69 protein-coding genes and 4 tRNA genes (1 of these 73 only partly in view) are annotated in these 54561 nt (G+C 50.3%); 14 read left to right on the top strand and 59 right to left on the bottom strand.

Annotated elements, in window-relative coordinates; all coding sequences use genetic code 11:
* A protein-coding gene (locus VLE72_01490; protein HSX14568.1) for a helix-turn-helix domain-containing protein crosses the window boundary here: on the top strand, positions 1-989 show its 3' portion. The gene continues 202 nt to the left of window position 1, outside the view; 989 of the gene's 1191 nt are visible here — the last part of the coding sequence; its start codon lies off the left edge, out of view; it ends in the stop codon at positions 987-989.
* Between the two features lie 22 nt (positions 990-1011).
* On the opposite strand, the gene VLE72_01485 is transcribed toward VLE72_01490, so the two are convergent.
* The gene (locus VLE72_01485) at positions 1012-1503 is read right to left on the bottom strand and encodes an SET domain-containing protein (protein ID HSX14567.1); all 492 of its coding nucleotides are present in this window, start codon (positions 1501-1503) and stop codon (positions 1012-1014) included.
* 123 nt (positions 1504-1626) lie between these two features.
* Between VLE72_01485 and VLE72_01480 the strand changes: the two genes are divergently transcribed.
* The 3 genes from VLE72_01480 to VLE72_01470 are packed head-to-tail and all read left to right on the top strand — an operon-like array spanning position 1627 to position 3566.
* Positions 1627-2037, top strand: a complete 411-nt coding sequence (locus VLE72_01480) for a four helix bundle protein (GenBank protein ID HSX14566.1) — start codon at positions 1627-1629, stop codon at positions 2035-2037.
* A 16-nt stretch (positions 2038-2053) separates the two neighbouring features.
* Positions 2054-2317 carry a hypothetical protein gene (locus VLE72_01475; protein HSX14565.1) on the top strand — a complete coding sequence of 88 codons (264 nt, stop codon included), beginning with the start codon at positions 2054-2056 and terminating at the stop codon, positions 2315-2317.
* Entirely contained in the window at positions 2307-3566 is a 1260-nt protein-coding gene (locus VLE72_01470) for a hypothetical protein (protein HSX14564.1), read from the top strand. The genes VLE72_01475 and VLE72_01470 overlap by 11 nt, the downstream gene beginning before the upstream one ends.
* Before the next feature lie 39 nt (positions 3567-3605).
* Here VLE72_01470 and VLE72_01465 read toward each other — a convergent pair whose 3' ends face one another.
* Positions 3606-3893: a hypothetical protein gene (locus VLE72_01465; GenBank protein ID HSX14563.1), complete on the bottom strand. Its 288-nt coding sequence runs from the start codon at positions 3891-3893 to the stop codon at positions 3606-3608.
* Positions 3894-3949: 56 nt separating this feature from the next.
* Positions 3950-4492, bottom strand: a complete 543-nt coding sequence (locus VLE72_01460) for a hypothetical protein (protein ID HSX14562.1) — start codon at positions 4490-4492, stop codon at positions 3950-3952.
* 149 nt (positions 4493-4641) lie between these two features.
* Between VLE72_01460 and VLE72_01455 the strand changes: the two genes are divergently transcribed.
* Positions 4642-5085, top strand: coding sequence for an ATP cone domain-containing protein (locus tag VLE72_01455; GenBank protein HSX14561.1), 444 nt, complete (start codon positions 4642-4644; stop codon positions 5083-5085).
* A gap of 15 nt (positions 5086-5100) precedes the next feature.
* On the opposite strand, the gene VLE72_01450 is transcribed toward VLE72_01455, so the two are convergent.
* From VLE72_01450 to VLE72_01385, 14 genes are all read right to left on the bottom strand, one after another.
* A complete protein-coding gene (locus tag VLE72_01450) occupies positions 5101-5559 on the bottom strand; it encodes a hypothetical protein (protein ID HSX14560.1) in 459 nt (152 codons plus the stop codon).
* Between the two features lie 86 nt (positions 5560-5645).
* The gene (locus VLE72_01445; protein ID HSX14559.1) at positions 5646-6329 is read right to left on the bottom strand and encodes a 50S ribosomal protein L25; all 684 of its coding nucleotides are present in this window, start codon (positions 6327-6329) and stop codon (positions 5646-5648) included.
* Between the two features lie 44 nt (positions 6330-6373).
* Positions 6374-6715 (bottom strand): hypothetical protein, encoded by a 342-nt coding sequence (locus tag VLE72_01440; protein ID HSX14558.1) that lies wholly within the window; start codon positions 6713-6715, stop codon positions 6374-6376.
* A gap of 49 nt (positions 6716-6764) precedes the next feature.
* Positions 6765-7823, bottom strand: a complete 1059-nt coding sequence (locus VLE72_01435) for an MraY family glycosyltransferase (protein HSX14557.1) — start codon at positions 7821-7823, stop codon at positions 6765-6767.
* Positions 7820-9517 (bottom strand): hypothetical protein, encoded by a 1698-nt coding sequence (locus VLE72_01430; GenBank protein HSX14556.1) that lies wholly within the window; start codon positions 9515-9517, stop codon positions 7820-7822. The genes VLE72_01435 and VLE72_01430 overlap by 4 nt, the downstream gene beginning before the upstream one ends.
* Positions 9518-9919 carry a hypothetical protein gene (locus VLE72_01425; protein ID HSX14555.1) on the bottom strand — a complete coding sequence of 134 codons (402 nt, stop codon included), beginning with the start codon at positions 9917-9919 and terminating at the stop codon, positions 9518-9520. It lies immediately after the preceding gene.
* 52 nt (positions 9920-9971) lie between these two features.
* Positions 9972-10910, bottom strand: a complete 939-nt coding sequence (locus VLE72_01420; protein ID HSX14554.1) for a glycosyltransferase — start codon at positions 10908-10910, stop codon at positions 9972-9974.
* Between the two features lie 7 nt (positions 10911-10917).
* Positions 10918-10991, bottom strand: a tRNA-Gly gene (locus VLE72_01415).
* 1 nt (position 10992) lies between these two features.
* Positions 10993-11067 (bottom strand) — tRNA-Thr (locus VLE72_01410).
* A 76-nt stretch (positions 11068-11143) separates the two neighbouring features.
* Positions 11144-11308 carry a hypothetical protein gene (locus tag VLE72_01405; protein ID HSX14553.1) on the bottom strand — a complete coding sequence of 55 codons (165 nt, stop codon included), beginning with the start codon at positions 11306-11308 and terminating at the stop codon, positions 11144-11146.
* 118 nt (positions 11309-11426) lie between these two features.
* Positions 11427-11699 carry a hypothetical protein gene (locus VLE72_01400; GenBank protein ID HSX14552.1) on the bottom strand — a complete coding sequence of 91 codons (273 nt, stop codon included), beginning with the start codon at positions 11697-11699 and terminating at the stop codon, positions 11427-11429.
* Between the two features lie 125 nt (positions 11700-11824).
* Positions 11825-12091, bottom strand: coding sequence for a hypothetical protein (locus tag VLE72_01395; protein HSX14551.1), 267 nt, complete (start codon positions 12089-12091; stop codon positions 11825-11827).
* Positions 12088-12423, bottom strand: coding sequence for a hypothetical protein (locus tag VLE72_01390; GenBank protein ID HSX14550.1), 336 nt, complete (start codon positions 12421-12423; stop codon positions 12088-12090). Before VLE72_01390 ends, VLE72_01395 begins: the two co-directional genes overlap by 4 nt.
* A 138-nt stretch (positions 12424-12561) precedes the next feature.
* Positions 12562-13728, bottom strand: a complete 1167-nt coding sequence (locus VLE72_01385) for a GuaB3 family IMP dehydrogenase-related protein (protein ID HSX14549.1) — start codon at positions 13726-13728, stop codon at positions 12562-12564.
* 196 nt (positions 13729-13924) lie between these two features.
* Here VLE72_01385 and VLE72_01380 point away from each other — a divergent pair, with 196 nt between their 5' ends.
* Positions 13925-14344, top strand: a complete 420-nt coding sequence (locus tag VLE72_01380; GenBank protein ID HSX14548.1) for a hypothetical protein — start codon at positions 13925-13927, stop codon at positions 14342-14344.
* 43 nt (positions 14345-14387) lie between these two features.
* Positions 14388-14738 (top strand): hypothetical protein, encoded by a 351-nt coding sequence (locus VLE72_01375; protein ID HSX14547.1) that lies wholly within the window; start codon positions 14388-14390, stop codon positions 14736-14738.
* Between the two features lie 97 nt (positions 14739-14835).
* Here VLE72_01375 and VLE72_01370 read toward each other — a convergent pair.
* A tRNA-Asp gene (locus VLE72_01370) sits at positions 14836-14913 on the bottom strand.
* A 167-nt stretch (positions 14914-15080) separates the two neighbouring features.
* Between VLE72_01370 and VLE72_01365 the strand changes: the two genes are divergently transcribed.
* The gene (locus VLE72_01365; protein HSX14546.1) at positions 15081-15506 is read left to right on the top strand and encodes a hypothetical protein; all 426 of its coding nucleotides are present in this window, start codon (positions 15081-15083) and stop codon (positions 15504-15506) included.
* A 79-nt stretch (positions 15507-15585) separates the two neighbouring features.
* Entirely contained in the window at positions 15586-16080 is a 495-nt protein-coding gene (locus VLE72_01360) for a DUF2127 domain-containing protein (GenBank protein HSX14545.1), read from the top strand.
* Positions 16081-16137: 57 nt separating this feature from the next.
* Here VLE72_01360 and VLE72_01355 read toward each other — a convergent pair whose 3' ends face one another.
* The 6 genes from VLE72_01355 to VLE72_01330 all read right to left on the bottom strand — a co-directional run bounded on the left by VLE72_01355 (position 16138) and on the right by VLE72_01330 (position 20895).
* The gene (locus tag VLE72_01355; GenBank protein ID HSX14544.1) at positions 16138-16674 is read right to left on the bottom strand and encodes a DUF308 domain-containing protein; all 537 of its coding nucleotides are present in this window, start codon (positions 16672-16674) and stop codon (positions 16138-16140) included.
* Between the two features lie 230 nt (positions 16675-16904).
* Positions 16905-17213 (bottom strand): WhiB family transcriptional regulator, encoded by a 309-nt coding sequence (locus VLE72_01350; GenBank protein HSX14543.1) that lies wholly within the window; start codon positions 17211-17213, stop codon positions 16905-16907.
* Between the two features lie 156 nt (positions 17214-17369).
* Positions 17370-18692, bottom strand: coding sequence for a hypothetical protein (locus tag VLE72_01345; GenBank protein ID HSX14542.1), 1323 nt, complete (start codon positions 18690-18692; stop codon positions 17370-17372).
* A gap of 137 nt (positions 18693-18829) precedes the next feature.
* Complete coding sequence (locus VLE72_01340) at positions 18830-19906, bottom strand: peptidylprolyl isomerase (GenBank protein ID HSX14541.1); 1077 nt, start codon at positions 19904-19906, stop codon at positions 18830-18832.
* Between the two features lie 28 nt (positions 19907-19934).
* The gene (locus VLE72_01335) at positions 19935-20465 is read right to left on the bottom strand and encodes a PH domain-containing protein (GenBank protein HSX14540.1); all 531 of its coding nucleotides are present in this window, start codon (positions 20463-20465) and stop codon (positions 19935-19937) included.
* A 37-nt stretch (positions 20466-20502) separates the two neighbouring features.
* Complete coding sequence (locus VLE72_01330; GenBank protein HSX14539.1) at positions 20503-20895, bottom strand: hypothetical protein; 393 nt, start codon at positions 20893-20895, stop codon at positions 20503-20505.
* Positions 20896-21009: 114 nt separating this feature from the next.
* Between VLE72_01330 and VLE72_01325 the strand changes: the two genes are divergently transcribed.
* Positions 21010-21085: transfer RNA gene (locus tag VLE72_01325), tRNA-Arg, on the top strand.
* Positions 21086-21244: 159 nt separating this feature from the next.
* Here the strand turns inward: VLE72_01325 and VLE72_01320 are convergent.
* Genes VLE72_01320 through VLE72_01305 form a run of 4 tightly spaced genes read right to left on the bottom strand, consistent with a single transcriptional unit; the run spans position 21245 to position 25911 of the window.
* Entirely contained in the window at positions 21245-21823 is a 579-nt protein-coding gene (locus tag VLE72_01320) for a nucleoside-diphosphate kinase (protein ID HSX14538.1), read from the bottom strand.
* Complete coding sequence (locus tag VLE72_01315) at positions 21823-23100, bottom strand: pitrilysin family protein (GenBank protein HSX14537.1); 1278 nt, start codon at positions 23098-23100, stop codon at positions 21823-21825. The genes VLE72_01320 and VLE72_01315 overlap by 1 nt, the downstream gene beginning before the upstream one ends.
* Before the next feature lie 43 nt (positions 23101-23143).
* On the bottom strand, positions 23144-24016 hold the full coding sequence (locus VLE72_01310; GenBank protein HSX14536.1) for an undecaprenyl-diphosphate phosphatase: 873 nt from the start codon (positions 24014-24016) through the stop codon (positions 23144-23146).
* Between the two features lie 20 nt (positions 24017-24036).
* Complete coding sequence (locus VLE72_01305; protein ID HSX14535.1) at positions 24037-25911, bottom strand: O-antigen ligase family protein; 1875 nt, start codon at positions 25909-25911, stop codon at positions 24037-24039.
* 35 nt (positions 25912-25946) lie between these two features.
* Between VLE72_01305 and xerA the strand changes: the two genes are divergently transcribed.
* A complete protein-coding gene (gene xerA / locus VLE72_01300; GenBank protein ID HSX14534.1) occupies positions 25947-26870 on the top strand; it encodes a site-specific tyrosine recombinase/integron integrase in 924 nt (307 codons plus the stop codon).
* A 1-nt stretch (position 26871) separates the two neighbouring features.
* Here the strand turns inward: xerA and VLE72_01295 are convergent, their stop codons facing one another.
* From VLE72_01295 to VLE72_01220, 16 genes are all read right to left on the bottom strand, one after another.
* Complete coding sequence (locus VLE72_01295) at positions 26872-27969, bottom strand: hypothetical protein (GenBank protein ID HSX14533.1); 1098 nt, start codon at positions 27967-27969, stop codon at positions 26872-26874.
* Positions 27966-28574, bottom strand: a complete 609-nt coding sequence (locus tag VLE72_01290) for a prepilin-type N-terminal cleavage/methylation domain-containing protein (GenBank protein ID HSX14532.1) — start codon at positions 28572-28574, stop codon at positions 27966-27968. Before VLE72_01290 ends, VLE72_01295 begins: the two co-directional genes overlap by 4 nt.
* Positions 28568-29251 (bottom strand): type II secretion system protein, encoded by a 684-nt coding sequence (locus VLE72_01285; protein ID HSX14531.1) that lies wholly within the window; start codon positions 29249-29251, stop codon positions 28568-28570. The genes VLE72_01290 and VLE72_01285 overlap by 7 nt, the downstream gene beginning before the upstream one ends.
* A complete protein-coding gene (locus tag VLE72_01280) occupies positions 29251-29826 on the bottom strand; it encodes a prepilin-type N-terminal cleavage/methylation domain-containing protein (GenBank protein HSX14530.1) in 576 nt (191 codons plus the stop codon). Before VLE72_01280 ends, VLE72_01285 begins: the two co-directional genes overlap by 1 nt.
* Positions 29827-29871: 45 nt before the next feature.
* On the bottom strand, positions 29872-30666 hold the full coding sequence (locus VLE72_01275) for a prepilin peptidase (GenBank protein ID HSX14529.1): 795 nt from the start codon (positions 30664-30666) through the stop codon (positions 29872-29874).
* Positions 30653-31129 (bottom strand): type II secretion system protein, encoded by a 477-nt coding sequence (locus tag VLE72_01270; GenBank protein ID HSX14528.1) that lies wholly within the window; start codon positions 31127-31129, stop codon positions 30653-30655. Before VLE72_01270 ends, VLE72_01275 begins: the two co-directional genes overlap by 14 nt.
* Complete coding sequence (locus VLE72_01265) at positions 31114-31557, bottom strand: type II secretion system protein (GenBank protein HSX14527.1); 444 nt, start codon at positions 31555-31557, stop codon at positions 31114-31116. The genes VLE72_01270 and VLE72_01265 overlap by 16 nt, the downstream gene beginning before the upstream one ends.
* Positions 31558-31632: 75 nt before the next feature.
* The gene (locus VLE72_01260; GenBank protein HSX14526.1) at positions 31633-32040 is read right to left on the bottom strand and encodes a type II secretion system protein; all 408 of its coding nucleotides are present in this window, start codon (positions 32038-32040) and stop codon (positions 31633-31635) included.
* A 69-nt stretch (positions 32041-32109) separates the two neighbouring features.
* Positions 32110-33333: a type II secretion system F family protein gene (locus VLE72_01255; protein HSX14525.1), complete on the bottom strand. Its 1224-nt coding sequence runs from the start codon at positions 33331-33333 to the stop codon at positions 32110-32112.
* A 5-nt stretch (positions 33334-33338) separates the two neighbouring features.
* Complete coding sequence (locus VLE72_01250; protein ID HSX14524.1) at positions 33339-34409, bottom strand: type IV pilus twitching motility protein PilT; 1071 nt, start codon at positions 34407-34409, stop codon at positions 33339-33341.
* Positions 34409-36211, bottom strand: coding sequence for an ATPase, T2SS/T4P/T4SS family (locus VLE72_01245; protein ID HSX14523.1), 1803 nt, complete (start codon positions 36209-36211; stop codon positions 34409-34411). The genes VLE72_01250 and VLE72_01245 overlap by 1 nt, the downstream gene beginning before the upstream one ends.
* A gap of 20 nt (positions 36212-36231) precedes the next feature.
* Positions 36232-36492 carry a hypothetical protein gene (locus tag VLE72_01240; GenBank protein HSX14522.1) on the bottom strand — a complete coding sequence of 87 codons (261 nt, stop codon included), beginning with the start codon at positions 36490-36492 and terminating at the stop codon, positions 36232-36234.
* Positions 36489-37160, bottom strand: coding sequence for a hypothetical protein (locus VLE72_01235; GenBank protein ID HSX14521.1), 672 nt, complete (start codon positions 37158-37160; stop codon positions 36489-36491). Before VLE72_01235 ends, VLE72_01240 begins: the two co-directional genes overlap by 4 nt.
* Entirely contained in the window at positions 37150-37710 is a 561-nt protein-coding gene (locus tag VLE72_01230; GenBank protein HSX14520.1) for a PilN domain-containing protein, read from the bottom strand. Before VLE72_01230 ends, VLE72_01235 begins: the two co-directional genes overlap by 11 nt.
* On the bottom strand, positions 37707-38747 hold the full coding sequence (gene pilM / locus VLE72_01225) for a type IV pilus assembly protein PilM (protein ID HSX14519.1): 1041 nt from the start codon (positions 38745-38747) through the stop codon (positions 37707-37709). The genes VLE72_01230 and pilM overlap by 4 nt, the downstream gene beginning before the upstream one ends.
* A gap of 45 nt (positions 38748-38792) precedes the next feature.
* Positions 38793-41570: a hypothetical protein gene (locus VLE72_01220; GenBank protein HSX14518.1), complete on the bottom strand. Its 2778-nt coding sequence runs from the start codon at positions 41568-41570 to the stop codon at positions 38793-38795.
* A gap of 72 nt (positions 41571-41642) precedes the next feature.
* Between VLE72_01220 and ychF the strand changes: the two genes are divergently transcribed.
* A complete protein-coding gene (gene ychF / locus VLE72_01215) occupies positions 41643-42722 on the top strand; it encodes a redox-regulated ATPase YchF (GenBank protein ID HSX14517.1) in 1080 nt (359 codons plus the stop codon).
* Positions 42723-42792: 70 nt separating this feature from the next.
* Here the strand turns inward: ychF and VLE72_01210 are convergent, their stop codons facing one another.
* From VLE72_01210 to rpsF, 6 genes are read right to left on the bottom strand one after another with little or no spacing between them, the layout of a single operon-like run.
* Positions 42793-43077 carry a GIY-YIG nuclease family protein gene (locus VLE72_01210; GenBank protein HSX14516.1) on the bottom strand — a complete coding sequence of 95 codons (285 nt, stop codon included), beginning with the start codon at positions 43075-43077 and terminating at the stop codon, positions 42793-42795.
* Between the two features lie 7 nt (positions 43078-43084).
* The gene (locus VLE72_01205) at positions 43085-43813 is read right to left on the bottom strand and encodes a TlyA family RNA methyltransferase (protein HSX14515.1); all 729 of its coding nucleotides are present in this window, start codon (positions 43811-43813) and stop codon (positions 43085-43087) included.
* Positions 43797-44357: an elongation factor P gene (gene efp / locus VLE72_01200; GenBank protein HSX14514.1), complete on the bottom strand. Its 561-nt coding sequence runs from the start codon at positions 44355-44357 to the stop codon at positions 43797-43799. Before efp ends, VLE72_01205 begins: the two co-directional genes overlap by 17 nt.
* A 20-nt stretch (positions 44358-44377) precedes the next feature.
* Positions 44378-44596, bottom strand: coding sequence for a 30S ribosomal protein S18 (gene rpsR, locus VLE72_01195; protein ID HSX14513.1), 219 nt, complete (start codon positions 44594-44596; stop codon positions 44378-44380).
* Between the two features lie 9 nt (positions 44597-44605).
* Positions 44606-45052: a single-stranded DNA-binding protein gene (ssb, locus tag VLE72_01190; GenBank protein HSX14512.1), complete on the bottom strand. Its 447-nt coding sequence runs from the start codon at positions 45050-45052 to the stop codon at positions 44606-44608.
* 2 nt (positions 45053-45054) lie between these two features.
* Entirely contained in the window at positions 45055-45402 is a 348-nt protein-coding gene (rpsF, locus tag VLE72_01185) for a 30S ribosomal protein S6 (protein ID HSX14511.1), read from the bottom strand.
* A gap of 126 nt (positions 45403-45528) precedes the next feature.
* Between rpsF and VLE72_01180 the strand changes: the two genes are divergently transcribed.
* On the top strand, positions 45529-46053 hold the full coding sequence (locus VLE72_01180) for a PRC-barrel domain-containing protein (protein ID HSX14510.1): 525 nt from the start codon (positions 45529-45531) through the stop codon (positions 46051-46053).
* A 103-nt stretch (positions 46054-46156) separates the two neighbouring features.
* Here the strand turns inward: VLE72_01180 and VLE72_01175 are convergent, their stop codons facing one another.
* The 4 genes from VLE72_01175 to VLE72_01160 form a co-directional block, all read right to left on the bottom strand.
* A complete protein-coding gene (locus VLE72_01175; GenBank protein HSX14509.1) occupies positions 46157-46783 on the bottom strand; it encodes a RecX family transcriptional regulator in 627 nt (208 codons plus the stop codon).
* Positions 46784-47824, bottom strand: a complete 1041-nt coding sequence (recA, locus tag VLE72_01170) for a recombinase RecA (protein HSX14508.1) — start codon at positions 47822-47824, stop codon at positions 46784-46786.
* A 110-nt stretch (positions 47825-47934) separates the two neighbouring features.
* Positions 47935-48432 (bottom strand): hypothetical protein, encoded by a 498-nt coding sequence (locus VLE72_01165; GenBank protein HSX14507.1) that lies wholly within the window; start codon positions 48430-48432, stop codon positions 47935-47937.
* Positions 48433-48519: 87 nt separating this feature from the next.
* Complete coding sequence (locus VLE72_01160; protein HSX14506.1) at positions 48520-49017, bottom strand: YajQ family cyclic di-GMP-binding protein; 498 nt, start codon at positions 49015-49017, stop codon at positions 48520-48522.
* Between the two features lie 20 nt (positions 49018-49037).
* On the opposite strand from VLE72_01160, the gene VLE72_01155 reads away from it, so the two are divergent.
* Positions 49038-49490 carry a DUF5680 domain-containing protein gene (locus VLE72_01155; GenBank protein HSX14505.1) on the top strand — a complete coding sequence of 151 codons (453 nt, stop codon included), beginning with the start codon at positions 49038-49040 and terminating at the stop codon, positions 49488-49490.
* Here VLE72_01155 and VLE72_01150 read toward each other — a convergent pair.
* From VLE72_01150 to VLE72_01130, 5 genes are all read right to left on the bottom strand, one after another.
* Positions 49487-50452: a RodZ domain-containing protein gene (locus VLE72_01150; protein HSX14504.1), complete on the bottom strand. Its 966-nt coding sequence runs from the start codon at positions 50450-50452 to the stop codon at positions 49487-49489. The genes VLE72_01155 and VLE72_01150 overlap by 4 nt on opposite strands.
* Complete coding sequence (locus VLE72_01145) at positions 50442-52538, bottom strand: DNA translocase FtsK 4TM domain-containing protein (protein ID HSX14503.1); 2097 nt, start codon at positions 52536-52538, stop codon at positions 50442-50444. The genes VLE72_01150 and VLE72_01145 overlap by 11 nt, the downstream gene beginning before the upstream one ends.
* 54 nt (positions 52539-52592) lie before the next feature.
* Positions 52593-53135 carry a hypothetical protein gene (locus tag VLE72_01140; GenBank protein HSX14502.1) on the bottom strand — a complete coding sequence of 181 codons (543 nt, stop codon included), beginning with the start codon at positions 53133-53135 and terminating at the stop codon, positions 52593-52595.
* Between the two features lie 153 nt (positions 53136-53288).
* Complete coding sequence (locus tag VLE72_01135) at positions 53289-53753, bottom strand: pyridoxamine 5'-phosphate oxidase family protein (protein HSX14501.1); 465 nt, start codon at positions 53751-53753, stop codon at positions 53289-53291.
* A gap of 10 nt (positions 53754-53763) precedes the next feature.
* Entirely contained in the window at positions 53764-54375 is a 612-nt protein-coding gene (locus VLE72_01130) for a hypothetical protein (protein HSX14500.1), read from the bottom strand.
* Positions 54376-54561 lie beyond the last annotated feature (186 nt).

The raw sequence follows: 54561 nt of genomic DNA, 5'->3' as shown, positions 1-54561 counted from the left end.
GCCCATTTGTTTATGAGGATCAAACGGTTGGCGTTTTCGGAATCACTGCTAGTGCCAGTGATCAGATTACACCGGAGGCCGTGAGTTTGTTGCAAGGCTTGGCCGAGGTCATCGTTAATCAATATCTCTTAATTGATCGGGTTCATTCTAGTGAGGTGGTTAAAGCTACTTTTATTCGCGAATTACTGCAAGCCCCAACCATTAATCCTGAAGAAATCTACCGCCAGGCCGACATTATGCAGCTGACCCTGCGCAGTGCCCAAGCTGTCATGCTGTTTTCGCTCAAAGGTTTCGAAAAGCGTTTGATGATGGATGCCGGACATTTGTCTCAGGAGGAGCAGCGCCTCCAAATTGTGCGAGCTACCGAGATGATCGATGAGCGCATCAAGGCCAGTTTCCAGAATTATCAGGACAACATTGTGGCCTATGCCGATAACGACACCTTTATTTTGTTAAAAGGGATTGGCGGCGAAAACCTCAATACCCTCAATACCATTCGTTTCTTGAAGGAAAAGGCTGACTACTTATTTAATACGTTGTCGGAAATACATCAAAAGTCTTTGATCACTGTGGGCGTGGGCCAATATTATCCCGATCTTGGGGGCCTACGCAAAAGTTATCAGGATGCCCAGTTAGCCCTTAGCGTCGGTCTAAAAGTCTGGGGACCGGGCCGGATTTATCACATTAAAGAGGTTGGTATGTATGTGACGCTCGCCAATGTTAATGCAGAACGTAAGGCTGAACTGGCTCATCAAATCCTCAATCCCCTGGTTAAAAACCAGCAACTGTTTTCGACTGTTCAGATGTTCTTAAACAACAATCTAAACCTGACGGAGGCGGCGGCTAAGCTCCATGTTCACCGCAATACGCTGATCTATCGGCTGGATAAAACCAAGAAGCTGATCAATCTCGATCCCCGCCACTTTGATGATGCCTTGCAGATCAAACTGGGGCTGATGTTCTACCAAGGCAGCCCGGCCGAGGTTTAAGGCCGGTTTTTAGTGATTAGATTCATTTGGGCAAAACCGTCCAATTGCCTTTTACCCTCTTTAGTCTCAGGTTTCTCTTAAGTCCTGCCAGGGTTGTGTAGCTAATTTCGGCATTTCGATACCCGCCCATTAACCATTTGAAGTCTTTAATAGGATTATTTTCGTAAGCCGCCGCAAAGGTTTTTAGTTCAGTCTCTACTTCTAGCGTTGCATTGGTAGTTATCATCTCGCCTTTCTTAATGAGCCTTGTAGCATAATCGCACATCTTTTTAAGATCTTGCCGCGTATTTGGATCAGCCGAGTGGTTAACATACCTAGCTGGTGGCGGATAAAGATAAATTTTACCCCAATAAGAGTGTGTAAACTTGTGCTCGCTAGCTGGCAACGCATCAAAATCCTTTTGGGAAAGTTCTTTAAGTTTATATGCCATCACCACTTCGCCCTCGGCAAAGTCTCTATTTGCATATACTCCTTTACCGCTCAACTTCCCTTTGCCAATCATTAGATTTTGCATGCCGTAAGTATATCAAAATCAGTCTTGACAGTTCGGTGTTTGTTCGGTATCTTAGGGAGTGTAAATAACATTAAGGGGCCCAAACTAAACTACATTGTCAGTTTGGGACACATAGGGGGATGTATGTCTACATCAATCAAACAATTAAACATTTACTTGAGCGCTCGTAAGCTAGAAGACGCTGTGGTGACTCTAGCCGAAGCTCTGCCAGAGGAGCAATCTTACCCGCTGGGCGATGATCTCAGACGTGCGGCTACGGCTGTCGCCCACCACATCTATCAAGCTCACCACTATTACAGCTACGGGATGAAGATGGAGGCGCTGCACCAAGCTAGGGTCGAAGCCGAAAAGACTCAAAGTTTGCTCGATTCAGTTGAGGCTGGCAAGTTCGCTAAAACCAGCCAGTTGCGGGAGGACTACACCACGGTCATCAAACAAAGTTGGGGTCTAATTAAGTACTTCAAGACTCGCCAAGCCGAAAAGCTGGCCAAAAGCGAGGTTAAAGCCAAAGAGGAGCTAGCCCAAGCCGCTTAGCTCCCGTGGGAGGGGTATGCGCGAAAAGCTAAACGATCAAGTCGAGGTCCTAGCCTCTTTCAAATCTGGGCCTAGAGGCACTATCAAAGTCATACCCCACCTCATGAATTGGCGCGCTCAGCGCTACCCGCTGGACAAGATGGGTCTCTACCACCCAGAGCGGCGGGGCAATAAACGGATCCACATCTTTAGCTTTTCGTCTGGGCCAACGGCCTTTCGTTTGGAACTTGATCCGGAAACCCTAGCCTGGACCCTGGTGGAGGTCTTCTATGGAACTTAGGCACAACCAGGCTCCGCCGGAGATCATGCACATCGACCTCAACTCGGCCTTTGCCATGACGGAGCAGCAGGCCAACCCGCTGCTTCGCGGCAAGCCGGTCGGGGTAACTAATCGACTCAATGACTACGCCATTTGCATCACCGCTTCGTACGAGGCCCGAGCCTTGGGCATCAATATTGGCACCAGGGCCCGGGAGGCCAAACAGTTGGCAGCCGATTTTGTGATGATCGAAAGTGATCCGGCCAAGTACCAATACATTCACCGCTTGATGCGGGAGATTTTTGAAAGCTATTCGCCAGTGGCCTACATGAAATCGGTCGATGAAGGCATCATTGATTTTCGGGGCATGCAGCCGATTCTAAAAGGTCGGCCGTTGGAAGATATTGCTCTCGAGATCAAAGAGCGTTTCCGGACCGAAATTGGCGACTACATGACGATTAATATTGGTATTGCCCAGAACCGCTGGTTGGCCAAGGTGGCGGCCTCATTCCATAAACCCGATGGCCTGACCACGATCGATAAAGATAATATCCTAGCGGTCATGGGCATGCTGCAGCTGACCGATCTCCCCTACATTGCGACGCGCATGAAGCTCAGACTCAACTACGCCGGTATCTACACACCTTTTGAGTTCTATCACACACCAGAGCCCATACTAACCAAGCGAGTCTTTAAAAGCATCAATGGCCACCACTGGTACCTGAAGTTGCGCGGCTACGAAACCGAGGTCCAGTACGGTATTAAAACCGTCGGCCGCAGCTACGTCTTGGAGTACCGCACCAGCAATCCGGTGGAGGTGGCTGCCCTGCTGTATAAAAGCGCTGCCAAGGTGGCTCGCCGCTTGAAGGTTAATGATCTCTCGGCCCGAGGCCTAATGCTCTACCTCGGCTACACCCAGACCAAGGGCGCCGAGCGCAGTCGCCGGGGTTGGTTTGAGCGCAAGATGTATAACACCCCTGTTCACCGCGCCGATCAAATCTATTCCCGAGCGCTGGATCTCTATAGTCGCAGTCACCAAGACCGGGTCGTAAGCTCGCTCTATATGACGGCTTACGAGCTGACGCCAACCCAACAGAGCCAATTGTTTTTATGGGATTCAGTTGATGCCAAACTGAACCGGGCCGAGGACGCTATGAATGCTCTAAATGATCGTTATGGCGAAGAAACCATTACTGCGGCCAAGGTTTTGGCTTCGAAAAACCAAATGAAAGACAAAATTCCCTTTGGTAGCATCCGTTATTTTCAGTAGATAGTTTGATGGCCTTGGATAAACCAAGGCCATGGGCGGTCAAAAACCACGGTCACCCCACTCGAAGAACATGCGCTCCTCGGCCGGTGTGTTTCTGGGTCTATCATCGTCCCAACGTCTTCGACTACCATCGGCTTCAAAGACATCTGGAGGGAAAAGGGTTGAGTCCAGCGGTTCAGTTGAGTTAGGATCGCGAGCTGCCAGATACTCCCGACGGGCTGTCTCTTCCTGAGCGCAAATCTGCCGGGCGGCGTCGTAGAGGGGTGCACGGCTCGTTCCTGTTCGAGTAATCGATCGGGCGAGCTCGGTAACCGGGTCAGTCGGCATATCATCACCTCTGGCTTGGGAAAAAGAGCTGAGATGATTATATCGCCCCAAGAATCCTAATTGCTAGTTTTAACTTGCAGCCAGCGATTCGATTGGTAAAAGCTCTCCACGCTACCCGGTTGCCACCAACCCGCCAGTTCCGGTTGAATCATCAGATCAGGGCGATGGAACGGCACGCGGCCGGGCGACAGTGTCAGACTCAATGGATGTTCTCCCCGATCATCTCGGATCTGGATCAGCGCTTCCCCCTCAAACCACCGGCCCAAACGAACTAGCGCTCGGCGAATGGCAACGTCTTGTAAATGCGTCCGATTGGTTTCTTGGGGAAAGTAGCTCAAACCGCATTTGATGTTACTTGGAGAATCATCGTAAACATCGCATGCGACACGAATCAACTCCTCGGTGACCGGCGACGAGCCCATGAAATTGAAGTAGGCGTCTTCGTAGAGCGCAATAGCCGCTTCAATCTCGAAGTAATGCCCACCAATTTGCCAGGCCAATCGCCAATTGGCTGCCCTATAAAGCCGCGTCCATTCTTGGTGGCGCTCATCACGGTGTTTACCTAAGTACCCTGGTCTCTCGATCGAATGCCAGTTCAATTTGCCTCCAATCACATTGGACGACCTCAGCGTAATTTAGTTCGAAACCAATTGATATTGCCGTATGTGGCCAAATTAGATGACCCTTTGTCCCCATTTGGCGTTTTTATCCACTTACATTTTTATTAGTCATATGACAATATGTAGTTATGAAATGCCCATATTGTCGTAAAAATACCACCGATATTTTTAATACCAGGCCAACTCGCTTTGGTACCCAGGTTTGGCGGCGGCGCAAATGCCTGAGCTGCCACGAAAGCTTTACTACTTATGAGGCGCCTGACCTTGGCTTCCTTAAGGTCATCAAGAAAAACGGCCGCAAACAGCGCTACAGCCGCGCTAAGCTGTTTTCTGGAGTCTATGGTGCCTTCCTATCCATTCCGGCCAAAGAAACCACCGTAGACGGCGTTACAGACACAATCGAAGCGAAGATCCTGGACACCAAAAAGCGCGAACTCAAATCAGTCGAAATTGCTGGGATCGTGCTAGCTACCCTGAAGCACTTCAACACCGCTGCCTTCGTGCGTTACCTTGCCTACCAAACCGATTTGGCTAGCGACGCCCAGCTCAAACGCGAGCTCAAGAAATACTAATAAGTAAAGCAGCCCCTAAGGGCTGCTATGTGCGAAACTTGGCCAGCCGACAATCTGCAAGCGAGCTCGCTGTTCATCCGAAACAACGATCTGCGGTAGAAGTTGGATTTCTCGGATCATCTTGGGTTCTGTCGAGTAGAGCAAGTTCTCGTCTTTCAGGTCGATCAGCCCCAGGCCGTCATAGACGTCGCCGGATGTGCCGAGCTGCGGGGCAATAAGTCCAACTTGCAGTGAACTGGTCGAATCCGCAACTGCCAGCCATCCACTACTGGTGCAGCAATGCATGGTCCAAGCATCATCACTCCAGGTTACGACTGCAGCCGCCATTGCAACTAGCCCCTGCCAGTCAGTCATCACTTGGCGAATCAATTCCTGGCGACGTTCCTCTGATTGCACCAGTTCAGTCAGGTTTCGGACGTGATTGGCCAACTTCGGGTCGTGGATGAAGCGTGTGTCATCTTCGCTTGCGGTCATTTCGGCTCCAGTCGCTCACGAACTAGTAGCCACATTCTACATCAAAAAGAGGCCGGGTGGCCTCTTTTGTTTGCAAACTGATCAGATTACTCTTCCGGCTTAGTCTCGGCTTCGGCTTGCACCTCATCCTCTTCACCTTCAGCTGACTCTTCCTCCACACCCTCAGGCAATTCCTCGGTCACTTCCTCGTCCAGGGCAGCCAGATCATCGTCACTGCGAGGCGGCTCAACTTTGGCCACCAGCTCCTCTGGTTCACTCAAAATTTCAACTCCGGCCGGCACCACTAGGTCACTAACGTGAATGCTCTTTTCGAAATCATCCAGAATGCTGATGTCGACCTCGATGGCTTCGGGCAGATCCCCCGGCAGGGCCTCGATCTCGATGGCCTCAAGCGGCGTCATCAAAGTACCCTCGTCTTGGTAAACTGCCGTCGATTCGCCAACAATGCGCACCGGTACCTCGGTCTTAATCTTTTCATCCATGCGCACCGTCAACAGATCGGCGTGAGTAATAGCGCCGGTCAATGGATCCAGATCGACTTCATGGAAGAGCGCATTTTTGGCCGTAGTATCGCCGACTTTGATGCCAATTATTTTGCTCCCTCCAGCTTGCTGGTAAATCTTGGTTAGTTCTTTGGTTGAGACCTTCAGAGCCAAAGGCTCAGAGCCATGACCATAGGCCACGACTGGTGTTAAACCATCCGCTCGCAGCTTGGCATTCTGCTTGCCTCGCTCAGTTCTAGTCTCTAATTTAAGCGTAATCTTATCCATTTTATTAAAACGGCCGGGGCCGCTCCTATGTATCCTTATTCGACTTAATTTAACTTGGTAAAACCGCCCTGGTGTGACTGAATGAAAGTGTGAAAGCTGGCGATCTCATCGCTCGATATGGGCCCCAATCCGCCGAACTTGGCTTCCTCGACTCGCTTCAAGTCAGACTTGGCCTTGCTTTTTCGCGGTTTGGCTTCATCGCCCACACTGACGGTCGCCACCACTGGCAGTGAGCAAGAGTGGCAGGTCAGCTGCACAAAGCAGTAAACGTCGATTTGGCCCAAGAATTTTATATCATCGAAGTGATAGTTGGTATTGCAAGATGGGCACTTGTAATACTCCTGGAGATTCTTGATGATTTCCTGCAAATGGCGGCGACTGCTCACACACTCCCCTCTTTCATACCCGGTAGTGTAGCGAAAAGAGGCTTAAATATCAACTGCTGGGGTCCGGCTTTGGCTTATTGCCGGAAGATATGCGAATTAGAATAGCCACCAAGACGACCGTGGCCAAGCTCAAAATTAGGATAGCGGCTAGTTTAACGACCGTTCCAGAGGTTAGGGCTAGCAGTCCTAATAGAATGGCAATTGAATAGTAGATGATGACGGTTTGGCGCTGGCTAAGGCCAAAATCCAATAACAAATGATGCAAGTGTGATCGATCGGCCATGAATGGCGAACGGCGATGATAGAGCCGGCGCATAACGGTAATCAAACCATCGACGATGGCAAAGCCCAGCACGAGAGCAGCTGTGGCCAGTTTACCGCCTGAGTAAATTGCGATTAATGCTAGTACCAAGCCCAAAAAATAAGCTCCTGAATCCCCTAAGAAGATTCGAGCCGGGAAGAAATTATAGGGTAAAAAGCCCAGCGAGGCACCAAACAGGATGACGGCCATTAGGGCCACAGCCGGCTGATGCAGGCTGATGGCTAGCGCAAATAAAAAGAAGCTGGCGATCGAGGAAATCCCGCAGGCCAGACCATCGATGCCATCCAAAAAATTCAGCGCGTTGATCATACCGACGATCCAAATGATGCTCAATAGGTTTGCTACCGGCGTAATGTGAAAATGCCAACCAGCCAGGCTAACGGCCGTCCGGCCCCAATTCAAACTCAGGGCTGCCCCAAAAGGGTTACTAATAGCCGAAATGCCAATGCCACCGGCCAGGGCCGCGGCCGCTGCTGCTACCTGTCCAAATAGTTTGGACCACGGCCCCAATCCCCGGATGTCATCAACTACTCCGATCACTAGGACAATCAGGGCCCCAGCGATTAGACCCAGCAGGCGCCGATCGAACGAAATAAATATGATGGCCGGAATGAAAAAGGCTGCCGCCACGGCCAGGCCTCCCAGTCTTGGTATGGGGCGCTCATGAATTTTACGACCACCAACCGGTTGGTCAACGGCTCCTAGGCGCACAGCCAATCGCCGAACCCAAGGCGTCAGAGCCAGACTAATGATCAGTGCCAGGCCAAAGGCCCAGTAGTAGTTCACGGTTTTGTAGCCTTTTCGGTGACCTTCCAGTCGAGATATCGACCAAGCATCAATCTAGTTTGAGCATCGATTGCGGCAAAGGCACTAAAGAAAATGGCTGTTAGCGGCAACAGCAGCCACTGAAAGAGCATGGCCACTCGCTTGGTCGGGCGGTAACGAGCCGGCCTAGGTGGTAGCGAAATCAGGCTGATCACAACCGTAACCATCAGCCCGATCATGGCCAAACTGAGGATCCGGCTAGCAATGATGGGGAGTTGGTGGGCTAAAAGTTCCTGAGCAAAATTTCTATTCAAATACAGCGGTAACCAGGCTACAAAGGTTAAAATTAATGGCGCCGTCGCCCAACTAAAGTGGCCTTCAATTAATCGGAAGATTTGTTGGATCTTTTCGGTAATTGGAATGCTAGTGTTTTTGATTGAGTTTCTAACCACATAAGGAAAATCCGAGATCCCCCAGGCCCAGCGCCGTAGTTGCACGTATTGGCCTTTAAAAGTCTTGAGATAGGTTTTGGCTAGCACTGCATCTTGGTGGACCGGCACAAATACTGGCACCACCTGGTGATCGCCGCCATAGCGAAAGTAACTGCGCCAAAACTGGTGGCCGTCCTCGACAATTGAGGTTAAGTGCCAATAATCAATATCGATCAAAGCCTGCAAGCCTTGAGCATGGGCCGCGAAGTTTCTCAGCAAATGCGGTCGCATGGTCTGCATAATCATCCAAAAAGAGTTACCTGTCGCAATTAGGCGCATTGGTGCCGGTACGTCCCAAATGTTGTTGTAAAACATCGGAATCGGCTGAAACGATCGGTGGATGCGATCAGGATTAACGGCGTACTCAAAAGTTAAGTAGGCAAAGTAATTGGGGTGAGGCCGATGATCAGAATCAAAAGTCGTCACGATGACGTTTCCAGGATCAATGCCCTGGCTCTGGATGTAGCTAGTTAGTTTTTTGGCCGCATTGGTCATGTTGGCACCTTTGACCCTACCCTCTCCGGGCTGGCCATCGGGATGCATTATGGCCTCGGCATGGCTGAACAAATGACCGTATTTGTCGATTAACTGTCTGGCCGTCTCAGCAATTTCGTCCCCGCCTCTTTCTTCGTAGCCAATAATTAAGATAAGTTGATCTCTAGCGTAATTGGCTCGTGTTAAGGCTTGAAGTGAAGGCTCCAAAGTCGCCAGCGATTCGTTAAACGTTGAAATAATTACAGCATTTAGTAATTGACTGGGTTTAATAACTTGATCTTGGTCAAGCGATTCAATTCGGTTAATGTAGTCCGTTAAGGTTTTGTAGTAGCTATGCACGGCGATTTGCTTCTTGGTGATCGTCAATCGCCACTTGGCTCTGGGGTATTGTTCTAGCAGTCGCCTCAACTCAGTTCGCTTGGTTTTAATCGCCTTAGATAGGTCTTCCAGATCCGCTAAGCGCTCTTGCCAATCAAGTGATTGTCGCTGGTAGAGCTTTGAATACCCAATGATTAAAAAGAAACTCAACCGCAATGACTTAACCAACCAGATTAGGTCAAAGGCAATAATAAAGTAGGCCACGGCAATTGGCACGAAGAAACTTAAGATGACCGGGGCCAGTAAAAAAGTCCAAGTTAAAGACCCTGGGATTAGTTCGAGCAGGCGTTCGAACCAGCGACTATCCAGCCACCGCCCAGATTGGTCTATGACTTCTGTATGTGCACTCACTTACACCACCGCTGTAATTGCTAAACTAATAATAAGGCTAAAAATTGCTACCACAAAGGCGCCGGACATTAAAAAAAAGCTGGTGATGCGGCTACGGGTAAAGCTAGCCATTGCCAGAGCCGTGTTGGTAATCACAGCCCCAATAGCAAATAGTCCGATGCCATAGAGCTGCCACCAGGGCCCCAGCTGCTCGAAGCCAACTAAGCTAGAATAGTGCACCGGCACTGGAACACTGGTTGGTCTAACTCTAATTAGTAGCACCGTCATAGTGATTCCAACCAAGGCTAAATTCAGTACCAAAATAGTTACCGACAAGCGATCCGAAAAGAATCGGTGGCTGCGGATCTGCTGAAATTTATGGGTCATCAAGTGGCCGACATCGGTGGCCGAAGGCATTTGCATGTTGGGTATTATAACTCAAGAGCCAAGTTAGCAGCTAATCCCTAATCGAGTATTAACTAGTTAGCAGGCTGATCCAGTCATCGATCAGCTCACTCCAATCATAGCTTTTGGCGTGTTCTTGGATCGAGCGGCACTTTTGCCTAAATTCTTTGGGGTGAGCTTTGTAGTACTGCAGCAGTTTGGTAGTCTCAGCTACAAATTTTGATTCATGAATAGGTACTACTAGACCCCCTCCGTCTTTACTTCGCTCAGGCCAATGGCCGACTGGGGTCGAAATAACCAATCGTCCGGCGGCGGCGGCCTCTAGGGCCGGCAAGCCGGCGCCCTCAGCACTGGAAGATACAATAACGCAATCGACTTTGTGGTAAAACCCTGGCATGGTCACAAAACTGTTGTGGTAGAGCTGGGCGACCTTTAATTTCAGGCCGGCTTTTTGGACGGCTTCCTGGACCAAATATGCTCGCTTAAGAGCATTTTGCTCCTGATAATCTGAATCGATCAATTCATCATCGAATTCTTCGCGAATGTGAAAGGCGCCAGCATAGCCCACCACTTTTAGAGAAGTGGCTGGTTTGCTGGCAAACAGATCCGTATTGATGCCTAAGTGAAGCAGCTTGGGTTGGCGTTTGAGGCCGAGTTGCTTAGCCAGCTGCTGCAGATGTTTTGATACCACAACCAACTCCCGAGGTTTAGCGAATTCCTTAATACCTTTTTGCTTGATTAGCTCGACTAGATCGAGGCGGGCATGAACGATCATGATGATTTTATTCGGGCTGATTTGGTGGTTATCGACCAGTCGGATGTAACCCTGAGGGCTGGTCACAAAAACATCCACGACAGCGGCTAGTTCCTTCATTTCGGCACGGCGATAGCTGCGATTCCATGGCAAGACCTCCGCATTTAGCCCCCGGGCAAAGAGGTATTTGCAGAGCTCATAATGAATGGAGCCAAAGGCCCATTCTGGTTCGGTGTAAAAAATGATCCGTTTCATCTTAGTTTGGAGCGGGTAACGGGAATTGAACCCGTATCTCAACCTTGGGAAGGTCGCATTCTACCATTAAACTATACCCGCCTGGAGCCGGAGGTGGGGATTGAACCCACGACCTTCACTTTACGAAAGTGCTGCTCTACCACTGAGCTACTCCGGCCTAAATGGGCTTCATTATACAAAAAAGCTGCAGGTCAAGACAACCTGCAACCAAGTGGTTTTATTTTCGATGGCTTCTATCCGACTTTGTCTTTGGGGTAGCGCCGTTCGTAGCGTTCGGCTAGGAATTCGTATTTGTCCGCAATAGCTCGCTTGGCCTCCTCGAGGCTCATCCAGAACACATCACTATCGGAGCGTCCGGCATTGATTGTTTTAATTTTGCGACCGCGTGACTTACTCACCTTCTCCTCCCTCAAACTTACAGCCGCAGTATGCGCCTTGGGGGCAGTACGAGCATTAGCCTAAATCACAAAGCCTGAGCCTGTTAAAAATGTTACTTTTGGGAGAAAGCGGTTGTGCTTAGGTGGTGCGGTAATAAAAAACGTACCAACCCGCAGCCGCTGCCGCTAACGCTAAAACCAGTAATAAAATCACTAAAACCCTGAGCCAGCGGCGTCTCTTTTTGGGTTTGGGCTTAGGTGTAGCTGCCACCGGTTTGGCCGGCTGACTTAAATTAGTCAGGTTGGGCGATGGTTGGGCTTTGGGCGCTGGCGCTGGCTTGAGGGTGGTTGGCCGTTGGCCACTCTTGGGTGGACGTATGTCGCTAATGGTTCTGGGTGACTTGGGTTCCATAACTGAATCATTTCCTGTTTGATAACTTCAAGTCCTTATTATAGCTGAATTGCTGGGCTAATAAAAAGTTACACCCCGCCGACTTTGGTCGATTGGCCGAAGTCAGCGGGGTTGGTTGCGCGTTTCTAACGATTATCACGCATGCGTCGAAGAATCTCTCGTTCACTGACATCACGAGGATCCTCTTTGAGCGGAGCCCCGATTGTCGAGGGTGGTTTTTGGCAATTGGGGCAGTACGGGACCATCTCAGAATGGACCTGTCCACCTCCACTCAAAGGACCGGGACCGTCGTGGATCGAATGCGTAACCGTTACACTTAGCAGTGTGGTGCCGCATTTGTGCACCCAGCCGTCATCAGTAAGGGTGCTCTCGTCGAGAATTGGGTGACTCATGTCGCCTCCACTACTGGATCGGTTTGCCACTGTTCGATCAGCGCCACAGCTTCTGCGACGTTTGCGAACTGTTCCGGCTTAAGCAAGTCAATGATGCTCTCCCCAGCTTTGATCAGCTGAGCAACTTCGCTTCGATCGAACCTAGCATCGGTTGCACCGACGCGGTCACTCCAGGTTCCAACCACATCGGCAGTGTCTTCGAGACTGGGTTCCAGGCCATGAAACTCACAGCCCAAGTCGATGCCGCCCCTACAACGGCAAAGTTCGTTACCAACTGCGATGATGGCATCGAGCAAATCGCTGACTTCTTCTTGAACGTAGGTCTTAGGCATGTCAACTCCTGGTTCAGGAGATTTCAAGGTCGACTATTTATAACTTATTTGGATTCGGGCTGCAAGCATAACTGGCGCCTAGTTTTCCTGTCCGGACATGTTTTCGGCCGTCCTTCCGGACGGCCGCTGCACTCTGCCTTAATTCCCCATACCTACCTGCTGGGCGGTCTGTAGGGCTTTGCCCTCAGTTCTGATTGAGGGCGCAATCATGACCTCTGCATCCTGAAAACTCCTAGGATCGGTGTATCCGCAGCTGGCGATAGCCATTCGCACCCCGCCAAAAAGATTGTTCCTACCATCCGAATCATGAGCCGGACCAAGTAGGATTTCCTCTAGAGACCCTCGTCGCTCCACCTCAACCCTAACTCCCCTGGGAGTGTTGAGGTCGGATGTTGCCATGCCCCAGTGGTAACCCAATCCAGGTGCTTCATGAGCACTGGCCAGGGGCGAGCCGATCATGACCGCATCGGCCCCGATTGCCAGTGCTGCAGCGAGAACGCCGCTAGTCGACATACCGCCGTCGGCGATGACTTGGCACCACCTACCCGTACGCTTATGTATAACCTCACGGGCCCAAACGGCATCAGCAATGGCAGTGGCCTGGGGCACACCGACAGCCATCACGCGACGGCTGGTGCAAGCCCCTCCAGGCCCAATACCGACCAGCACTCCCATGGCGCCAGTCTTCATCAGGTTCTTGGCCGTTGAGAAGTTGGCGCAGTTACCAACCACGACAGGCAGCTCCTCTTTCAACAGCTCCTGGATGAATTCTGCCAGATCCAGGGTGTCGGGCTTGCTCGATATGTGCTCGGCGCTGACAACGGTGCCTTGGATGACCAGAAGATCCAAACCGCCAGCTTGAGCGTATCGATAATACCGGCGCACCCGAGCTGGGGTCAGCGAAGCCGCCGTAGTGATGCCGGCCTGCCTCATCTCCTGAATCCGCTGAGTGATCAACTCAGGTTTGATAGGCCGATCATAGAGCTCTTGTATTCGAGCGGTGGCGGTCTTTGGGTCTAGAGCCGCAATTTCCCTGAAGACCGGGCCAGGATCATCATAGCGAGTCCAAAGCCCCTCGAGGTTGAGGACAGCCAATCCTCCCAGCCGTCCTATTTCAATGGCCGTGGTCGGGCTGACGGCGCTATCCATGGCCGATCCCATCAATGGTAGCTCAAAACGAAAAGATTCGAGCTCCCAATCAAGAGTGACGTCATCGGGGTCGACTGTCCGCTTCTGCGGCACAATTGCGATATCTTCCAGAGACCATCCGTGTACAGCTGAGTTCAGGCGGTTCTGGTTGCTCATGCTTGGTCCTTTCGGAAGGCTGAAATGAGAGGTTCTCTAATCCCCACCGATTAGTTGCACCAATCTTACCCTATTATTCAATTTTCTGTCTATGAAAACAAAAGAACCGCTTATGCTAGTAAAATTATATAAAGTATTGTACACTTCTGCAGATCATTGGATAGTACATCCCACTGCTCTGAAAGGAGCACAAGAAATGGAAGAGATGCCCAAGCGCAGGGTAAGACGGAAGTTCGAGTTCATCTCGGAAGGTCCGGGCGATCTGATGGAGGCCCTCGGCCTCATGCTTCAATTCGGCACGCACACCAAATACTGGGTGAAGGTCGACGACACGGGATTCCATGTCAGTCTCCACAGGCTGGGAAATGACTGGGCTTCGCGCCCAGACCTAACTTACCGTTTGGTGCGTGAAGTCGGGGGCTGGCTCGATGGTCTCATGCTCAGCCAGCGCGATGCGCTCTCGGCCACTGACCCCGGGAATGGCAATGTCTATGGCTGGCGGATGTTCATCGAGCTCACCGAAGACGACAGGGAGATCATTACGATCGTTCCACACCCCGTCTACCCCATCCCTCGGCAGCAACTCGTCGGCGCGGGACACATGTCCGACCAGTAGCTCTCGGATCCAGGCATAAGTCAGGGCAACCATCGGAGGTACCATGCGAGATGCACGCACACCCGAAGGCACCTGGGTCAAGGATGCCCAGGTATACGTGGAAGGAGATCCTGAAGCTCGGGCCGATCGTTCATCTTGGACGGCGGCTGCGATACTGGAAGTCCACCCTCGAGATGTGCCCTTCCAGATCGGCTGGCGGACCCAACAGTTTGATGCTGCTGAGTTCTACAGCCTGCCAGCGGAAACCCACGAGGCCAAGCTGGCAATGGAAGTTGGCGACCAAGGCGTGTGGTTCGTCGTAAGACCTCTCGACGGCCGGACCGCACTGGTCCTGGAGTTAGTCGAGGTGACAAACGCCAGCGACGATAGATACGCGGAAACACCCCATTACTAGTAAATCCACAGCCCCGTGACGTTACCACAACTCAGTGGATGCGTCGCGGGGCAAACATTTATGAATAAAGGGGTTTAATAAATGCTCAAATTAATCCTGGCGGGCCCGACCGGATTCGAACCGGCGATCTCCTCCGTGACAGGGAGGCGTGATAGGCCTACTTCACTACGAGCCCATGCCTAAAACTGATTAATCCTACCAAGAAACCGGTTATCTTTCAACCTTAGCCATACATACAGTCAACATAATTGACTTTATATTATTGTTGTTGTATTATCATAGCTATCTCTCGGTCTGAAAGATCTGCTGCGGCAGCTACCGCAGGAGTTCCCTGGAGTCGCATTGTTAAAACTTCTAGTAGTTTCGGCGGTAATAGCCGGCTTCGTCACTCTAGTCATCCTGGCAAGAGTCGCTTCCCGGTCCTTCCCCGGCCAGAAGTACCCCCGACGCCTCGTTTATCGCAAGGACGGGTACAAGGTCACGGTTTGGTGCTACGGCGCATTCGGGCACTTCGTTTATGGTTTAGCTCAACGTAATGATTACCGTGGATCGGTAACCATTATGGGACCAAAGCTGCGCTGGCCAGTCAAGACGGGCTGGCTCCTTTGGCCGCTCAACCTCAGCGGAGAGGGCATGGATCGAAATCCAATCAATGCAGTCCGAGCCCAAATTACGTCGTGGCAGCGCTTAGAAGTTCCGTCTGGGCTCGAGGAGATACTGAGGGAGGCCACTCGCCCGTACCGGGGATCGTCCCGTTACTTCAGCTAACGCCCTCGCGTCAGGACGAGCTCACCAAAGAGCCGCCCTCCACGCGGGGGCGGTTTCTTTTTTTTGATACTATAGATTTATGGAAACTCCGACATTAGTAGATAGGTTCTTTAATATCAGTATGCTCCTAAAGGGTCTAGATGGTGTGCTGGAAGTTGTTGGAGGAATCCTGCTGCTGCTCGTTCCAATCAATACCATCAATCAGGTTACGGTGATTCTAACTCAACACGAACTCTCACAAGATCCGCACGATTTCTTTGCCAATCATTTGCTAAATGCAGCTCACCATTTGTCTCACTCCACGATCCTGTTTAGTTTTATCTATTTAGTTTCGCACGGCCTGATCAAAATTATTTTGGTAGCGGCGGTTTTGAAGCAAAAACTCTGGGCCTATCCTTGGATGATGTCCTTCCTGGTGATTTTTATTGGTTATCAAATCTATCGATTGAGTTATCACCCCACCCTGGGATTGGCCCTGCTAACCATATTCGATATCTTCGTCCTGGCATTGACCTGGCTGGAATTCAAGAAACATTTACGGGACCGCCTCGATAACCAAACTACCCTACCCTAAATCAAAAAGAGCCCCAGCGATTTGCCAGGGGCTCTTTTTGATCTGACGAAAGGCGCTTTAGGCTTCCATCAGGTGTTTGGTTTCCATGCCCACGACGATCAGTAGTGGACCGGTGATGAGTCCGTAGAGACCCAAGACCCAAACGAATGCTACGCCACCGGCGGCGGGGTTCATCAAAACGATGATGCCAGCTAGAACAGCTAGCACGCCCCCAACGACGCCAAGGGTTTTGTTGCCCTCATCGTCACTGAAACTGGCGACGGCGCCAAAGACACCGCGGAAGATCAGCATGAACCCGATCAGTAGGATCAAGGTAGCAGCTGTGACTCCGGGGTGGCGCACCAAATAAACGCCAACTCCAAGTTCAACCAGCCCGACGATCAGGCGGAAGAACCAGCTTGAGGATCCCATTGTAACGATCCCCATGACCATATTTACGATACCGCTGATTAAGACATAGGCGCTAAAAATATAAACCAGGGCGACTAGCGTCAGGCCTGGCCAAAAAATGGCGGCTATACCAAACAGCAGGGCGGCTACGCCCTCTAGAGTTATCATCCACCATAAATTATTGGCGGATACGGATGTTGCCATACAACACCTCCTTTCCTAAGATTCATGATACTAACCTAGACTCTCGAAAGCAATCACAACATTGGTGATTGTTACAAATGGTTTTTCGGTCGAAGTTATAAATTGCCTGGATTAGCCTAGTCATAAAGCTGGTTGTTGGTTAAAAACTTGGTCTTTAACAGATTGGAGCGGCCCGAAGGCCGCTCTTTTGGCGGTTTGATAACCGCATAGATATTTGCTGAAGGTCGGCCTCAGACCAAGCTGAGCCGCCGGCGAGCCAACGCCCGCTGCCGGCGCATCCGACGGCGCTCACGCTCGCTCGCGCCACCCCAGACGCCAAACTTCTCGCCGTTGCGCAAGGCGTACTCCAGGCAGTCCACCCGCACCTCACAGCCGGCGCAAACGCCCTTGGCTTCGCGCTCGGAGGCACCTCGCTCGGGGAAGAACAAATCGGGGTCAACCCCCAAACAACGACTCCGTTCTTGCCAACGCCGGTCCTCACTTTCTTCGCCCAGCGTGTGGGCAGTCTCGGTGTTGATTTCAGCAATCAGCTGCCTCATGGTCGCAACCTCCACGGGTACTTGGTAGCCCCTTGGCCACTCACCTACCCCAAGACTATACCGGCTATCACGCTTGTGTCTAGCAAAATATCCAAAAGAATTCGCGCTAAGTTTCCAAAAATAACAAAAAGCCCGAGAAAATTATCTTTCTCGGGCTCAATTTTCTAGGCCATCGAAGGGATCTTGTGTAGCCATCTCTTCGCGGATACGGATCAGTTCCGGAGATGGCGGCTCCTCAATTTGGTTGTAGGCCTCGACCAACTCCCAGGGTTTAGGGTCAGGCGGAGTATGACGATACCAAACCTTGGGGGAGTGATCTTCGGCGCTGCTGCGGTAGAGCCAAAGGTTTTCGAACTCCCTAGCCACTTGAATGGCTGGTTGCCAGTGGCCGGATCTAACGTTGGCCAAGAGCTTAACCGACAAGCCGTGCAGCTTACGCCCTAACTCGGTGTAGGGGCCGCCGATGTTCAGGCTCTTTAGAACCCGTTCTAAGCGTTCGAGGTTGGTATTGAAGGCCTCGTAGTAGCGCTCTGAATTGGCGTCGGCCCGCTTGTAGCTCAGGCTAGCCACGGGCTGGACAGCCAGGCCGATGAAGCCAGACAGCTGGTGCAGAACAAAGGCCCCCCTGGCAGCTTGGAGAATCCTGTGGTCCTCAATTGATCCACCACCCCTGTGCAGCTCATAGCAGAGCCAGTTGACCAATTGGCTAATCGGCTTCAAAGTGTCCGAGGCCAGGCTGTAGAACTCATCAACATCGCTGGCTGGCAGCGTTTCGCGCTCGGCCAAGAAGTCCCAGAGTCGTTCGGATTCATCGGCCAGCCGGGCGGCCAACCAAATGTTCATCCATTGAGCCCGCTCGGCAATGCTGACTTGGGTCGCTGCAATTCGAAGCAGCCGGCGATCTTGACGGTTGTAAGCGGCCAAATGCTTAGCTGCAGTCGCCCCTGGATTCTTGCGCTTCAGGGAATCTTCGACCCCCCGAGCACTGATCAGCAGACGCTGAGCCTCGACCTTGTTGCGATCGCGAGCGCCCTGCAAGCGTTCGATCATACGATCCTGGCTTTCGCAAATCTCAGCCAGGTCCTCCGGGCTGAGATCATACCAACACTGCAACTGGATCTGGAACAAATCCAGTTCGGCTTGGCTGAGCGAGAGCCCTCGGTGCTCCTGGACGGTGCTAGCCAAAGCCAATTGTGGTGTTTGCAAGCCCATTAGCGGGTGTTGGGCAATGTGGACTGGGCGATGGTCCACGACAACCCGTTCTTCCCTGCCACGCCAGTAACAGACGTCCCCGGCTAAGTCACCATTGCCCTCATAAATCTGAAAGCCTTCTTTGCCACCGGCAAAGTTTGGTACCCAGCCAACTCTCCAGTAAGGATCTTGCGAGCTCCTTGTAACTCCGATCACCGCCACCCGCCTGGGGTGAAAGTGACCGCGCTTCAGCGGCAAATCATCCCAAAAGACGGTCCCGTAGTACACTTCAATTCTCCCGTTTCAAAGTCCACACCGCGGATTTCGCGAGTATTCTACTTATAGCTCAACCGAAAGAATTATTCAATTACTAGGCCGCTAGCAATTGGCCAAATTATTGAGTAAATTTGGTGATCGAATTAGTATTAGGGTTTTACGTAAATACTAACTTTGGCTTTTGAGATTTGATCTTGCATGTATTGATCGAAGTCGATGGTCTTGATTAGGATGTGGGACGCCCGGATCTGATCGTCCTTTTTGTCGGTCACTTTGATGATGTGGTAGCCGTACTGGGTCTTAACTAACCCCGAAACCTGGCCAGGCTGGAGGGCAAAAGCGGCATCCTCAAATTCCTTGACCATCTGACCCCGGCCAAAGAAACCCAGATCCCCACCATTGGCAGCGGTCGAATCTTGGGAGTACTTTTTGGCTAGCTCAGCGAAGTCACCGCCCGCGTTAATCTGATTTAAAACGTCTTGGGCCTTGGCCTTGGCTTGAGCGTCAGCACTAGCATCACTGGTGATTTTATCTTGAAGCTTTTGCTTCTCCAGCTGGAATTTAACTTTTCGTTTGAGGTCGTTATAGGTCCAGCCGTAGTACTTAGTTAGGACCTCGCGGACTTTTTGATCACCACCGGCCGATTGGGTAATTTGGGCCAACTGGTCGTTAACTTCCTTGTCGGTCACCTTAATCTTATTCTTGGCGATGAGCTGCCTAGTTACCTCATCGGCTTTGAGCTGATCAATAACCTGGCTTTTCAGGTCTTTCAGCTTAGCTTTGCCGTCGGCCGAGTTGAAATCAATTTTGGTGTCGGTCCCCGGCTGGTTCTGGTAATACTGCTTGATGGATTTCACCTCAAAGAGATACTCGCCGTAACTAACAAAACCACTTCCAACCCGAATGGCCGGGTATGGTACCACCTTGGCCACAGCGTAGGTTAAGCGACTATCGCTTTTATACTTATAAATCAGTAGCCCAAAGACCAACAGCAGGACGATTACCCCGGCTAAAACGCCAGCGGCGGTCATGATATAGGTCCGTCGGCGTGCCTTGGGATCTTTGGGCTTAGATTCCCCCTCGGACTTATTACGGCCAATTACCGGCAGCTTCTGAGTGGCCGCTTTGACCTTGGTAGTGACAGCCGCAAATCTAGATTTTTTGGCTTTGCTTGAGTTCGATTTGGTTGATTTATCAGATTCAGTCGCATCAGGTTCTTTGGCCACAGTGTTCTCCTACCCCGTAAATGCTACATTAGTTTTTAAAGGGTGTCGAGCTATCCACTCGCCGAACGATCTCGATCATGCGGCTATGAATTTGGACGGGCCGGTGGATCATCTTCATGATGACATCACCTACGAAAGTTTGAGCCACGATATCGCCAAATTGGAAAATAACAGCTTGGAAGCCACGGATGTGGTAATTAATGTTCTGGATTTTATCCAGCCCATATTCACTGACTTTGCGGTTAAAGAACCCGCGCTGCTTAATTTCGATCAGCCTCTCGTCGGTCATGATGTAAACCGTGTAATACCAGCCGACCCAAGCATAGAACCAGATGACTACGACGATTATTAGCAGAAACCAGAGTGGTTTCCAGTTGCCAGTAGTGTGGTTAAGCATGACAACTTGGGTGTATGGGATCATGACGCCAAGTAATACCAGCAGCATGCCAATAATTAAGGCTTTGCGCATGACCAGCGGATGCTGGTGGAAGACTAACTCCACTTTCTCGCCTTCGTGCTGCCCCGGGAACCCTCTTTTAGGTTTGCTCTCCTTAGCCATTGGCTAAATTGTAGCATAAGCTAATTGAAAAGCCGGGCTAGCCCGGCTGTGGTTGTAGATTTTCGACGTCGACGATGGTCGCATTTGTTAGGCCGTCAAGGAAGATGCGCCAAGTTTCAGCCTTGCCAACAGGAATGGCTTCCAAATAAGGGCCTTGAGCTTCATCGATGCCAAAGCCATTCACGAAGGCCAGCGTTGGAGCCGATTGATCCCTTAGGAACTTCCATTGGTTTTCGATGAATCGTTGGGCCTTGTCGCCAGTGGTCCTGGCATCCGGGTTGTAGTCGAATTTTACGACCCGCTGCAGCAGTTGGCCGACTATCGATTTCAATGAACGAATGAACAAAACCAAGGTCTGGTCGGCTTCATCACGCTGTTGAATGGCTTGGCGCACCATCTGGTTTGCCGCTAGAACGTTTTCAAAATCCATCTGTCCCCCTGTAGTGGGAATCTACTTTAGGAGTTATAGCTGTTTAGAAGCTAATACGCAAGCCGATGTCTTTACTAGGACAGGTTCATAATGCTATTGTTGCTAGCTAGACGCGCCCCGGTAGCTCAGTGGACAGAGCGCCTCCGTCCTAAGGAGGGCGTCGGGGGTTCGATTCCCTCCCGGGGTACCAAGAACTGGTGCTAACCTCGTGTTAGCGACAGTTCTTGCTGGAGGGTTGAGAAGCCCCGCTGGTTCGGTGAAGCGAAGCGCGCAGCCATCCCAAACTTGTTTGGTTTTGGCGAGCACTGAGCGGAGGTGGCGAAGCCACATTCCCTCCCGGGGTACCAAATTATTCCATCGGTGCTTCGTCGCTGCGACGGTAGCTAACTAATTCGCTGGTCTTAAACCACAGCGGGACTTCGAACTCAGCTTCAGCGGCATTTCCAGAGGCATGGACAAGGTTTTTGATTGGACGCTTGCGGGTGTTCCCTAAATAGGCTGAGTCATAAGAAAAATCGCCTCGAATGGTGCCCGGTGCGGCTGATAGGGGCAGAGTGTTGCCAACCAACTTACGCACTAACTCAATTGCATGCGGGCCCTCGACCACCAAGGCTACTACCGGCCCAGAAGTCAGATAATCGGCCAGCCAGGATCGAATCAATTCGCCGATTTTTTTAGGATCATCAGTGCCTAATTCGGCTTTAGCATCGAGATTTAGCTTCTTATAATCATCTAGGCTTTTTTGGCCGATCCCAGTTATCATCTCCTCGCGATCAGCTGGATAATGTTGCTCAGCCATGTCTTGGCTAACTTGGGTTAGTTTGAGCCCGACGACTTTCAACCCTGTTTGCTCCAAGCGGCGGATGACTTCACCAGTTAACCCCCGCTGGACACCATCGGGTTTGACTACAACTAAGGTTCTTTCCATTAGCCGATTAACTCCTCAAATTTAAGTTTGGCGCTGGAGCCATCGGAGGCGATAATGGCCATTCTGAGCTTTTTCGGCGCCAGTATGTCAGCCGCCACTCGCTGAACATCATCGGCCGTAACGGCATCGACTAACTCGATGGTTTCATCAACATCGCGAATTTTACCAAGTAATAATAGTTGGGTGCCAAAGCGGTCGGCCACATTACCGTTACTCTCAAGGCTCATTTGCAAACCACCACGGATTTTGTTCTTAGCCTTTTGTAATTCATCGGCCGGTACTGGTTCCAGACGAATGCGCTCGAGTTCTTCCAGAACGGCCATAATGGCTTCGTCAGTTTTTTCGATATTGGCACCGGCGTAAACTTCGAAAATACCCGTGTCGACATAATTATGGCGGCTGGCATTAACCGAGTAGGCCAGCCCCTTGCGTTCTCGCACATTCAAAAATAACCGTGAGCTCATACCCTGACCCAAAATAGTTGTCAGCACCCCACAAGCTGGATCATCTTTGTGTAAGTACGGGTAGGCGCGAGAGCCAATCAGGAAGTGGGCTTGGGCGGTCGGTTTAGTATAAATGGCCGTTCGGTCCTTGGACAAGCGATCTCGTACCGGCACAATTTTGGGAACCGCCTTTGCTTTTAAGCCACCCATGAGGCCTTTGACTTGGGCCACGACCTCCTCGTGTTTGGCGCCGCCAGCCACACTCACAACCATATTCCCCGGCTGATAGAAGGTTTCTTTATAATCGATAATGGTTTGGCGCTCAATGCTGCGAATGACCTCGTCTTTGCCGCCCACGTCTTGCTTGAGCGGATCGTCGGGCCACAACAACGGCGGCAGTAGAACTTCGACGAATTGCATGGGGTCATCGTGGCGGCGCCAGTTGATTTCCTCAATTATAACGCCCCGTTCTCGATCAATTTCCTCGGCGTCAAAGAGTGGGTTCATAATCATATCGGCCAATATATCTAGGGCCAGGCCCAGATGGGCTTTGGGCAGCTTAATGTAAAAACTAGTCATATCGTTGGACGTGTAGGCGTTGTTGAGTCCGCCGACGGCATCGATATCGCCCGAAATTTGCTGGGCTGTTGGCCAGTTCTTGGTGCCTTTGAAGAGGATGTGCTCCAAGAAATGGGAGGCACCGCCCTGAGTATCGAAATCTTCTGTGCGACCGCCAGCCGCCACCAAAATCGAAACTGAGACGCTCCGGGCCCCCGGCATCTCGCAGGTCACAATTTTTAGCTTATTTGGTAGAGTCGTAATTTCGGTCTTCATATGTGGGATAAGGTTATCAGAAAGGATTGCTTGCCGGCAAGCTCTAGTGAATAACCAGCATCATCAACAACCCAAAACTGATGCAATAGATGGCAAAGGGCTTAAGTCGATTAGCTTGGAAAAAGCGATCGAGGAAGCGAACCGTCAAATAAGCCGCCAGCCCTGCTGCCAAACTGCCAGCTAGAATTTGACCACGAACATCATTGCCGTTTGGACCCAACAGATCGGGCAGTTTATACAAGCCGGCCGCCAAAATGATTGGCGTCGCCAGCAAAAAAGAAAACCGGGCGGCGTCTTCGTGATCCAGGCCGCGCCAGAGACCCCCAACCATGGTAATGCCCGATCGAGAGATGCCGGCAAATAGGGCCAAAATCTGCATGGTGCCGATAACTAAGCTGTCTTTGAAACTTAAACTGGCTAGATTAGCCGTGGTTTGAGTTAGACTAAAATCGGCCCGCCGATGGCGTCCCACCTTCACTAACCTATCGCCAAGTAGCAGGATCAGCCCATTGATGATTAAGAAGATGGCGGCAGCCAGAGGTTTTGCAAAAATAACTCGCAGGCGATGCTCAAAGATGAGCCCAAACAGAGCCGCTGGGATCGTGGCCATAACTAATAACCATGCTAAGCGTTGGTCGACAGTGGTAATTTTTCGAGTTTTGAGCGAACTAAAGAATCCGCTGATAATCCGACTCCACTGTTGGCGATAGAAAATTAACAAAGCAATGGCGGTGGCGACATGCAAACCAACCAAAAAAGCTAAGAAATAAGATTCAGTGTCAGATTGCGCTGCCACCACCCCATGCCAACCAAACAAGGTTGGCAACAACACGGAATGACCCAGACTAGATATCGGGAAAAGCTCCGTTACACCCTGCAACAAACCGATGATGATGGCCTGTAAATAGGTAATCACGCCTATGAGTATAGCAGACCCTATTGTCCGATTTGTTGCTGTAAAAACTTGGCTAGAGCACTGGTTGGATCGAGGAGTAGGGCGTGACGTAACTGCTCCCTAGCCGCATCGATTTGGCCAGTTCTGATCGCGACCTGGGCCGAAATAATGTAGCTAGTCGCTACTGATTTGGCAATCGCAGGATCGTTATTACGGTTCCCGACCACTGAATCTGGGTATAGCGCCAGCACAATTGCGACGGTAGCTTTGGCATCACTGAGCTTATTTTGGGTTAAGTAAAGCGTGGCTAAATCATTATAGATATCGGGTTGATCATAAGGGTTCTTTGAGATCGCCGAGCGGTAGGCCGCAGTAGCCGCCTCGGTTTTGCCCTGTTGAAGCAAAACCCGAGCCAGCAGCAAATCATGTTGGGCATCGTAAGGATCGAGCTTGGCGGCTTGGCTGGCTAGCTCAGCTGCTTGAACTAAATTGTCGTCTTTGTTATTACCTTGGACGGCCAATAGGAAGTGATTAATACCCTGAGCCGTTAACCAATCAGGGTCATAGGGCGCATGGAGACTAGCCGCAGCGAAGTAGTCAATGGCCCGCCCATAGTCGCCGCTAGCCTGGAGGTTCTGCCCGCCCTGGGCATTGAGCTGGCCGCGAAACAACCAGGCCGTAGGGACCGCGAGAATGACTGTTGCTCCAAGAATTAGGCCGCTGTTAAGCCTAAAGTTCAGTTTTGATTTCGCTCTACCCTCATAGCACAACCCAACCAGAATTGCCGCTAGCGTCCATAACACCAGATAATTTGATTCAATATCAAGCCCGGCGTGGAGGGCCAGGGCTAACAAGCCGAGGGCAATTGGCAGTCGCTGGCGGTCCAGCCTGATCCCCCGCCAGGTACCCAAAATGAGCTCAATTATTACCCAAGCTAGTAGGACCAAACCGACTATCCCCAATTCAGCTAAGGTTTGAACATAAAAGTTATGCGCATTGGAGCCAGCGCTGATAACCCGGTATTGGTATTTGGGATGCAAGGTCGGATAGGTGCCAGCTCCCCCACCCAGTAAGGGTCGATCAGCCCAGATGGCAACGGCGCTGCGCAGGAAGTAAATTCGGTCGCTAGTACTGTTTGATTCGGTCGCAGTCAGGTCTTTCAGGCGACCTCCCTGGAGATCCAAGCGATGGCCAAGCTCAACCCGAGCTAAGTTGCAAATCAAAGCGATGGCCATGGCTCCAACCAAAACAATCAGCAAGCGACGCCAGTGTTTGGCCACGTTTCGGCTTAGTATTAGAGCCACAAAAATTACAGCCATCAAAACCAGGGTGCCACCGCGGGAGTCAGTTAAAATGAAAACTCCCAAAGTTAGCATGGTCAGAAGCCCATCGAATAATTTGCGCTGCTCTGCAAACTGCCACAGCCCAATCATGATGGCTGGCAATAAAAACCCAGCCAACGGATTGGGTAAATAAAAGGTTGAGGTCGCGCGCTCATAGGAATAGGCCACGAAGAAGCCGGCCCCCACCAGGCTGGTGGCCGCCGCAACGATTAGGTAACTGCGCTTAAAGACTTCAACCGCTCTCTCGTCCCCGCGCAAACTGGCCGCCAATAACCCAATGATACCGACGAAGCTGTAGAGCATGAGCGTGGCAAAGCTTTGGTAGCGATTAACCGTCCAGATCAGCGACAGTCCCGTCCAAGCTATAAAGGATAACCAAATCAGCCCCAAACGACTCAAGCTAACGGTGGTTTGATCTCTAAATAATAAAAAACTACCGATCAGGGCCACTGCTAAGACCATCATCCAGCCTAAGGGGTCTCGCCCACCCTGAAACCATGGCATGACACCTAGCGCTAGCACCACCGCCAAGGCCGTAGACTTAGACATGTTTAGACTACTAAGCTTAAGCATAGCTCCAGTATAGCCTAGAGGACTATAATGGCTCTATGCCCATTAGTGAACTAGTTACAGACTTTTTGGAATACCAAGAAATTGAGCAAAATCGGTCCCAAAAAACCATCGCCAACTACCACCACTACCTGGCCCGGCTAATCGAGTTTTGTGATGATTGCGATGTGGCTAAATTAGATGATGAGCGCATCCGAGCTTGGCGGCTCTGGCTAGCTAGGTTGCAAGATGCTTCCGGCCAGCCGATATCTAAAACCACTCAGAATTATCATTTGATTGCCTTACGAAGTTTTCTGAAATACCTGGCCAAGCGGAATATCAAAACCCTGCCCAGCGATCGGGTTGAACTAGCCAGAGTTAAGCGGCCTCAAATCGCCTTTCTGACGCCCGAGGAAGTTGCCCGCCTGGTTGAAGTTATTGATACTTCTTCTATTGTCGGTCTGCGCGATCGAGCGATTTTGGAACTATTGTTTTCGGGTGGGTTGAGAGTCTCGGAGCTAGTTTCTCTCAACCGCGATCAGATCAATTTGGAACGCCGGGAATTTAGCGTCCGGGGCAAGGGCCAAAAGGATCGGCCGATTTTCATGAGCTCCGAAGCCGCTGATTGGTTGCAGCGCTATCTGGACAGCCGTAACGACGATCTAGCCCCGCTGTTCATTCACCTCTCCGGCAGCAAGGATGCCAGTGGCTCTGGTATGTACCAACGCTTAACTGTCCGCAGCGTCCAGCGCTTGGTCAAACGCTACGCCAAATTGGCTGGCATTACCAAAGACGTCACCCCCCACACCTTGCGTCATTCCTTTGCGACGGACTTGCTGATGAACGGGGCCGATATTCGTAGCGTCCAGGGGCTGCTGGGCCATGCCAATATTTCGACCACCCAAATCTACACTCATATTACTGATCCTAGACTCAAAGAGGTTCACGAACAGTTTCATCACAAAAAGAAGCCAAACGCCTAAATCACGGTCCGTTACACAGACTGACGATGGTGGCTCCCGAGGGGTCAGGAAAATCCTTCGAGCTAGCGTGGACGTTGAAGTCTTTACAAATCTGTTGGTCGCCAAAGAGCACGTAATCCAGCCCGGCTGGGATCTCAGGTTTGGTTGTTCTAGTGAAAGCAATTATGCGTCGATATACCGGTCCGGATCTGGCCGTCACATCTATTTTGGCCTCGGTTAAGGGCACGGGCAAGTCGCCACCTCCCGGCAAGACTAATCTGACTTTGTAGTGAAACTTGGAGTTGCCTGGATAGAGTGCCCGCAAGTAGATAATGACACCTTCTTGATTGGAGCTATTAAGATCTCCGGGTGGATTATTTGGTGAGACAGTCGCCACACATTGATAGGTCACAGATGTACTGGGGGTGCAATTAGCCAAATTCTTGGGCTCCGTGTTTAGTGGACTGGGGTTAGTACTTGGGAACAGAACAATATTGCGGACTTGGATAGCCTTGTTGCCATTGTTATCGATCAAATTGAGATTGGAGCCGTTTAAAGCATAATAATTAACGATTGTTAGTTCGATCGCCGGTAACAAACCGGCATTGCCGCTAGCCTGAGGCAGATTGGGGCCATCGTATTTGGTGTAAGGTGAGCTTTTCAAAAGTGTGACATCCAAATTCGGGGCCAGCCAACTGACTTCGATTGACTGTATGTTTGGCTTGTTCGCAGCAAATGAGGGCGAAACGTTAATTTGGGCTGCTTTTTTGGCATCTAGCACACCGCTTAAGGCATTATCGGTTTGGGCAACCGTCAAGCAAGTAATGGCATTGCTATTGGGGCCGGGCGGCATAAAGTTTGTTAAGGCCGCAAAGCTGGGATCACCAAAAGTTGGATTACAGCCCGAGGTGAAAGTCGCAGTTGGATCCTTTTTTAAGTATGCCAAGGCCCATTCGGCCCCACTTTCAGCCCCAGCATAGGCTCTCAGCGACAGTTCGTCATCGGAGGCCTGTTGGTTAGCACCAGCCGTCAGCAGCAACAACCCCAAAGACATGGTGATTAAGAGAATGCTAATCATGATGGTGGTTAACATCGAAATGATGCCCTGCTGAGTTCTCATTGGTGTTCTCCCGCGGTAATGGTAGTCGAGACGGTCGAGACCACGCAAGCGGCCGTGGAAGAGGCCGAACAGGCCGTTGAATCAGAATTCAACCCGGTCGTGGTCGAGGCCACCCGCAGGCTCACCCGCACGCTAGTGCAGCCGCTAGTGCAGGGGTTGGAATTATTTGTAGCGTCGTAAGTTACGGCTTCAGCGGTAAACCCAATAACTGGGGCATCGGATGAGGTTACTGGCATTGGCGTTTGTTGATTGGTTGTGGCCGCCAGAACACAGCCGAGGGGGGGATCTTGGGACTGATCCCAATCGTCAAACATCAGCTGATGAGTCGGCGTTAAATAAAACATGGAGCCAGATCCGCCACCCGTATCGATACACAAAATATTGTTGCCAGTCGAAAACGATACGCCCTCGCGGCCATGTTGCGAAATCATATTAATCCCGGTGCGAGCGGCGTTTTGGACTACTCGATTAGCCCGACCATTAGTGTAGAGCCCGAGCAAAGATACTAAACCAGACAGAATTATCAGCAGCCCGAAGCTAAAGACCGCCATGGACAACAATAATTCGATCAAAGTGAACCCGCCTTGGCGCTGGCCCGCTAACATGTCGCCTCTCCTTTGATGTTACTGAGCATGAAGTCCATATTGGTAGTGGCATTAGAACTGACTCCACCTTGAGTCCAATTTCCGACAGCCGTAAACCGGTAGGCATTTGGTTGGGTTAGACTACAGCTCAACCCCGTGTGCAAATAAATACCAACGCTAATATTAGGCTGATTAGTTTGGGTACGAGTATTACCACGGCAGCCCTGAACTATAGTGCTAGACTCGGCGGCCGTCGTAGGGCTGTCCCAGCCGCTGCCAGGTGTAGTTGCATCATTATCGCTATCCAACGGCGGGTTCCAGGTGCCGGGGCAAGGCAGCCATTGGCCGTGAGTAGCGCCAATTCGAAAATCGCGCTCCATATGAAAGACGCATTTCGGGTCGGTCGCGGGATCAGCTAAGGCGTTGCTATTGCAGCCACCCATGACGTCAATATTTAATCCACTCGAACCTGGATAGCCTTGGAAGAGCTGCCAGTTGGTGCTATCGCGGTAGGATTTGAGCGCCTGATATTGCTCTTGAACCAGGTTGACGGCTTGGGTGCGCAGTTGAGCGTTTTGATTATTGACCCGGCTCAGGCGGCCGATCGATAGCGTCGTCACCAGAATGGCCGAAAGTATGATCAACGCAAAAACCACCTCCACCAAAGTATCACCGCGTTGGTTTGTTAGTCTGATCATTAGTTAATCACCCTGGTCGCATTACCATATTGATCAATCGAGAGTGTGGCCGATCCCCCGTTACCCACGACAGCTGCGGTGCTTTGGGCCGCGGGCACCGCCGTCATATTGGCCGCTTGGGGACCACCGGCCGCTGGTAGGGCGCCGTTGCTGGTGTAAGCTTTGATGTCACCAGCCGCACCAAAAACCAACAAGATAGTTAGGTTGGTAGTTAGATTCACACCCCAGGGAATTTGGGTATTGTATTGGTCGATGAAGTCGAAGTGAGTCTTGTTGAAACAATCTATTCTCTGAGTTCTAACCACGGCAGTCGAACTACCGGCGGTAAAGACGATCAGCTTGCCGGCACTACAGAGGTTGGATGTTCCCCCGGTTGAGGCCACTTCGCCGACAGTGGTGGCAGCTTGGGTGCGAGCGGCCGCTATGATTTGAACGATTTGATCAGCGCCTTGGGTAAACTGCTGGCTGGCCCTAAACTGGTTGTGGCCAAAAATAATGCCCGAAGCAATCAAACCAGCAATCGCTAGGGACATAATCAACTCGATTAGGGTTACTCCGCGCTCACTCTTAAGCATAACTAATATTACTATAGCACTCCTGAAACCCCTTGAGTAGGCAGCTCATCCACGGAATAGCAAATTGTTGTACCAATTCAGTAATTGATGACCATAGAGCATAGCTAGAACGCAGCCCAGCGCCAAAAACGGCCCGAAGGCAATGTGATCCCTCCGGGTCTTACGTTTGGTCGCAATCAAGCCCAAACTGACCACGGCCGCAATTGTAAAGGCCAGAAACATGGCTACGACCGTCATTTGCAGTCCCAAAACCAGCCCAATCAATGCCACTAGCTTAATATCTCCCCCACCCATCCAGCGGCCGCTGGAGACGGCTGCCAGTAAGTAAAAACTACCACCCGCCAGTAAGGCTGCAATAATCGGCCCCAACCAGACTTGGTGCGGCTGGCCGGTGGCGATAGCAGCCACCAAAGGGATCAGCGCCACCAACAGGGCTGGCATCATCACCACATCAGGAAGCAGCATCCAACGCCAGTCGTAGAGGCTTAAAACGATCAACGAACCCAAGACATAGAGCCAAACCACGAAATTAATCCGACCCAGGGTGCTAACCGGCGCCAGTTGGATATAGCTGAGCATAAATAGGCCCCCCGTCAGCAATTCAACTAGCGGATTCTGAACCGAGATTGGTTTATGGCAATAGCGGCAGCGACCCTTAAGGAATAGCCAGCTGAAAACTGGAATTAGATCCCAAAGGCCAAGCTTGTGATGACAGTTTTCGCACTCAGAACGGTCCCGGGCAATTGGTTTGTGCTCGTGAATGCGCCAAACCACGGCATTAATGAAGCTGCCCACCATCAACCCCAGCAGGCCGACCAGAATTGCGTTAATGGTTATCAAGACAGTAGATGACTCCGCTTTCTAAGCCGATTTTGATGCGATAAATACCAATCGAAGACGGATCGTTATTGCAATCGTGACCCAATTCATAGGTAATACCAGCGGGCTGTGAGCTGGTTGGGATAAACATTACTCCGGTGAAATTATAGAGAGTGTGACTCAAGGGATCATTATCGTCCTTAACGACAGCGTAGCTCCCACCTGGTGGGGCGAAATTAGTATTAAATGTGCCGGAGTCTGGTGGATATTGATTGTGGCTAACCGGAAAATTCTCTTTGTATTTTTCGATGTTGGTTGCCACTTGCTCCAGATAAAGCTTACGCTGAGCATCACGGTGGGCAGTATGAGCCTGGGGCAAAACGAAAAAAACTAAAATAATGATGAAGCCCATAATGGCTAGCACAAAAACTGTCTCTGTTAAGCTAATGCCACGACTGTCTAATTTAGCTATTGTGTAACGCAATAGACATTCCCGCTTTCTAACAATACAGCCACGGCTACCTGGCGGCTGCCACCACCAGGCACTACACCGCTACTATCGCATTTGACGTTACCGGATCCAATTACCATCTCGTTTGTAGCCGGGCTAAACCCAGGTGGTTGACTGGCCGACCAGACTAGCGACCAAGGCACACCTTCAGGGTTTACAAAAGTGTTGCCTATGTAAGTCGTAACGATATTATTGATATCGCCTAGACCTGGCAAATTGCCGTTATTGTCGCTGGTCCAGGTTTTAGTGGCATTCAAATACCTGGCGGCGTCAGCCTCGCGATCATTGTCTTTACGACTATTCCGCCCCTGTTGAATAGCTAATAAAACCAATACCATCAAGAGCGCGGCAATTACTAACACCCACAATAATTCGATTAAAGTAAACCCACGTTGCTTCATTAATACAAATTATACCGCTTTTGCTTAGTAAACAAAAAGAAGCCCGAAGGCTTCCTTTTTAATCTTAACTGATCACTATAGATTGGCTGTGTAAATCGGTCCACTTGCGTTCGTTAACTGCACAGTGATCGTAGTATCGCCGACATTTACATTTGCAGTAGAAGCAGGGTTTGTGGTCGCAGTCAACGCTGTTCCCGAAATTGAAGGAGCGGCACCAGCAATTGCTAGTACTTGCGCTAAATACGCAGCGCTGTCGTTACACTGCTTGGTGTCACCATTTACACCAGCTGCTTCATTAGACCACTTAGTGCAAGCGGCGGCGATGCGGTTAGCGTAGTCTTTACGAGCCTGGTCTTGGGCCGAGTTACGGGCACCAGCAACGGCCAAAAAGACAATGACGATGATCAGTGCGGCAATGGCCAGCACGAAGACGATTTCAATTAATGTGAAACCCTCTCGTTCTTTTAGCATTTTTCTTAACATTTAGGTTCTCACCTCCTTAAATATATTGGTTAAGCTTATTATTATCGGCTTTGGGACAGGTGTCAAGCGCTAGAAGTTGTTCAGGCCGCCGCTGCCGACCAAACCGTAGATTGGTAACAGCACCGCTGCGATGATGAAGGCTACCACTGTACCAAGAATGACGATCATGACTGGTTCAATGGTGGTGGAGAGATTTTTAACGGCCGTGTCCACGTCTTCTTCATAAAACATTGCTACTTTGACCAACATATCATCCAGCGCACCGGATTGTTCACCGATGGCTGTCATTTGTGATACTAGTGGCAAAAAGCTCTCTTCAACCTCCAAGGCTTTGGAGAGCGCCTTACCGCCCTTGACCTTGGCCTCAGCTCGTTCAATAGCGCCCTCGACTACCAGGTTGTGAATGGCTTTACGAGTTACCTCCATGCCTTTGAGCATCGGAATACCGCTATTGAGCAGCACCGAAAGAGTCCTGGCAAAGCGAGCCATGTAGACTTTTTCGAATAAGGTGCCAAACAGCGGCACGCTTAGTTTGAAGTTGTCGTATTGGTGCCGGCCGGTTTCGCTGCGAACGTAATTGTAACCAGCCAGCAGTCCCCCGCCGACTAAGAGCAAAACCAGCCACCAATATTTGATAACGAAAGATGAAATATCGACCAAAATCCGGGTTAGAATCGGTAGATTGCGATGCAGATCATGATAGAGCTGAGCCACTTGCGGCAATAGCGTCACCAGTAAGAAGACGACGACCAAAACCACGACGACCAAAACGATCAAAGGATAAATCATGGCACTGCGGATTTTGCGTAAAATAGCGGCGTCCTTTTCTTGCTGATCGGCCAGGCGCTCCAGCACTTTATCGAGCGTACCAGAGGTTTCGCCAGCTGCCACCAAATAGACGTAGATTTCATTGAATATTTTGGGATGCTTACCTAGGGCTTCGGACAGGCTCATTCCACCTTCAACGGAGGCAATGATATCGGCCGCGGCCTCCTTGAGTGTCTTACTGGAAAGCTGACTCTGGACGTTATGCAGCGATTGAACCAAGGGCAAACCGGCGTTGATTAAGGTTGAAAGCTGGCGGGTAAAAATGACTAGATCGCGAGTACTCACACGGTTCAGGATGTTGACTTTGGCTAAGACGTTTTGCTTGCTCTTGTCCTGAATGGTGATCGGGAAAAGCCCTTGATCGACCAGGAGTTTGGCAGCCGCGCTGGTGCTATCGGCCTGAACCTCGGCTTTTAGCATCTCGCCAGTGGTATTGTTTTTGGCCGTGTACTCGTAAGTTACCACTGGTCCTAACCCTTCATCATGCGATCTAGTTCATGCAGATCGATGGCGTAGTTCTTGGCCTCATCGTAACTAATCTTGCCAGCTTGAATGAATTCAACCAAAGTTTTATCGAATGATTGCATGCCCTGCTCACCCCCGGTTTGAATGGCCGCATCGAGCTGATGGGTTTTGCCCTCACGGATGATGTTGCGGATGGCACCAGTCACCACCATGATTTCGGCTACAGCCACTCGCCCACCGCCAATGGCTGGGATCAGCCGTTGAGAGACGATAGCCTGAAGCATGGCTGAAACTTCGATTCGAACCTGTTGCTGCTGGTGAGGCGGGAAAACATCGATCATGCGGTCGACAGTTTGCGCGGCATTGTTGGTATGCAGAGTGGCTAGCACCAAGTGGCCAGTTTCGGCAATAGTAATGGCCGCTGCAATGGTTTCTAGATCCCGCATCTCGCCGATTAGAACCACATCGGGATCCTCACGCAGGGCCGAACGCAAGCTGGCTCCAAACGAATTGGTGTCGTAGTGGACTTCGCGCTGGACCACAATCGACTTTTTGCTTTTGTGAGCGTATTCGATCGGGTCTTCGATGGTGATGATGTGTAAGGCTTTATCGGTATTAATTTTATCGACCATGGCGGCCAGCGTAGTCGATTTACCAGATCCGGTCGGTCCAGTTACTAGCACTAGCCCGCGGGGTATGTTAGTGAAGTCATTTAGGATCTTAGGTAAGTTAAGTTCTTCGACGGTCCGAATTTTAGTCGGGATCAAACGAAGAGCAGCAGCAATGTTACCGCGTTCGTGGAAGGCATTGACGCGGAAGCGTCCCAGATCGCCAAAGGAAAACGAGAAATCGACTTCCTTGTCTTTCATGAGCAAATTCTTTTGGTCTTCGTCCATGACAGCAAAGACTAGCTTTTCGACGTCATCTTCGCCTAGTACGGGGGCATCGCTGATCGGTTTCAAAGCGCCATCGACCCTTAGCATCGGCGGTACTCCAACCTGTAAATGCAAGTCTGAGGCGTCTTTTTTAACAACGTCTTCTAGAAATAATTCGATTTTCATTGCTGACTTTTCCATCAAGCGTCCGCCGCCACTCTAACCACCTCTTCCATACTGGTGATACCGGCGAGAGCTTTTAGGTAACCGTCTTGCTTCATGGTCAGCATGCCATCGGTTTGAGCCTGAGTTTGAACCTCGGTCGTCGTGGCGTGTTTTAATAGCAAACGCTCCATGGCTTCGCTCATATTAAAAACCTCATAAATTCCAACACGACCTTTGTAACCTCCAGTGCACTCACTACAGCCTTTGGCTCTGAACAAAGTATAAGCGGTTTGTCCGGCCAATGGCAAGTTATCATAACCCAAATCTTTGGTGGCTTCGACCAGGTGAGTTTTTTCTTTGGGCAGGACTTTGCCCAAGACTCGATTGATTGAATCGACTTCGACTTGAGTGGTATTGGACTGCTGGCGGCACTTTTCGCAGAGCTTACGAACCAAGCGTTGGCCAATGACGGTGTTGATGGTTGAGGCAATTAAATAAGGTTCGATGTTCATATCGAGCAATCTCGGCAGAACGCCGGCGGCTGAATTGGTGTGCAAAGTTGAGAGCACGACGTGACCGGTTAGGGCCGCTTGGACCGCCAGATCAGCCGTTTCTTTATCGCGGATCTCCCCGACCATGACCACATTGGGGTCTTGCCGCAATATCGAGCGCAAACCCGAGGCAAAGGTTAGCCCCACATCTGGGTTAACTTGGATCTGATTAATGCCATCGATCTTGTATTCAACCGGGTCTTCTAGGGTCACGATGTTGATGGCGACGTCTTTGATGGCGGAAATGGCTGCATACATGGTCGTGGTCTTACCAGACCCAGTTGGTCCGGTCGAAAGTGTCATGCCATGAGGCCTGTGGATGCCCGCGGTAATCAGCCGAAAGGCCCGGCCCCGAAAACCTAAATTGTTCAATGTCAGTAATTTATCGTCTTTATCCAGCAATCGAATGACGACTTGTTCGCCGTAAACGACTGGGGCTATGGCAATACGTAGGTCAATGGTATGACCGCCCGACTTGATCTGAAATTGTCCATCTTGAGGAATGCGATGTTCATCTATTTTCAAATTGGATAAAATTTTTACTCGCGAAACTAAAGCCGGTTCGATCGACTTCGGCAACTTCATAACTTCTTGCAAAATGCCGTCGACGCGGTAGCGAATGCGCAAGTCTTTTTCCCTCGGCTCAATATGAATATCGGAGGCTTTGGCGCTGGCGGCATAGTCCATTATGGTGTTGAGTGCCCGGGTAATGGGCGCATCTTGGACCAGCATTTGAATGTTACCAGCATTTTTTTTGGTTCCGCCTTCTGGTTTTTCCTCTTCGGACCCAGCCACAGCCTCTTTTAGTAAATCATTACCCCTAATTGCTTCGCTGACTTCCTTGGAGACATCAACGCCATATTGGGTCAAAACCGTCTCCAAGCTTTTACGTGAGGCCATGAATGCAGCAATATTGCGGCCGATTTTGCGCGATAAGAAGTCGATAGCTTGGACGTTGGCTGGATCAAGCATCGCTACAGCTAGACGGCCCTGCATCTCCCCAAACGGCACCGCCATATAACTTTGAGCCGTTTCTTTAGGTAAGAGTAACAAGGTGTCTTGTGGCACTGTAATGCTCGTCAAATTAACATAAGGGTAGGCCGAAGCTTGAGCCGATAGCTTGGTCAGCTCTTCGTCATCAACTAGCTTCATTTCGCTAATAACTTGAAGCAATGGCTTGGATTGTTGGGCCGCTTGAGCTTTGGCACTGTTGAGCTGCGACTCCGACACTAAGCCATTCATAATCAAGAGTTTTTGGATCTTCTGCTGGCTTTCAGTTGAAAGCATACTAACCCTCCCCCACTATTCTACCTCAGTGGACCAAACGGTCGCCCATTGCCAAGGTTATCGATACTAATAGCTGGAGTGAAGTTGGTGACCTGATTGGGATCGGCCAGTGTTGCCATGGCTGATTGGTCAAAGCTGGCTGGAATCGGAGTAATCACTTCAACCGTCGTTCCGGCGCCGCTACTGGATTTCTTGCCGGCCAGGGCGCTGTAGGCCAAGATTGCGACAACCGTTACGATAACGATAGTTAAGACCAAATAAACTGTGTCTTTGCGCTTCATTTGACTACCTCGGTCTTATCCTCTAATACCTGCGGGTTAAAGTAGAAGGTCTGACCCGTGACAGTGGCGGTTAGAGCATCATTCGTCCCAGTGACCTGCACGCCACTGATGATGATTGGCCGGGCCGAGAGCTGTAAGTTGTGCAGGAATTTAACCAATGAATCGTAATTACCTTGAATCGACATACTGAACTGATATGGTTGAGGACCGCTTGGTTGGACACTAGTTGTAGAACTGCTCGTGCCATTAATTGATTGAACCGCAGCACTGGGTGATGATGATGTTGGTGCAGCGCTTGAGGCAGCAGCTGAAGAAACCAGGGCTGGCGAAACACTTTGTAGAGCCACACCGCTGGTGCCAGCGATTGATTCAATGGTGGCAACTAGATCTGGGAAGCTAGCAGTCGTTGGCAGAGCATCATTAATTACTGTTTTGGTTGGGCCAAGGTTTGAATAGGCTTGGGATAGTCCAGGTAAGTTGGCTAGGTTCTGCTTGAGCTGCTTTTCGGCTGAGGCCTTTTTGGTAATAACGGCATTATTATGCCCAATCCGCTTAATTAGCGAACGGCCAAAGACCAAGACGATGATCACCACTAGCGCCACTGCCACCGCACTTAAAGCGATTAGGGCGTTGGTCGAAAGTCTGGGCTTTTTAATGCTATTTGCCATCGGTAGCTCCAGAATTAATAGTGGCGGTAATAGTGTAGGCAACCTTGCCATTATTCAAAGTCACGCTGGAAAGCTGGACGTTGGAGAAGAATTTGGTTTGGTCGCTACTAGCAGCAGCTTCCATAGCTTTGGCAATCCGAGCAGCGGCTAAGTAGCTCTTGGCTTCGGCGCTCAAAGTCAGCTGTTGGCTGGCTATGGTCAGATTAGTGAAGGCCACATCGCTTGGTTCATGGGTCGAAAGTATGCTGGTTAGTTCCGTCATATAGGTACGTTGCGAGTAGAGTTGCGGTAGAGCCGCCACCCGGCCTTGCAACGATAGAATGGTGCCAACGTCTTGGAAGCTAGCAACTTGCTGCTTTTTATCGCGAATGCTTCTGGTTAGGAGCGCTATGCGCAAATTTTGACCTTGAACAATGACAAAGCCAACCACTATCAGAGCCAGGCCCACTACACCTGTAGCAATAGCAATGGTGGCGGCCAGCTGGCGGCGCTGCTTTTCTTGCAACTTCTCCTGGCGAACGTCTGGCAGCAGGTTGATCTTGATACTCATTCGACGAAGTTCCTCTGGGCTAGACCGGAAGCCACACCGTAGTGCGACGATACAGTGATGAGTTTTTCTTGTAATGAGGCTGGGTAGGACACGTTAATCCAGGCATTGCCAATTTCGACAGGCAGACCGATGGCAGTGGCAATGTAAGTTGGCAGTTCAAGCAGCGATGAAGTACCGCCGGTTAGAACTAGCTTTTCGAGTTTGGCTTGGGGGTAGCGACCGGTAAAGAACTTGATCGATTTCTGGACCTCTTCAATTAGGATATCTAGGCTGGGTTTAATAGCTTTGAAGACTTGGCCTTCCAGTTTGGTTTGAGTCAGACCGAATTTGTGAACGAATTGCTCAGCCTGAGCATCGTCCAGGCCCAAACTTTGCGAAGCGGCTTTGACCAAAGTTTGCCCGCCAACGCTGATCGAGCGGATCAATCTGGGAGAATGTTCATGAATAATGGCTAGGTCGCTAGCGATCGAACCCATATCAAGCACTAACACCGCTGGGCTAGTTGGAGGCACCAGGGCTCGATAGAGGGCCGTTGAATTGATTTCTAGCGCCATAACCTCTAGGCCAGCCGTTTCCAATATACGTAAATACTTATCGGTAATGGTTTTGGGCGCAGCTACTAGTAGGACCTCGAGTTCGTTTTCGGTCACACCTGGTCCCAGTACACTCCAGTCGACTTTGACCTGATCAATCGGCATCGGGATGTACTGGTCAGCTTGCAAAGGGATGGCTTTAGCCAGTTCTGCTTCGGATAGCTTTGGGGTGGTAATAATGGAAGCAAAGACCTTCGATGCCGGCAACCCGGCCACGACGTTTTTGGTAGTAAGGCGCAAGTCTTTAACTAACTGAGCCACGGCCTGGCCAAGTTTACCGACATCGGCCGTCGAATCGCTACGAACAGCGCCCACACTTAAAGGTGCGTCGCCATAACTGACCAAAGACGGCTTAGAGCCGCTCCGCCTAAGCTGAACGATTCTGATCGCAGTCTCACCTATATCGAGACCAAAGTAGTCCGAATCCCGCGAAAGAATACCCATTAATATAACCTTAGCATAACTGTTTTGCCCTGTGAAGTTGCTTCATTAATATTTTGGTGGCTCCAAATTAATACCAGTGGCTGCCGACCCAGACGTTATCACACCATCAAATACTGGCGGTGGGGCCACGAATAAGAGGCCGTAGAATTGGCTATTAGTTATATCAAGCGCTTGATTGAGAGCACCCGGAACAATGTTTATAGCCTCGGTTCTGACCGGACCTCGGATGTTGCGATCCCCCACTCGATTGAAGTCGAAAGTTTGAGATGACATTAAACCGTAGAGGAAGAGAGTACGTTGGCAGTTGCTGAGCAAATCGCGATGCTGAGGGGAACCGACCGCACCATCGACGTAGGGCGTACCGTTGTTATCGGTACAAGTTGTAGTTTGCTTTTGAGAATAGAGGAAGCCTTGGATTTGAGTCACCAGCTGTCCAATATTGATATTGCCGCCAGCAATGACCCCAAATGATGCCAGTTGCAGGGCCGGTCGGGCCGTGGTGGTTGATTCAAAAACATTGCCTGCCAATGTGACGTTACCGTCGGCCCATAGAGTTACTCGATTACTGAGCGTTAGAGGGCTGGTAGTAATAGTAGCGTTCCCTGTCACATGTATCAGTATGCCATCGGGCGTGTTAGGGTCAGTCAGCCATTGATCTAAGTTCTTAATGTTATTGGTATCTTTCGATAAATCCGATGCGTTGCCGTTGAAAGTCACAGTTGGTTTGGTGGAAGAATAGCTAACAGCACCTATGCCCGGGTCAGCAATTAAGTCTGGGCGGCAAACCCCGCTGTACCTGTTGGCAGTTAAGATGCCGAGTGGGCCACCGGGGAAGTTTGTCACTAAGCCACCGGCCGAAACCACATAATCGCCTTTCGAGACGGCCGCTCCGGATTGGCCTCTGACGTTATCAGTTGAACTAACCTTACAGGCGACCCGAAAGTACGGGTAATCACCGCCGGAATGGACGTCCCCCGCTCCGGTTGTGAGGTAGGGATACTCGGGCGAATAAATGTAGTTAATGGCTACTTCGTCACCTTGAAGTAAGGGCCGCCCACCGGTTGTCGAATTATAGGTGATAACCAGCTGTCCGGTGTTGGCAAAACCACGCGTGTGAACTGTGTTGTTAAATGGCACTGGGCCAGGGCCATTGATCGTATTGGTTCTGGCCAAGAAGCACAACTGGATAGTGGTATTGCTATTCAAACGATCAATCTGTGTACTGTCTAGGGTCCAGGTAATTGTCCCGCCCGGCGGACCGTTTACCTGGGGTGAAGTAGTAGGGCTCTGAGCACATGCCTGTGATGGTGTACCCATATAAACTTCATGATTTGAATCGAGGGTATCGGTTATGGTCAGGCTGCTAATTTTGCCCAGGATCGGAAATGCACCATTATTGTAGTTGGCCAGTCTCGGGTCAATTGTAATGGCAAAGCCAGGGACACCACTAGTGCAGCCACCGGTGGCGGTCCGGAATATATCAGTATTTTCGGCAAAGAAACAACCGTTTGGTTTTTTGGTTACTTGAACCGCTGCCGGGATTGGGTATTTAAATGTGAGCCAAGTTTCTGAATTGGAAAAATCAGCTTTGGATTGAGTATTGTCACTGGAAGAATTTTGTTCATATTCCCTGAGAGTAAAGCCATCCACGGCATCATTCATATGATCACAGTCATTGCCAGCGCAACCGATAAAATTGGTCAAATCCATGCACTGATTAGCTTGACTTTGATTATTGGTACAAGATGCCATGTTGCCATTGAGCTTTTTGCCAGGATTATTCATCAACGGTTGGACTGATCCAGCCCCGATAGCCGTCTGATTATACCAAACCCAGTTGGCGGGGTTGTTGCATGCAACAGCCGAGCTACCTGGGTATTTTGCCCCACCCATACTATCGTAATCATGTGTATAGTCGACACCCGTCAGGCCACCGGGCGGGAAAATAGTCCGATGACTATTGGCGTCGCTCGCCAGGTTGACAGTATCGGACAAATGACAATTCTCTTGTGTGAACATAAACCCGGCTCCCTTTGTCTGCGCAGAACCTATTGGGTAACTGTAGGGTGGGTTTACTTGATAAACACCGAAAGCATTCTGAGACCAAGGCAATTGATTATTTGCCGTCCAAGGCGCACATGGAATGCTGCCGTAGCCGTCGGCGACGATCTGGGGGTCAGACCCCAATCGCCAGCACCATATGCCAGTTTTGCCAAAGCGAGGGCTATCTATGCCGGCTCCACCAGCATCGTCAGTAAAAGCTGCAGGCGAACGCCAGTCTCTGGCGTACTGAGGTGGACGGCTGTAAGGGGCAACGGACACTGCGCCGGCTTTGGTATAATCGATAAATAATCCGTGATTGTTGGCAGTATTTTGATCTGGAACTCCTAACCGAACTTCAACCGCTCTTTGTCCACCCCATTTGTAAAAAGAATCGTTGGTATCAACAAATCCGTGCAATCTGGCACCACCATTGCTAGTGACTGTTCCGTCCGGTTGAGTATAGGAGACATTGTTCCAGGTACATGTCTCACTCGAGAGTAGTGCTCCAAAAAAGAGTCCGGGGTCATTGTTGGCTCCACTACGAAAAGATCTAGCTTGGTAGTGATAGCCATTATCATTCCACTCATATTCAACCTTCCCATAATCATTAGTGCAGCCGTTTTGGTAATAGGCGCTCGCATAATGCCCCACCAAAAAAACTAATGAAGATGCTATCCCCAGAACACCCAGGGTAAAGTAGGCACGCTGATTCTTGGGGTTGAGGCGCAACCTGGATAGTCCCCTTTTGCCTTTAGCTGTAAACGGCAAATAATTTCGCATAACTTTGGTCAAATTATAGCATAAGCGCTTCAGGGCTGGTTAGTCGCCTGCCTATCTGGTAGAATAGCCGCCATGTCACTATCGATCGGAATCGTCGGTCTGCCCAACGTCGGTAAATCGACCCTGTTCAACGCCCTAACCAAAAACCACGCTCTGGCCGCCAATTACCCCTTTGCCACCATAGAACCAAATGTTGGCATTGCGGCCGTGCCCGATGAGCGGCTGAACCAGCTGGCTGAACTAGTCCACCCGGCTAAGATCACACCGGCGGTGGTAACCTTCGTCGATATTGCCGGGCTAGTCCGCGGCGCCAGCCAGGGCGAAGGTTTGGGCAATAAATTCTTGGCCCACATCCGCGAGACCAATGCCATTTGCCAGGTCGTACGGGCTTTCGAAGACGCGGATGTCCAACACGTTTCAGCAGCGATTGACCCCAAAAACGACATCGAGACCGTCAACGCCGAATTGATCTTGGCCGATATTGCCACCATTGATAACCAAATAAGCAGGGTTCGGGGCGAAACCAAGGCCGACCCCAAAGCGGCTGATCGGCTACAATTACTAGAGCGAGTTAGATCTGAACTGGGTGCCGGCAAATTGGCTGGTTCATTCCTCGATTCGACCGAACTTGATGAACTGCGTGATTTGCAATTACTGAGCGCTAAGCCGTTCATCATCGCTTTTAACTTGGGTGAAGATCAGTTGGGTGATGAGGCTGTAAAAAAGCGACTTGAGGCCTTAGTGGCCCCCTGCCCCAGTGTTTTTTTGTCAGCCAAACTGGAGGCTGAATTAGTTGAGTTGGATCCGGCCGAGGCTCGGGAACTATTGGCCACCGTTGGGCAGGCTGAATCAGGTCTGAGCCAGTTAGCAGCGGCTGGTTTCAAGGCTTTAAATTTGCAATCATTTCTGACGGCCGGCCCCAAGGAAGTCCGCGCTTGGACAATTAATCGCGGCGATACCGCCCCTCAAGCCGCCGGCGTCATTCATACCGATTTTGCCAAGGGTTTTATCAAAGCCGAGATTGTTAGCTTCGATGATTTGGTGGCAGCCGGTTCAATCGCCGCTGCCAAAGCCCAAGGCAAATTACGCCTTGAGGGCAAGGACTACATAATGCAAGATGGTGACGTTGTCGAATTCCGCTTCAACGTTTAGATCCTCGATCCGGAACACTACGTTTCCGCTCAAGGATGACTTCATTTCGTCATTCTTGCGAAAGCGAGAATCAAACAATGTTTTCGTACAAGTCATTAAGATCCGGGTTATCTTTCTGAATCAACTCGAGTTTCCAGGCTCTTTTCCAGTGCTTCAAGTGTTTTTCTCTCGTGATTGCTGTTTCTATTGAGTCGCATTGTTCAAAATAGACCAATTTCTTAAGAGCGTAGCGATTAGTAAAACCAGGAATTTTAGCTTCTTTATGTTCAAAGACCCTGCGTTTGAGGTCATTAGTGACGCCGATATATAGAGTTGGGCGGTCATTAGCCATAATGTAAACGTAGTACTGTTTCATTCTCATATCAGGCAACTAAAACCACGAAATGTTCTTGATTGCCTTTGGGTCCAAGGACGGCTGAATCGGCCGATGCAACGATATCAAACTTTGACCCAAGCTCTAACTTAACTCGCTCGATGATTTCGGCTCTCATTTTCGGATCGCTAATGACGCCGGCAGATTTGTCGGCCAGGGGTTTGCCAGCCTCGAACTGAGGTTTGATCATGGCTACAATTTGACCATTTGGCTTCACGCACATGGCCACCGTATCGATGATTTTTAAGATCGAGATGAACGAAACATCGATCATTGCGATATCAACTTTTTGATCGGACTCGAAGGCCCTGACGTCAGTTTGCTCATGAATCTCAACTCGATCGTCCTGACGCAAGCGCCAATCCATCTGGCCAGTACCGACGTCGACTGCGATGACTTTGGTAGCGCCATTTTGGAGGGCGAAATCGGTGAAGCCGCCGGTTGAGGCCCCAACGTCCAGAACTGTTTTGCCAGCGAATTCCAACCGCAATTCGTCCGCGACCGAAGCTAGCTTGTCGCCGCCTCTTGAGACATACTTTGGCGCTTCTGCCACTTCAACGCGACCATCTGGCATAACTAACAGTCCAGCTTTGGCTGCAACATTGCCATCCAATTTGATACGACCAGCCATAATTAGTGCCTGGGCCTTCGATTTTGATTCAGCCAGACCGATGTCGACCAGCAGTTGGTCTAGTCTGACTTTACTTTTTGCGCTCAAGATATTGGCCCGTCCGAGTGTCAACTTTTACGACATCACCAGGGTTAATAAACAACGGGACTTGAAGTTGGACACCCGTTTCAACCGTGGCCGTTTTCATGGCCGCTGTCGCAGTATCGCCCCGTATCCCTGGTTCGGTCTGGGTGATTTTCAAAAACAACGAGTTTGGCAGCTCAAGACCAATGACTTTGCCCCCAAAGTTAATAAGTGTGACGGTGCTGCCCTCGGCAATGAACCTGGCCGCCTCACCCAAGACATCCTGACCAATGGCCTCCTGTTCGTAGGTAGCTTCGTTCATGAAGTGATACTGCTGCCCATCGCGGTACAAAAACTGCATCTGCAGCCTGTCGATCTGGGCAGGTTCAACTTTCTCGGCTGGGCGAAAAGTCCGCTCTTGAACCGACCCATTTAGAAGATTCTTGAGTTTAGTTCGCATGACGGCTCCACCCCGACCTAGGCTGACGTGCTGAGAATCAACCACTTTAAATGGCACCCCGTCGAGGGAAATCAAAGTCTCTTTTTTGAGGTCGTTAATTGAATACATTTATTATGCGGATATTTAGTTTATCGCACTACAAAGGGAATCAATGCAATGTGCCGAGCCCGCTTTAAAGCCACGGCAACGCGCCGCTGGTGCTTCAAACAGTTGCCACTGCGCTTGCGTGATTCAATTTTGCCGTAGGAATTAATGTAGCGCTGCAATAGTTTAACGTCCTTGTAGTCGACGTCTTCAACCTTATCGGCACAAAACCGACAGACTTTTTTGGTGTAGTAGTTAGCCATTGATACTCCTTAAAACGGTATTTCGTCTAAATTAACTTTGTCATCGCCAATGTCTTCGATTATTACATCATCACTTTTGGCACTAGACGCCTTCGAGGCGGTTGGTTCTGGGCTGCCAGCTTCACCGGGGCGATCCAGGAAGTTAACGTCACTAGCTACAATCTCGGTCCGTTGTCGTTTGACGCCATCCTTCTCCCAACTCTGGGTTTGCAAGCGTCCAACCACCATCACTTTGCGGCCTTTGGCTAGATACTGAGCGGTTAACTCGCCTAATTTGCCCCAGGCCACGATTTCGTGGTATTCGACCGCCTCTTTGCGCTCACCACTGCCATCTAGCCAGCTGCGATTGGTAGCTACGGCAAAGGATGCCACTTGCTGACCAGTTGGAGTTGTTCGTAGCTCAGGGTCTCGGGTTAAGTTCCCCATTACGATAGCTTGGTTAAAACTTTTAGCCATTCTTAGTCCTCCTCACTGACAGCTGCTGCTGTCTTTTTAGGTTCATTTTCTTTTGCAGGCGATTTGGTCTCGACGAAGCTCACCAAGAGGTGCCGAATGATCTCCTCGGTGATCCGCAAACTGTCCTCGACCTGACGGACTGATTCGGGCTGGAGCTGGACTTTGAAGTAGACATATACGCCGAAGTCATGCTTATTGATCCGATAAGCCAGACGTTTTTTACCCCAGTTGTCACGCTTAATCACCTTACCGCCGGCATCGGTAATGATTTTCTCGATTTTTGCCACCGGTGCATCGGCATCGATTTCCAGATCGGGATGCAACAGCACAATTAATTCGTAAATTCGCATAATGTCCTTTCTATGGCTCCTCAGCTTGTGAGGACCTAACTGTGTATTATTCGCAATTAGGAAAAAGGTTAGTTTATATCTGTGCTATTCTACGTACCAGGGAGTAAATAGTCAAGGATAGAGTTAATGTTTGTAGTCGGAAGCAGTATATCAAAGCTACCAATTATGGCGCTCGATAGCGGAACCGAGGTGGCGAATGTGTCGCGGCCAGTCATTGATAGTAAAAATCTAGAGGTACCGGCTTTGATCTGTTTTGACCAGCATCGCCACGAGTTAACTCTTGCCACCCGAGACATTCGCCAAGTTAATCCCCATGTTATCCTGATAAATTCAATAGATGACCTAAGCGAACCAGACGAAGTGGTTCGACTCAAAAGCTTACTTGAAGACAATTTTTCACTTATTGGCCTAAGTGTTAGAACCGAAACTGGTACAAAGATTGGTAAAGTCGCCGACTACATCATAAACATTAAGACTTTTATGATTCAAAAACTCTACGTTAAGCAGTCAATTTTAAAAAATATGATGTCTTCCAACCTATCGATCGATCGTCGACAAATCGTTGATGTAACCAAGAAAACCATCGTGGTTCGGGATGCTTCAATCAGCGAATCACTTGCCGCCTCCACCATACCAGTAGCATCTGAATAGCGGTTGTGCTAGAGGGACTCGACTGTTAATATGAGGCCTGGAGGAGTTTTGATGATTGTGGTTTTACTCTGGGCCCTGGCGTTTGCGATGGCCTACCGGTTGATTACAGCCAATGAATCTCGCTAAAATCTTGTTTTAGAATTTGTAGAACCAGGCTAATTCGAAAACCCTGGCGAACAAGGTACCCAACCAGCTTCTGACGATCCTGGGGGGTATTTTTTTGGAGTTTCTTTTCGATCAGAGCCAAAATGGCCACCCGATCATGGTCCTCAGATTCAAGCGCCGTAGCAGTTTCCTTAATCAAATCCGAATCAATCCCCTTGAGCACCAATTCCTGGCTCAACCGCCTAGTGCTGCGATTTTTGGACTTAGGTTGGTCAACCCAGCTAGCAGCAAAGGTTATATCGTCTAATAGTTTGATCTCGCTTAAGCGAGTTACTACGGCATCAACAGTTGGCTCGTCATATTTTTTACGGCTCAAGCGATCTCTCATTTCGCGTTCGCTCCGCGGGCGATATGATAGCAATCGATAGGCCGCTTGAAGGGCTTTACCGTATTCTGAAGCCTGCTGGTAATCCTCAATTTCAGCCTCTGAGAGCTCTTGGCCGGATGCCAACTCACTCTCAGCCAATTGCTGCGCCGAGAGTGAGAAGCCGTATTTGTTATCGATGTAAATTGAGTAACGATCCGAGCGTTTTACCTGCTCCTTGATCGCAGTTACGATCGGCATTTAAGCCTTGAGGCCAGCCTCTTTACGAACAGCCGCTGTGATTTCTTTAACTACGGCCGGATGTTCTTTGAGGTAGCCTTTGGCAGCCTCACGACCCTGGCCAATCTTTTCATCCTTATACTCGTACCAGGCGCCGCTCTTGAACACTTGGCCGTATTTAACCGCTAGATCAATCAGATCGCCGGCCACCGAAATGCCTTCGTTGTACATGATATCGAATTCGGCAATCTTGAAAGGTGCAGCGATCTTATTTTTAACGACTTTGACTTTAACATGGTTACCAATGGAGTTTTCGCCATCTTTAAGAGTTTCCATCCGACGAATATCCAAGCGTACGGAAGCGTAGTACTTGAGTGCCTGGCCTCCGGCCGTCGTCTCCGGGCTGCCAAACATAACGCCAATTTTCATGCGCAGCTGGTTGATGAAGACAACGGTGGTTTTACTTTTATTGATGACGCCAGTCAATTTGCGCAGGGCTTGCGACATCAAACGGGCCTGCAAGCCCGGCAGTGAATCACCCATTTCGCCTTCGATCTCGGCCCGTGGCACCAGCGCAGCTACCGAATCAATCACCACAATATCAACGGCGTTTGAGCGAACTAAAGTCTCGCAGATTTCCAGCGCTTGTTCACCCGTATCCGGTTGCGAAATGAATAGATCATCTAATTTAACGCCAATTTTGCCGGCATACTCGGGGTCTAGCGCATGTTCGGCATCAATGAAAGCGGCTAGTCCTCCATGCTTTTGGACTTCAGCTACAGCATGCAGTGCCAGGGTCGTCTTCCCACTCGACTCTGGTCCGTAAATTTCCACCACCCGGCCTTTGGGTATGCCCCCACCTAAAGCGATATCTAGCGCCAAACTGCCGGTGGGGATTGTTTCTACATCAATGTGATGAGCATCCCCCAATTTCATAATGGCGCCCTTGCCGAACTGTTTTTCGATTTGAGCGACGGCCAAATCGACTGCTTTGAGCCGCTCCCCTTTATCGCCCGATTTCGTTTCCACGACCGCTTCTTTCTCCGCTACTGCTGTTGACATTGTAACTTCCTTTACCTGTTAATTCTAGGTTGCTTTGATCATAACCGAACAAAAGCCGAACTGTCAATGGCAAAGTTTGGCGGTCTGATTTTACCCAGACCGCCTTATTGCTACGAAGCCTTCTGGACAGACTTAGCGTCGGCCCAGAATGTCAGCTTTACGCCCCGCACCCACCTACGATTTTGGCCCGAACGTTGCCCAAGTATTTGCTTCCAACCCTCCCCACAGATCTGGCACTGGTAAATATTGGAGTGAGCACTGTCGTCAGCTTCACCAAGATATTTGAGATTACCCGGAATGCACTGGTGTACGCCGAAGAGTTCCCATGAATCGATCGGATAACAACCGCTGCGCTGGGCCCAACCCTCCTTTGCCATCGAATCCAAGCAACGTCGAACATCGTCTTCAGTAACTCTTGGGCTTTGCCGTTTGATCTTGTCGTAGATGCTCAGGGTTGAGGGCAACATACGACCAGCCCTCACCAGGATTCGCTCGATCAATGGCTTAAGAGCGGCTTCTAGCTGAGCATTGAGTTCATCCACCTCAGCTTGCCTGGCATCCCGTTCCTCAATTGTTTTGAGTGAGAGTGTAACTTCCTGGTAGCGCATTGTTTCTCCAGTCGCATGCTGCTACAAGACGGTATTAGTCTATCCCTATCAAAGCGATGGTTCAAGGATATGTAGACAAAACTGCCTTTACCGATAATTAACGAAATCGAGCGGGAAATCGAACTCCCCTGCCTTCAATGCCGCCATCACCCCCTGCAGGTCGTCTTTACTCGAACTGGTCACCCGCACGGCGTCGCCTTGAACTTGGGTTTTGACCTTCGGAAACGCCTCGCGAATGGCTTTAGTAACCTGCTTGGCTTTGTCTTGATCCAAGCCTTTTTTAAATGGGATGGTCCAACGCACTTCTTTGCCACCCTGCACGGGCTGAGCCGAGCTATCCAAAGTCTTTAGGGATAGGCCCCGCTTGATTAATTTGCCTTGGACCACGTCCAGCACGGCTTGGGCTTGATTGTCGCTATCTGCAGTAATTAACAGACCGGTTTTGCCTTCGACGAAGTCGACTTTGGCACTGGTGTTCTTAAAATCGTAACGGTTGGCAATTTCGCGCTGGGCTTGATCGATAGCGTTGGCCATCTCGGCCGCATCGAAATCACTCACCACATCAAATGAAAAATCTTTTGCCATGACTGCACTATAATGAGTCTATGAATAAAAGTGAACTAGAAACATTTTTGCTAAGCGCCAGAACCAAGACTTATGCTGCTGGAACCGGTAAGGTCAAACCCGCTTTGGAGGGTTCGGTTCAATTCGAGTACGCAAGTGAAAACTGGTTGTACCGAGATATATATTACATTGGCAACGGCATTTTCCCTGGATTAGAAACCGTATTTTTTAAGGATGAGCCAGTTTGGTCAATGTCATATTTCGGTGATTTCTCTGCAATGACCGAGGAACAGGCTGACACTATGTTGCGGAAGGCTTTGATAGATTTATGGGAAACAACAAGGATCTATCGGCCCGTTAATAAAGACTATGGAGAATTCGTCTACAGATGCGATGGGGATGGATCGATTGATCAGCTGTCTGGAACCGAAAGCATTTCCGTAGACGGCAAAGAGGTTTACGTCTTCTATTATGCTGGCGGTTTTATCGGTTAAGGGATCACAGTATCTTTGGTAAATTCCAAATCACGTTTGATTTCGCCGTCTTTGCCAACCGGATCGATCGATTTGGCTGCCACCACCGAATTGGTCACTTTTAGAGCCGTTTGGCCGGCGTTGCTGGTGGTTATAACCACTCTTTGATTACCGCTAAAGGTCTGGGTGGTACCGGCGAGCATGGTGCCCTGGAAGACCAGCTTGTCATCAACTAGAACCGTGATAGCGGCCGCGGTGGCCTTGATGCTGATATCGACCCGTACTCCATCAATAGTGGCTGGTTCGCTGGTTTGAGCCCCCAGCGGTTTAGGAATCTTGGCCAGAATGCTGCGGGTCACCACGGTGGTTTTGCCCAGCTTGTTTTTGGCCATAACCCGAATAGTGTTGACGCCATCTTGGAGGGCAACTTTTTCGGCAAAGGCGCCATTGGTGTCGGTAAGCACCGGTGAATCGTTAACGAAAACATCGGCCCCCAATGTGGCATGCCCATTAACATCAGCCAAGCTGCCTTCAATAACTTGATCACTCGACGGATTAGTAACGACTAGTTTGGGGGCAGCCGCCAGCGTTGAAACCTGCCAGCCAAAGTAGGCCATGACGGCAGCCAAGATTAAGACCGCCGCCGATACGATAACAAGGCGTGGTGTGATGACGAAGCTTTTGGTCGGCGGTTGAATTGATTTGGGCCGCTCGTCTGGTAGGTCGCCGCGCTCCACCAAATATTGCGATGAGATGACTCGGCCGTTTAAGCCCAAAAAATCGGCGTAACTTTGGACGAAGCCCTTGGTGTAGACGTCATGGCTAATGCTATCGTAGTCGCTATTCTCCAGCGCAATTAAAAACTTCCCCCTGATTTTGGTGGCTAGTTCGACGTCCGTCAAACTAAGTTTCAGGCTTTGCCGACGTTTTTTTAGGATTGGTCCAATTAGCTGATTTTGGGCCAGTTTGGGATCATTCTTCATAGGTTATGTCGGTTGCAACATTGTCGATATGATCAACCAGCACATCGCGCGGCCGGGCGCCGTCGGGCGGACCAACCACTCCCCGCTCTTCCAATAAATCGAGTAAACGAGCGGCTCGGGCGTAGCCAACCCGCAGGCGCCGCTGCAACAGCGAGGCCGAGGCCTTGCCGCTGCGAATAACGGTCTCGGCGGCCTGCTCGAATAGGTCGTCATCGCCGGTCTCCTCAAAGTGAGAGCCCCGGCCACTGGTCCCCAATTTAACTGGTTGGCTGGTGACTTCCTCGTTGTATTGAGGTTCGCGCTGAGACCGCAGATAGCCATTTACGGCGTTGACCTCTTTGGTCTGAATCAGGGCGCCCTGGACTCTGATAGGCTTAATTAAATCTGGGCTGATGAAGAGCATATCACCTTTACCCAAGAGCTTTTCGGCCCCCGATTGATCAAGGATGGTCCGAGAATCAATTTGCGATGCCACGGTGAAGGCCACTCGGGCTGGAATGTTGGCCTTGATCAAACCGGTAATAACGTTAACACTTGGTCGCTGGGTGGCCAGGACCAGGTGGATGCCGGTGGCCCGGGCCAGTTGGGCTAGCTGAACTATCAAGGCCTCAGCGTCGCGGCCGGCCGATTGCATGAGTTGGGCCATCTCATCAATTACAATCACGATATAGGGCATCCGCTCTGGCGGTTTGGCTGAATTATATTCAACGATGTTGCGCTTACCGGCGTCGTTAAGCATTTTATAGCGCCGCTGCATTTCGGCCACCGCCCATTTGAGCGCCGAAATGGTTTGATCATCCTCTGTAATAACCGGTGCGAGCAAATGCGGAATGCCATTGAAAGGCGTTAATTCGACTCGTTTAGGATCAACTAAAATCAACTTGAGATCCGATGGCGAATTACGATACAGCAGCGTCGTTAGCAACGAGTTAATCATGACGCTTTTACCAGTCCCGGTGGCGCCAGCGATCAGCAGGTGCGGCATGTTGGATAGATCGGCCAGCGCCGGGCGACCAGAGACGTCGCGGCCTAGAGCGAAGGTCATGCGCGTACTTTTTTGAATTTCCTCGGTTGCTAGGATGTCTTTGAGCGAAACGATGGCCGCGGCTTTGTTTGGCACTTCGACGCCGACAGCACTTTTACCCGGAATAGGCGCCTCAATGCGCAGAGGATGGGCCGCCAGCGCCAGCGATAGGTTGTGATCCAACCCGGTGATTTTGTTCAGCTTGACGCCGCTGGAGGGCTTCAGTGTGTACTGAGTCACGGTCGGTCCAACGTTGACCTCGCCCATGGCCACTTCGATGCCAAAACTATCGAGGGTTTTTTGAATAATGGCAGCGTTTTCTTTGACGTTACCGGCATTGGGTTTGCTGGTGGTGCTAGCTAACAGGTCTAGCTCCGGTGAGACCCAATCAGCATCGGCCATGACAGTCAGAGCCTCCATCTCATCCTTACCCCGCCGGCTGGCGTCAAGTTGGCCTCGGATTGGCAATCGGTTGTTGATATTCAAACCGGCTGGCTCGTTAATCTGGATTTCCTCTTTCGGACCACGCCGAAACAAGCCGATTAAACCGTGATAAATGTCGCTTAAGCGGGCGTTAGCGGCCATAACCAAGCAGATCGCCATGACAGTTAATAAAATAACTACCGCGGCTGGCACGTTGACGATACCAAGCAACCCGCGGCTTATAGCATATCCGCTCATGCCTCCACCCTGCCCCGCCTTGGCCAGACTCAAAGCGTTTTCGGTAGCCGAGCTGAAATGCAGCAAGCCGGCCAATGCTAACATAAAACCAATCAGCCCAGCATAATTCATACCACCAACCTCATACTTCTCGGGTTGAAACAGCAACCAGGCTAATAGCCCCAATACCACTGGCAACAAGTAAGCCGCATACCCTAGCACTAATCGCAGCCCAGTAAAGACCGAGCTTACCAGGGTACCCCCAACATGCAGGGCTGCCAAAATCAGCAGCAATGCTAGCGCCACGCAGACTATGGCCGCGATATCTTTGCTGATCGCCGGGCTGAGTTCCTCCTTTGGCTTGGAGTTATCCTTCTTCTTGGTGCGGCGTTTTTTGGCCATATCTCCTAGATTATACCGCTTACGGAGTCGCTAGGGTATAGGGTTGTGTCATAGTTAGGCTGCTTTAGGTAAGTCTTCTTCCTCATGCCGCTTTGCAAGCAAGTCAGTAGCGGGCGTAGCTGTATATTCTGGGGGCATCAAATAACCGTATGTGATAATCCGCTCAATTTGCTCATCACTTAAGTCAGAGCTGCCACTCCGCTTGAGACTGCTGATCAGCTGGACACGTTGACTATTGTATTGCAGCGCGGCTTCAGACTGAGATCGTTGCGGCTTTTGATTAAGCGACTCTTGATGAGACGCAAGTTCCAAATAGGTGTCACTCGGCTCGTGATTGGCAAAAACTTCCGGTAGGACTGAGCCGCTATTAATGATTGAATTAACCTCGTCCTGGTTATAGCCTTGGGTCAACAAATCTGAGCGCCTAGCCTCCCTTTCTGCTTTGTCAATTTCGACTTGCCTGTGAGCCTCAATACTTGGATCAGGCGGCATAGCTTGGAAGGCATCCTCCAGGTGAGGTTGGTCGCTGGATAGATCCGCAGGGTTTATGGCTGGTTTAAACTCCGGTTCGGGTTGACCGGGCAGGGCTTCGCTCATATAGGTATTTATAGCTGGATGAGAAAAAACTTACAAGTTTGTCGATGCAGCCAGGTGGATTAGCTATTAAACTTCATTCACTACTGGCAGCACCATCGGGTTGCGCTTGGTTTTGGCGTAAATAAAATCGGCGACCGCATCGTGTAGTTCCAGTTAGAATTTGGCCCAGGGCAGTTCATATTTTCGACTAGGTGTCGATTCTCTGGTGTCAAACAGGTAAAATTTACTGACTGATATTTTATATATCTTATGGCCATCTTTGGACCTGGCTTCGTCCAGAACCTCTTGGCCTAAATTGAATCGATCGTTTAGTGCTATAACAGCTTTGTCGGATGGTTTGACGTCATCTAGCAGCTCAGCTTTCCCCTCAAAGTAGACTCCTCTGGGTTTATCAGTTAATCCGTGTGGCTCGACGATGTTACCCGCGACATTGGGATTTTGGGCTATCTCTTGGCTATGACGAGTTGATTGAAGAGACCTAAAGTACAGGTTCAAGTCCTGATCGTAAGCGTAATGAACCTCACAAACCCACGGCTGATTGTTGAAACAGGTGGCCAAGGACACATGTATCACCTGGGCGATGTAATCTCGGATCGTTTTTTCTACATCTTTGATCATGGACTCCAACTTAAGGCAGTTCTAAAAATTTTGAAAATCTAGCTAAAGCATCAACGTTTTGGGGAGAGTTAGTTGTAACACGATAATACCTACCTCCTGTTGTACCTGAAAATGATCCGTGCCCACCAGATGCATTACAAACATTGGCACTATACTGCTTTATCCATGTGTTCATGTCAGAGCTAACTTCTAAGTGCACTTCGTCATTTGCAGCAGTCCAGCACGTAAAATTGAAAGTCACGTAATTGTAATTTTGTGCGTCAAAAACTGGTGATACAGCCAAATTGTCGGCAGTTGTTAGAAACTGAAAGTCAAATGATGATACTGACTCAAGCGACGAAACCCTAGAGCCTAAGTTATCTATATCTCCTTGTTGTTGGTTGTTTTTATCCTCCTCCGATTTCAATGAGGTAGAAATTTCACTGTTCCTCTTCAGTAAGAAGCAGACCGAATTGTTTATTGTGTTGGTTGCAGACGATACTTGGCAGTTTGACAGTGACCACTTCAGCGCAGCACTGTAAAAATCTGCACTAGTTAGGGCGTAGGCTGCAGTAGGTAAAAGTATCAATGAAGAGAAGACCAAAGCAATGAGCCATTTTGGTTTCGACTTAATGAAATTCAATATTTTATCAACTCCATCTATGCAAATACTTATACTCCTTAAAACCGAGGAGGTAAACTAATTAAACTTCATTCACTACTGGCAGCACCATCGGGTTGCGCTTGGTCTTTTGGTAGAGTAGGTCGGCTACGGTGTCGCGCAGATCAAGCTTGAACTTGGCCCAATCAACTGGCCCGCTGCCACGGC

This window comes from Candidatus Saccharimonadales bacterium, assembly GCA_035480635.1.
Taxonomy (GTDB): Bacteria; Patescibacteriota; Saccharimonadia; order UBA4664; family DATIHN01; genus DATIHN01.
The sequence above is the reverse complement of the archived record's forward strand: the minus strand, read 5'-3'. Positions and strand labels throughout refer to the sequence as shown.

What these genes read in the sequence shown, in the direction of transcription:
- VLE72_01210 (HSX14516.1), bottom strand. Translation starts at nt 43,077, where the DNA reads ATGAAACAGTACTACGTTTACATTATGGCTAATGACCGCCCAACTCTA.
- VLE72_01470 (HSX14564.1), top strand. Translation starts at nt 2,307, where the DNA reads ATGGAACTTAGGCACAACCAGGCTCCGCCGGAGATCATGCACATCGAC.
- VLE72_01285 (HSX14531.1), bottom strand. Translation starts at nt 29,251, where the DNA reads ATGATCAGACTAACAAACCAACGCGGTGATACTTTGGTGGAGGTGGTT.
- VLE72_01290 (HSX14532.1), bottom strand. Translation starts at nt 28,574, where the DNA reads ATGTTAGCGGGCCAGCGCCAAGGCGGGTTCACTTTGATCGAATTATTG.
- VLE72_01455 (HSX14561.1), top strand. Translation starts at nt 4,642, where the DNA reads ATGAAATGCCCATATTGTCGTAAAAATACCACCGATATTTTTAATACC.
- VLE72_01145 (HSX14503.1), bottom strand. Translation starts at nt 52,538, where the DNA reads ATGGCCAAAAAACGCCGCACCAAGAAGAAGGATAACTCCAAGCCAAAG.
- VLE72_01320 (HSX14538.1), bottom strand. Translation starts at nt 21,823, where the DNA reads ATGGAAAGAACCTTAGTTGTAGTCAAACCCGATGGTGTCCAGCGGGGG.
- VLE72_01260 (HSX14526.1), bottom strand. Translation starts at nt 32,040, where the DNA reads ATGTTAAGAAAAATGCTAAAAGAACGAGAGGGTTTCACATTAATTGAA.
- VLE72_01265 (HSX14527.1), bottom strand. Translation starts at nt 31,557, where the DNA reads ATGAAGCAACGTGGGTTTACTTTAATCGAATTATTGTGGGTGTTAGTA.
- VLE72_01245 (HSX14523.1), bottom strand. Translation starts at nt 36,211, where the DNA reads ATGCTTTCAACTGAAAGCCAGCAGAAGATCCAAAAACTCTTGATTATG.
- VLE72_01375 (HSX14547.1), top strand. Translation starts at nt 14,388, where the DNA reads ATGCGAGATGCACGCACACCCGAAGGCACCTGGGTCAAGGATGCCCAG.
- VLE72_01485 (HSX14567.1), bottom strand. Translation starts at nt 1,503, where the DNA reads ATGCAAAATCTAATGATTGGCAAAGGGAAGTTGAGCGGTAAAGGAGTA.
- VLE72_01420 (HSX14554.1), bottom strand. Translation starts at nt 10,910, where the DNA reads ATGAAACGGATCATTTTTTACACCGAACCAGAATGGGCCTTTGGCTCC.
- VLE72_01280 (HSX14530.1), bottom strand. Translation starts at nt 29,826, where the DNA reads ATGCTTAAGAGTGAGCGCGGAGTAACCCTAATCGAGTTGATTATGTCC.
- VLE72_01480 (HSX14566.1), top strand. Translation starts at nt 1,627, where the DNA reads ATGTCTACATCAATCAAACAATTAAACATTTACTTGAGCGCTCGTAAG.
- ssb (HSX14512.1), bottom strand. Translation starts at nt 45,052, where the DNA reads ATGGCTAAAAGTTTTAACCAAGCTATCGTAATGGGGAACTTAACCCGA.
- VLE72_01445 (HSX14559.1), bottom strand. Translation starts at nt 6,329, where the DNA reads ATGGATAAGATTACGCTTAAATTAGAGACTAGAACTGAGCGAGGCAAG.
- VLE72_01450 (HSX14560.1), bottom strand. Translation starts at nt 5,559, where the DNA reads ATGACCGCAAGCGAAGATGACACACGCTTCATCCACGACCCGAAGTTG.
- VLE72_01165 (HSX14507.1), bottom strand. Translation starts at nt 48,432, where the DNA reads ATGCGCTACCAGGAAGTTACACTCTCACTCAAAACAATTGAGGAACGG.
- VLE72_01155 (HSX14505.1), top strand. Translation starts at nt 49,038, where the DNA reads ATGAATAAAAGTGAACTAGAAACATTTTTGCTAAGCGCCAGAACCAAG.
- VLE72_01175 (HSX14509.1), bottom strand. Translation starts at nt 46,783, where the DNA reads ATGCCGATCGTAACTGCGATCAAGGAGCAGGTAAAACGCTCGGATCGT.
- VLE72_01240 (HSX14522.1), bottom strand. Translation starts at nt 36,492, where the DNA reads ATGAAGCGCAAAGACACAGTTTATTTGGTCTTAACTATCGTTATCGTA.
- VLE72_01465 (HSX14563.1), bottom strand. Translation starts at nt 3,893, where the DNA reads ATGCCGACTGACCCGGTTACCGAGCTCGCCCGATCGATTACTCGAACA.
- ychF (HSX14517.1), top strand. Translation starts at nt 41,643, where the DNA reads ATGTCACTATCGATCGGAATCGTCGGTCTGCCCAACGTCGGTAAATCG.
- VLE72_01250 (HSX14524.1), bottom strand. Translation starts at nt 34,409, where the DNA reads ATGGAAAAGTCAGCAATGAAAATCGAATTATTTCTAGAAGACGTTGTT.
- xerA (HSX14534.1), top strand. Translation starts at nt 25,947, where the DNA reads ATGCCCATTAGTGAACTAGTTACAGACTTTTTGGAATACCAAGAAATT.
- efp (HSX14514.1), bottom strand. Translation starts at nt 44,357, where the DNA reads ATGTATTCAATTAACGACCTCAAAAAAGAGACTTTGATTTCCCTCGAC.
- VLE72_01230 (HSX14520.1), bottom strand. Translation starts at nt 37,710, where the DNA reads ATGAGTATCAAGATCAACCTGCTGCCAGACGTTCGCCAGGAGAAGTTG.
- recA (HSX14508.1), bottom strand. Translation starts at nt 47,824, where the DNA reads ATGTCAACAGCAGTAGCGGAGAAAGAAGCGGTCGTGGAAACGAAATCG.
- VLE72_01380 (HSX14548.1), top strand. Translation starts at nt 13,925, where the DNA reads ATGGAAGAGATGCCCAAGCGCAGGGTAAGACGGAAGTTCGAGTTCATC.
- VLE72_01295 (HSX14533.1), bottom strand. Translation starts at nt 27,969, where the DNA reads ATGAGAACTCAGCAGGGCATCATTTCGATGTTAACCACCATCATGATT.
- VLE72_01330 (HSX14539.1), bottom strand. Translation starts at nt 20,895, where the DNA reads ATGGATTTTGAAAACGTTCTAGCGGCAAACCAGATGGTGCGCCAAGCC.
- VLE72_01360 (HSX14545.1), top strand. Translation starts at nt 15,586, where the DNA reads ATGGAAACTCCGACATTAGTAGATAGGTTCTTTAATATCAGTATGCTC.
- VLE72_01350 (HSX14543.1), bottom strand. Translation starts at nt 17,213, where the DNA reads ATGAGGCAGCTGATTGCTGAAATCAACACCGAGACTGCCCACACGCTG.
- VLE72_01335 (HSX14540.1), bottom strand. Translation starts at nt 20,465, where the DNA reads ATGGCTAAGGAGAGCAAACCTAAAAGAGGGTTCCCGGGGCAGCACGAA.
- rpsR (HSX14513.1), bottom strand. Translation starts at nt 44,596, where the DNA reads ATGGCTAACTACTACACCAAAAAAGTCTGTCGGTTTTGTGCCGATAAG.
- VLE72_01400 (HSX14552.1), bottom strand. Translation starts at nt 11,699, where the DNA reads ATGGAACCCAAGTCACCCAGAACCATTAGCGACATACGTCCACCCAAG.
- VLE72_01140 (HSX14502.1), bottom strand. Translation starts at nt 53,135, where the DNA reads ATGAGCGAAGCCCTGCCCGGTCAACCCGAACCGGAGTTTAAACCAGCC.
- VLE72_01220 (HSX14518.1), bottom strand. Translation starts at nt 41,570, where the DNA reads ATGCGAAATTATTTGCCGTTTACAGCTAAAGGCAAAAGGGGACTATCC.
- rpsF (HSX14511.1), bottom strand. Translation starts at nt 45,402, where the DNA reads ATGCGAATTTACGAATTAATTGTGCTGTTGCATCCCGATCTGGAAATC.
- VLE72_01160 (HSX14506.1), bottom strand. Translation starts at nt 49,017, where the DNA reads ATGGCAAAAGATTTTTCATTTGATGTGGTGAGTGATTTCGATGCGGCC.
- VLE72_01305 (HSX14535.1), bottom strand. Translation starts at nt 25,911, where the DNA reads ATGCTTAAGCTTAGTAGTCTAAACATGTCTAAGTCTACGGCCTTGGCG.
- VLE72_01180 (HSX14510.1), top strand. Translation starts at nt 45,529, where the DNA reads ATGTTTGTAGTCGGAAGCAGTATATCAAAGCTACCAATTATGGCGCTC.
- VLE72_01385 (HSX14549.1), bottom strand. Translation starts at nt 13,728, where the DNA reads ATGAGCAACCAGAACCGCCTGAACTCAGCTGTACACGGATGGTCTCTG.
- VLE72_01425 (HSX14555.1), bottom strand. Translation starts at nt 9,919, where the DNA reads ATGCAAATGCCTTCGGCCACCGATGTCGGCCACTTGATGACCCATAAA.
- VLE72_01235 (HSX14521.1), bottom strand. Translation starts at nt 37,160, where the DNA reads ATGGCAAATAGCATTAAAAAGCCCAGACTTTCGACCAACGCCCTAATC.
- VLE72_01395 (HSX14551.1), bottom strand. Translation starts at nt 12,091, where the DNA reads ATGAGTCACCCAATTCTCGACGAGAGCACCCTTACTGATGACGGCTGG.
- VLE72_01355 (HSX14544.1), bottom strand. Translation starts at nt 16,674, where the DNA reads ATGGCAACATCCGTATCCGCCAATAATTTATGGTGGATGATAACTCTA.
- VLE72_01315 (HSX14537.1), bottom strand. Translation starts at nt 23,100, where the DNA reads ATGAAGACCGAAATTACGACTCTACCAAATAAGCTAAAAATTGTGACC.
- VLE72_01150 (HSX14504.1), bottom strand. Translation starts at nt 50,452, where the DNA reads ATGAAGAATGATCCCAAACTGGCCCAAAATCAGCTAATTGGACCAATC.
- VLE72_01135 (HSX14501.1), bottom strand. Translation starts at nt 53,753, where the DNA reads ATGATCAAAGATGTAGAAAAAACGATCCGAGATTACATCGCCCAGGTG.
- pilM (HSX14519.1), bottom strand. Translation starts at nt 38,747, where the DNA reads ATGGGTATTCTTTCGCGGGATTCGGACTACTTTGGTCTCGATATAGGT.
- VLE72_01475 (HSX14565.1), top strand. Translation starts at nt 2,054, where the DNA reads ATGCGCGAAAAGCTAAACGATCAAGTCGAGGTCCTAGCCTCTTTCAAA.
- VLE72_01390 (HSX14550.1), bottom strand. Translation starts at nt 12,423, where the DNA reads ATGCCTAAGACCTACGTTCAAGAAGAAGTCAGCGATTTGCTCGATGCC.